51 protein-coding genes and 3 pseudogenes (1 of these 54 only partly in view) are annotated in these 57,671 nt (G+C 53.4%); 17 read left to right on the plus strand and 37 right to left on the minus strand.

Going from position 1 to position 57,671, the window contains the following annotated elements; genetic code table 11:
- Positions 1 to 152 precede the first annotated feature (152 nt).
- The 4 genes from ACWHYZ_RS00880 (at position 153) to ACWHYZ_RS00895 (ending at position 4,708) form a co-directional block, all read left to right on the plus strand.
- Positions 153 to 572, plus strand: a complete 420-nt coding sequence (locus tag ACWHYZ_RS00880; protein WP_447985421.1) for a response regulator — start codon at positions 153 to 155, stop codon at positions 570 to 572.
- A gap of 73 nt (positions 573 to 645) precedes the next feature.
- Positions 646 to 1,689: an ATP-binding protein gene (locus tag ACWHYZ_RS00885; protein ID WP_447985422.1), complete on the plus strand. Its 1,044-nt coding sequence runs from the start codon at positions 646 to 648 to the stop codon at positions 1,687 to 1,689.
- Between the two features lie 20 nt (positions 1,690 to 1,709).
- Entirely contained in the window at positions 1,710 to 4,127 is a 2,418-nt protein-coding gene (locus tag ACWHYZ_RS00890; protein WP_447985423.1) for an ATP-binding protein, read from the plus strand.
- A gap of 8 nt (positions 4,128 to 4,135) precedes the next feature.
- Positions 4,136 to 4,708, plus strand: a complete 573-nt coding sequence (locus ACWHYZ_RS00895) for a Tll0287-like domain-containing protein (RefSeq protein ID WP_447985424.1) — start codon at positions 4,136 to 4,138, stop codon at positions 4,706 to 4,708.
- 82 nt (positions 4,709 to 4,790) lie between these two features.
- On the opposite strand, the gene ACWHYZ_RS00900 is transcribed toward ACWHYZ_RS00895, so the two are convergent.
- From ACWHYZ_RS00900 to ACWHYZ_RS00960, 13 genes are all read right to left on the minus strand, one after another.
- Entirely contained in the window at positions 4,791 to 5,204 is a 414-nt protein-coding gene (locus ACWHYZ_RS00900) for a F0F1 ATP synthase subunit epsilon (protein WP_447985425.1), read from the minus strand.
- A 71-nt stretch (positions 5,205 to 5,275) separates the two neighbouring features.
- Positions 5,276 to 6,718, minus strand: coding sequence for a F0F1 ATP synthase subunit beta (gene atpD, locus ACWHYZ_RS00905; RefSeq protein ID WP_447985426.1), 1,443 nt, complete (start codon positions 6,716 to 6,718; stop codon positions 5,276 to 5,278).
- Between the two features lie 78 nt (positions 6,719 to 6,796).
- Complete coding sequence (atpG, locus tag ACWHYZ_RS00910; RefSeq protein ID WP_447985427.1) at positions 6,797 to 7,669, minus strand: ATP synthase F1 subunit gamma; 873 nt, start codon at positions 7,667 to 7,669, stop codon at positions 6,797 to 6,799.
- 30 nt (positions 7,670 to 7,699) lie between these two features.
- Positions 7,700 to 9,220: a F0F1 ATP synthase subunit alpha gene (atpA, locus tag ACWHYZ_RS00915; RefSeq protein ID WP_447985428.1), complete on the minus strand. Its 1,521-nt coding sequence runs from the start codon at positions 9,218 to 9,220 to the stop codon at positions 7,700 to 7,702.
- A gap of 3 nt (positions 9,221 to 9,223) precedes the next feature.
- Entirely contained in the window at positions 9,224 to 9,763 is a 540-nt protein-coding gene (atpH, locus tag ACWHYZ_RS00920) for an ATP synthase F1 subunit delta (RefSeq protein ID WP_447985429.1), read from the minus strand.
- Between the two features lie 156 nt (positions 9,764 to 9,919).
- Positions 9,920 to 11,005: a tRNA 2-thiouridine(34) synthase MnmA gene (mnmA, locus tag ACWHYZ_RS00925; protein ID WP_447985430.1), complete on the minus strand. Its 1,086-nt coding sequence runs from the start codon at positions 11,003 to 11,005 to the stop codon at positions 9,920 to 9,922.
- 8 nt (positions 11,006 to 11,013) lie between these two features.
- A complete protein-coding gene (locus tag ACWHYZ_RS00930; RefSeq protein WP_447985431.1) occupies positions 11,014 to 11,475 on the minus strand; it encodes a bactofilin family protein in 462 nt (153 codons plus the stop codon).
- Between the two features lie 186 nt (positions 11,476 to 11,661).
- Positions 11,662 to 12,516 carry a ParB/RepB/Spo0J family partition protein gene (locus tag ACWHYZ_RS00935; RefSeq protein WP_447985432.1) on the minus strand — a complete coding sequence of 285 codons (855 nt, stop codon included), beginning with the start codon at positions 12,514 to 12,516 and terminating at the stop codon, positions 11,662 to 11,664.
- Positions 12,494 to 13,270, minus strand: a complete 777-nt coding sequence (locus ACWHYZ_RS00940) for a ParA family protein (protein WP_447985433.1) — start codon at positions 13,268 to 13,270, stop codon at positions 12,494 to 12,496. Before ACWHYZ_RS00940 ends, ACWHYZ_RS00935 begins: the two co-directional genes overlap by 23 nt.
- A 50-nt stretch (positions 13,271 to 13,320) precedes the next feature.
- A complete protein-coding gene (gene rsmG / locus ACWHYZ_RS00945) occupies positions 13,321 to 13,959 on the minus strand; it encodes a 16S rRNA (guanine(527)-N(7))-methyltransferase RsmG (protein ID WP_447985434.1) in 639 nt (212 codons plus the stop codon).
- Between the two features lie 206 nt (positions 13,960 to 14,165).
- The gene (locus ACWHYZ_RS00950; protein ID WP_447985435.1) at positions 14,166 to 14,891 is read right to left on the minus strand and encodes an ImmA/IrrE family metallo-endopeptidase; all 726 of its coding nucleotides are present in this window, start codon (positions 14,889 to 14,891) and stop codon (positions 14,166 to 14,168) included.
- A 45-nt stretch (positions 14,892 to 14,936) separates the two neighbouring features.
- A complete protein-coding gene (locus ACWHYZ_RS00955; RefSeq protein ID WP_447985436.1) occupies positions 14,937 to 15,341 on the minus strand; it encodes a hypothetical protein in 405 nt (134 codons plus the stop codon).
- Positions 15,342 to 15,989: a hypothetical protein gene (locus ACWHYZ_RS00960; RefSeq protein WP_447985437.1), complete on the minus strand. Its 648-nt coding sequence runs from the start codon at positions 15,987 to 15,989 to the stop codon at positions 15,342 to 15,344. It lies immediately after the preceding gene.
- A 693-nt stretch (positions 15,990 to 16,682) separates the two neighbouring features.
- On the opposite strand from ACWHYZ_RS00960, the gene ACWHYZ_RS00965 reads away from it, so the two are divergent.
- From ACWHYZ_RS00965 to ACWHYZ_RS00975, 3 genes are read left to right on the plus strand one after another with little or no spacing between them, the layout of a single operon-like run.
- Positions 16,683 to 19,355, plus strand: a complete 2,673-nt coding sequence (locus ACWHYZ_RS00965; RefSeq protein WP_447985438.1) for a DDE-type integrase/transposase/recombinase — start codon at positions 16,683 to 16,685, stop codon at positions 19,353 to 19,355.
- A 1-nt stretch (position 19,356) separates the two neighbouring features.
- Positions 19,357 to 20,532: an ATP-binding protein gene (locus tag ACWHYZ_RS00970; RefSeq protein WP_447985439.1), complete on the plus strand. Its 1,176-nt coding sequence runs from the start codon at positions 19,357 to 19,359 to the stop codon at positions 20,530 to 20,532.
- 33 nt (positions 20,533 to 20,565) lie between these two features.
- Positions 20,566 to 22,062 carry a TniQ family protein gene (locus ACWHYZ_RS00975; RefSeq protein WP_447985440.1) on the plus strand — a complete coding sequence of 499 codons (1,497 nt, stop codon included), beginning with the start codon at positions 20,566 to 20,568 and terminating at the stop codon, positions 22,060 to 22,062.
- Positions 22,063 to 23,153: 1,091 nt separating this feature from the next.
- Here ACWHYZ_RS00975 and ACWHYZ_RS00980 read toward each other — a convergent pair.
- Positions 23,154 to 24,029 (minus strand): ImmA/IrrE family metallo-endopeptidase, encoded by an 876-nt coding sequence (locus tag ACWHYZ_RS00980; protein WP_447985441.1) that lies wholly within the window; start codon positions 24,027 to 24,029, stop codon positions 23,154 to 23,156.
- Positions 24,030 to 24,371 carry a helix-turn-helix domain-containing protein gene (locus ACWHYZ_RS00985; RefSeq protein WP_447985442.1) on the minus strand — a complete coding sequence of 114 codons (342 nt, stop codon included), beginning with the start codon at positions 24,369 to 24,371 and terminating at the stop codon, positions 24,030 to 24,032.
- A 126-nt stretch (positions 24,372 to 24,497) separates the two neighbouring features.
- On the opposite strand from ACWHYZ_RS00985, the gene ACWHYZ_RS00990 reads away from it, so the two are divergent.
- Genes ACWHYZ_RS00990 through ACWHYZ_RS01005 form a run of 4 tightly spaced genes read left to right on the plus strand, consistent with a single transcriptional unit; the run spans position 24,498 to position 26,558 of the window.
- The gene (locus tag ACWHYZ_RS00990) at positions 24,498 to 24,752 is read left to right on the plus strand and encodes a multiubiquitin domain-containing protein (RefSeq protein ID WP_447985443.1); all 255 of its coding nucleotides are present in this window, start codon (positions 24,498 to 24,500) and stop codon (positions 24,750 to 24,752) included.
- Complete coding sequence (locus ACWHYZ_RS00995; RefSeq protein WP_447985444.1) at positions 24,727 to 25,905, plus strand: ThiF family adenylyltransferase; 1,179 nt, start codon at positions 24,727 to 24,729, stop codon at positions 25,903 to 25,905. The genes ACWHYZ_RS00990 and ACWHYZ_RS00995 overlap by 26 nt, the downstream gene beginning before the upstream one ends.
- Positions 25,902 to 26,312: a DUF6527 family protein gene (locus ACWHYZ_RS01000; RefSeq protein ID WP_447985445.1), complete on the plus strand. Its 411-nt coding sequence runs from the start codon at positions 25,902 to 25,904 to the stop codon at positions 26,310 to 26,312. The genes ACWHYZ_RS00995 and ACWHYZ_RS01000 overlap by 4 nt, the downstream gene beginning before the upstream one ends.
- 9 nt (positions 26,313 to 26,321) lie before the next feature.
- Positions 26,322 to 26,558, plus strand: a complete 237-nt coding sequence (locus ACWHYZ_RS01005) for a DUF2188 domain-containing protein (RefSeq protein WP_447985446.1) — start codon at positions 26,322 to 26,324, stop codon at positions 26,556 to 26,558.
- 27 nt (positions 26,559 to 26,585) lie between these two features.
- Here ACWHYZ_RS01005 and ACWHYZ_RS01010 read toward each other — a convergent pair.
- Together ACWHYZ_RS01010 and ACWHYZ_RS01015 are read right to left on the minus strand one after the other, a co-directional pair.
- Positions 26,586 to 29,422 (minus strand): annotated as a pseudogene (locus tag ACWHYZ_RS01010) (BPTD_3080 family restriction endonuclease).
- Positions 29,422 to 31,932, minus strand: coding sequence for a site-specific DNA-methyltransferase (locus ACWHYZ_RS01015; protein ID WP_447985447.1), 2,511 nt, complete (start codon positions 31,930 to 31,932; stop codon positions 29,422 to 29,424). The pseudogene ACWHYZ_RS01010 and the gene ACWHYZ_RS01015 overlap by 1 nt, the downstream one beginning before the upstream one ends.
- Positions 31,933 to 32,105: 173 nt before the next feature.
- Here ACWHYZ_RS01015 and ACWHYZ_RS01020 point away from each other — a divergent pair, with 173 nt between their 5' ends.
- Complete coding sequence (locus ACWHYZ_RS01020) at positions 32,106 to 32,288, plus strand: hypothetical protein (RefSeq protein ID WP_447985448.1); 183 nt, start codon at positions 32,106 to 32,108, stop codon at positions 32,286 to 32,288.
- 395 nt (positions 32,289 to 32,683) lie between these two features.
- Here ACWHYZ_RS01020 and ACWHYZ_RS01025 read toward each other — a convergent pair whose 3' ends face one another.
- The gene (locus ACWHYZ_RS01025) at positions 32,684 to 32,935 is read right to left on the minus strand and encodes a type II toxin-antitoxin system Phd/YefM family antitoxin (RefSeq protein ID WP_447985449.1); all 252 of its coding nucleotides are present in this window, start codon (positions 32,933 to 32,935) and stop codon (positions 32,684 to 32,686) included.
- Positions 32,936 to 33,738: 803 nt separating this feature from the next.
- Between ACWHYZ_RS01025 and ACWHYZ_RS01030 the strand changes: the two genes are divergently transcribed.
- Both ACWHYZ_RS01030 and ACWHYZ_RS01035 read left to right on the plus strand, forming a co-directional pair.
- Entirely contained in the window at positions 33,739 to 33,981 is a 243-nt protein-coding gene (locus ACWHYZ_RS01030) for an AbrB/MazE/SpoVT family DNA-binding domain-containing protein (RefSeq protein WP_447985450.1), read from the plus strand.
- A 141-nt stretch (positions 33,982 to 34,122) separates the two neighbouring features.
- The gene (locus ACWHYZ_RS01035; protein WP_447985451.1) at positions 34,123 to 34,344 is read left to right on the plus strand and encodes a type II toxin-antitoxin system HigB family toxin; all 222 of its coding nucleotides are present in this window, start codon (positions 34,123 to 34,125) and stop codon (positions 34,342 to 34,344) included.
- Between the two features lie 1,124 nt (positions 34,345 to 35,468).
- On the opposite strand, the gene ACWHYZ_RS01040 is transcribed toward ACWHYZ_RS01035, so the two are convergent.
- The 10 genes and pseudogenes from ACWHYZ_RS01040 to ACWHYZ_RS01085 form a co-directional block, all read right to left on the minus strand.
- Positions 35,469 to 35,894: a hypothetical protein gene (locus ACWHYZ_RS01040; RefSeq protein WP_447985452.1), complete on the minus strand. Its 426-nt coding sequence runs from the start codon at positions 35,892 to 35,894 to the stop codon at positions 35,469 to 35,471.
- Between the two features lie 655 nt (positions 35,895 to 36,549).
- Positions 36,550 to 36,795, minus strand: a complete 246-nt coding sequence (locus tag ACWHYZ_RS01045; protein ID WP_447985453.1) for a hypothetical protein — start codon at positions 36,793 to 36,795, stop codon at positions 36,550 to 36,552.
- Between the two features lie 233 nt (positions 36,796 to 37,028).
- Positions 37,029 to 37,442: a hypothetical protein gene (locus ACWHYZ_RS01050; RefSeq protein WP_447985454.1), complete on the minus strand. Its 414-nt coding sequence runs from the start codon at positions 37,440 to 37,442 to the stop codon at positions 37,029 to 37,031.
- 10 nt (positions 37,443 to 37,452) lie between these two features.
- Positions 37,453 to 38,219, minus strand: a pseudogene (locus ACWHYZ_RS01055) (IS3 family transposase).
- A 71-nt stretch (positions 38,220 to 38,290) separates the two neighbouring features.
- Positions 38,291 to 39,082, minus strand: a complete 792-nt coding sequence (gene istB, locus ACWHYZ_RS01060; RefSeq protein WP_447985455.1) for an IS21-like element helper ATPase IstB — start codon at positions 39,080 to 39,082, stop codon at positions 38,291 to 38,293.
- A complete protein-coding gene (gene istA / locus ACWHYZ_RS01065; protein WP_447985456.1) occupies positions 39,079 to 40,389 on the minus strand; it encodes an IS21 family transposase in 1,311 nt (436 codons plus the stop codon). The genes istB and istA overlap by 4 nt, the downstream gene beginning before the upstream one ends.
- Before the next feature lie 181 nt (positions 40,390 to 40,570).
- The gene (locus ACWHYZ_RS01070; protein WP_447985457.1) at positions 40,571 to 40,867 is read right to left on the minus strand and encodes a transposase; all 297 of its coding nucleotides are present in this window, start codon (positions 40,865 to 40,867) and stop codon (positions 40,571 to 40,573) included.
- A gap of 227 nt (positions 40,868 to 41,094) precedes the next feature.
- Positions 41,095 to 41,793, minus strand: a complete 699-nt coding sequence (locus tag ACWHYZ_RS01075) for a hypothetical protein (RefSeq protein WP_447985458.1) — start codon at positions 41,791 to 41,793, stop codon at positions 41,095 to 41,097.
- A gap of 119 nt (positions 41,794 to 41,912) precedes the next feature.
- Positions 41,913 to 43,069, minus strand: a protein-coding gene (locus ACWHYZ_RS01080) for an IS3 family transposase (protein WP_447985459.1) whose coding sequence is annotated in 2 segments (ribosomal slippage) — positions 41,913 to 42,796 and positions 42,796 to 43,069 — 1,158 coding nt in all. Because the reading frame shifts where the segments join, the coding sequence is not laid out codon by codon here.
- 726 nt (positions 43,070 to 43,795) lie between these two features.
- On the minus strand, positions 43,796 to 45,463 hold the full coding sequence (locus ACWHYZ_RS01085; RefSeq protein ID WP_447985460.1) for an ATP-dependent nuclease: 1,668 nt from the start codon (positions 45,461 to 45,463) through the stop codon (positions 43,796 to 43,798).
- Between the two features lie 497 nt (positions 45,464 to 45,960).
- Here ACWHYZ_RS01085 and ACWHYZ_RS01090 point away from each other — a divergent pair, with 497 nt between their 5' ends.
- Positions 45,961 to 46,854, plus strand: coding sequence for a hypothetical protein (locus tag ACWHYZ_RS01090; RefSeq protein ID WP_447985461.1), 894 nt, complete (start codon positions 45,961 to 45,963; stop codon positions 46,852 to 46,854).
- Here the strand turns inward: ACWHYZ_RS01090 and ACWHYZ_RS01095 are convergent.
- From ACWHYZ_RS01095 to ACWHYZ_RS01105, 3 genes and pseudogenes are all read right to left on the minus strand, one after another.
- On the minus strand, positions 46,851 to 47,198 hold the full coding sequence (locus tag ACWHYZ_RS01095; RefSeq protein WP_447985462.1) for a hypothetical protein: 348 nt from the start codon (positions 47,196 to 47,198) through the stop codon (positions 46,851 to 46,853). The genes ACWHYZ_RS01090 and ACWHYZ_RS01095 overlap by 4 nt on opposite strands.
- An 876-nt stretch (positions 47,199 to 48,074) precedes the next feature.
- Positions 48,075 to 48,230, minus strand: coding sequence for a hypothetical protein (locus ACWHYZ_RS01100; RefSeq protein WP_447985463.1), 156 nt, complete (start codon positions 48,228 to 48,230; stop codon positions 48,075 to 48,077).
- 245 nt (positions 48,231 to 48,475) lie between these two features.
- Positions 48,476 to 48,848: pseudogene (locus tag ACWHYZ_RS01105) on the minus strand (IS3 family transposase); the annotation flags it as partial.
- A 230-nt stretch (positions 48,849 to 49,078) separates the two neighbouring features.
- On the opposite strand from ACWHYZ_RS01105, the gene ACWHYZ_RS01110 reads away from it, so the two are divergent.
- On the plus strand, positions 49,079 to 49,606 hold the full coding sequence (locus tag ACWHYZ_RS01110) for a dihydrofolate reductase family protein (protein ID WP_447985464.1): 528 nt from the start codon (positions 49,079 to 49,081) through the stop codon (positions 49,604 to 49,606).
- 586 nt (positions 49,607 to 50,192) lie between these two features.
- The gene (locus ACWHYZ_RS01115) at positions 50,193 to 51,590 is read left to right on the plus strand and encodes an ankyrin repeat domain-containing protein (RefSeq protein WP_447985465.1); all 1,398 of its coding nucleotides are present in this window, start codon (positions 50,193 to 50,195) and stop codon (positions 51,588 to 51,590) included.
- Between the two features lie 432 nt (positions 51,591 to 52,022).
- On the opposite strand, the gene ACWHYZ_RS01120 is transcribed toward ACWHYZ_RS01115, so the two are convergent.
- The 6 genes from ACWHYZ_RS01120 to ACWHYZ_RS01145 form a co-directional block, all read right to left on the minus strand.
- Positions 52,023 to 52,196 carry a hypothetical protein gene (locus ACWHYZ_RS01120; protein WP_447985466.1) on the minus strand — a complete coding sequence of 58 codons (174 nt, stop codon included), beginning with the start codon at positions 52,194 to 52,196 and terminating at the stop codon, positions 52,023 to 52,025.
- Between the two features lie 55 nt (positions 52,197 to 52,251).
- The gene (locus tag ACWHYZ_RS01125; RefSeq protein ID WP_447985467.1) at positions 52,252 to 53,532 is read right to left on the minus strand and encodes a PEP-CTERM sorting domain-containing protein; all 1,281 of its coding nucleotides are present in this window, start codon (positions 53,530 to 53,532) and stop codon (positions 52,252 to 52,254) included.
- The gene (locus ACWHYZ_RS01130) at positions 53,532 to 54,182 is read right to left on the minus strand and encodes a PEP-CTERM sorting domain-containing protein (RefSeq protein ID WP_447985468.1); all 651 of its coding nucleotides are present in this window, start codon (positions 54,180 to 54,182) and stop codon (positions 53,532 to 53,534) included. The genes ACWHYZ_RS01125 and ACWHYZ_RS01130 overlap by 1 nt, the downstream gene beginning before the upstream one ends.
- A 26-nt stretch (positions 54,183 to 54,208) precedes the next feature.
- Positions 54,209 to 55,099 (minus strand): hypothetical protein, encoded by an 891-nt coding sequence (locus ACWHYZ_RS01135; protein WP_447985469.1) that lies wholly within the window; start codon positions 55,097 to 55,099, stop codon positions 54,209 to 54,211.
- An 863-nt stretch (positions 55,100 to 55,962) separates the two neighbouring features.
- A complete protein-coding gene (locus tag ACWHYZ_RS01140) occupies positions 55,963 to 57,261 on the minus strand; it encodes a DUF4041 domain-containing protein (RefSeq protein WP_447985470.1) in 1,299 nt (432 codons plus the stop codon).
- Between the two features lie 8 nt (positions 57,262 to 57,269).
- Positions 57,270 to 57,671: the final stretch of a hypothetical protein gene (locus tag ACWHYZ_RS01145; RefSeq protein WP_447985471.1), read on the minus strand. Its footprint extends 432 nt past the window's final position; 402 of the gene's 834 nt are visible here — the last part of the coding sequence; its start codon lies beyond the right edge, outside the window; it ends in the stop codon at positions 57,270 to 57,272.

Here is a 57,671-nt window from a genome sequence, read left to right on the forward strand (position 1 = left end):
GCACCACCTCTTCTGACGCTGTTTGCCGGCGATGAGGCACGCTACCTCATAAGTAAGCGCCCTTTCAATCGATTTTCATTGCCTTCGACTGGCCCCTGCCTTGCACAACGAGATAGCGATGGGATGACTGACCACCTACAAGGAGGGGTGCTATGGCGTGGCTGGTAAGCGAGCGATCAGTTGAGGGTCGAGTTCTCGTGATTGATGACGAGGAGCAGATCCGGAAAGTTGTCGGCACGGTGCTGCGGAAAGGCGGGTTTGATGTCGTAGAAGCCGAGGACGGCGCCAAAGCTATTGAAGCGCTCAATAGCGGCGAGAATCCGATGATGATCGATGTCATTATTTGTGACGTCCGTATGCCGCAGCTGAATGGAACGGAAGCGATTAAGTATTTTCGCGCTCAATACCCTTCTGTTCCGATTATTGTTTTGACGGCTTACCCCGATTTCCAGCTGGCCACCTCTATGTTAAAGGACGGAGTGGCTGATTACTTGGTGAAGCCGGTCGACCGCGACAAGCTGTTGGCGGCAGTCAAACAGGCCATGGAAAGGCGAGCCCTGTTCGCGACGTAAGGGCTCACCGACTCTGAGTATGCTGCATGGCGGCGTGCCACCCTCTACGGGGCACGTGTGAAGGGTAACGAAGATGGAATCACGGGAGCCGTTGAAGGTCTTGATCTTGGGTGCCGGTAAAGGCGGAACCGCATTGCTCGATCTCTTGGCGCGCGAGTCAGGCGTTGAAGTGTGTGGTGTGGCCGACAAGGATCCTCGCGCGCCAGGCTTGCGGCTGGCGCGACGGCTGAATATTCCCACGACGACCAGTATCGGGGAGCTCCTGGCCATGGATGGAGCGCATCTTATTCTCGATGTGACGGGAGATACCTCGATGCCGTCGCAGATAGCCGCGGCACACGCTCCCGATGTCGAGACGATGAGCGGCAAGGCCGCGCGCCTGTTATGGACTTTGGTACAACAGGAGCAAGAGCTTCGCGCGCAACTGATGCAGGCCGACAAGCTTGCCACCCTGGGGACCTTCGCGGCACAGATTGCGCATGATTTGAAAAACCCTCTGTATTGCATTCGTGAATTCGCGCAATTTATCGAAGAAGAACTCGTCATCGAAGAAGAACTGGACCCCTCCCGTATCAAGGAGTACTCCCAGGAGATTCTAAAGGCGGACAGGTACCTGACCTCCATTGTGGAAGGGCTCACGGCCTATACGAGGTCTTCCTGTTCGGAGCCGGAATCCGTGCGGCTTTCCGACCTTGTCGATCAGGCTGTCAAGATGGCTCGTTTCGCTACTGTTAGTAATGCGGTCGAAATCGTGCGCGAATATCATACGGTTCCCTCACTCCATGCCGATGCCGCCGAGCTTCTCCAAGTCTTCGTGAATCTCATTACCAACGCGGTGCAGGCCATGAACGGACAAGGCCGTATCACCCTCAGGATACAGAGTGAGGCGGCCAAGATACTCGTGTCCATTCAAGACACGGGGCCAGGAATTCCTCTCGCATCCATGCCAAAGATCTTCACGCCTTTTTTTACCACTAAGGATCGGGGAGTGGGGACCGGGCTGGGGTTGTCAATCGTCAAAACTCTGGTCAGCAAGTACGGCGGTGACATCGCGGTGGAGAGTGAAGAGGGCAAGGGCGCCACCTTTACGATCCGATTCCCGTCCTCTCCCCTGTGAATTAAACATCGAAAGGACGAATGCGATCTCGTCTTGGCCTGAGAGGTAAGTTGATCAGTGCGATGCTGCTCGTGGGTGCGGTCCCGCTGGTGGTGGGCATGGGGATGGCTCTCGTGCAGGGTACCGAAGAGCTGCACCAGATGGCAGGTGTGAACTTCGAGGGCCTGGCGGCTGAAGCGGCCAGAACCATGGACCTTGTCTTCAGCGATGAGCTGACCCGGACCACGCGCATTGCTCGTGCTCCCCTCGTAGTCAACGCGATGGAAGTCCAGTATGGTCGCATCCAAAAACAAGAGGAAGCTGCACTGTTGGCAGCTGAGGAAGACGCCAAGAGCCGGTGGGAGGCCGGCGATCCGGCGTTACTCGACTCGCTGACGGAGAGCCGCTTCGCCGGGTTTCTCAAACAGCAAGTTGCGCGCCCGGAGGGGGAAACAGGCCAGATCATTCCGGCCTCCGCCCGGGCGGCTACGCGAGCGCTGTTCGTAACCGATGTGCGCGGCAATGTCGTCGCCAGCACCACGGCACAGGTCCCCTATACGGTTCGTGACCTGGAATGGTGGCGGACGGCGTACGACAATGGCGTTGGCCAAACACATATCGGGAACGTCTATTTCGATTCACAATTAGGCCTTTATGCCTTTCATATGTCGCTGCCGATCATGGATCGAATTCGGTACCGGGCGATCGGCGTATTGCATCGAGTCTTTGATGCCCGGGATTTTCTGGCGCCGTCGCTGTTTCCGATTCGCTTTGGCAAAACGGGTCACGTCATGCTTCTTGATAGCCAGGGCACGGTTATGGCGTGCCCCATCTTGCCGACCGGGTCTCGCTTGGCCGATTCGAATCTCATTGGGCTCGTCACGAACCCGCAGGCCGGCTGGGTCAAGGCGGACAGTGACGGCCACGGCGGGCAAGGGATCTCGGTCATCGGCTTTTCTACACTGCCCGGCACGTCCCATCTCACGCAGGCTTCGACCGGGTCCACCTGGCATACCTTTGTCTGGCAGGCGTCCGAGGAGTTGTCGGCGCCCACGCATCATTTTCTCGCCTGGCTTGGCGGCTTCAGTTTGGTGGCCATGGGATTGTTGGGCATATTGGGATACGTGGCGTCCGGTCGGATCGTCACCCCGATCCGCTACTTACAACGGGCGGCATCGCTCATCGGGAAAGGCGAACTGAAGGGGCCGATTACCGTGCATACCGGAGATGAGCTCGAGCAATTAGGCGATGAGATGAACCGCATGAATACCCAATTGGAATATGCTTTTTCCGGATTGACGGATACGGTGGAGCAAAAGACGCAAGAGGTGCGTACGTTACAGGTGGTCAATCAACAGATCCTTCAAAGCGTGCCGAACCCGATCATTCTCCTCGACGGGGATGGACAGGTGGAATATCTGAATCGCGCTGCGCAGGAGGCATTCGTCGGCACTCGCGGGACGGAAGGGATTCGATTGCTGAAAGATCTGCTGCGCATAGATGGGCACGAGGCGGAGCAGTTACAAGGCCAGCTTGACCGGCAGCGTTGTGAGGACCAAGGGAGTGAACCTATCGGGGAGGAGTTTGGAGATCCCTTAGCTCCCACGTTGCCACATGATGCGCAGCGACCGTTGGAATTGCGTGTCGATCATCGGTTGTATGAGTATCAATGGTTCCGTATCGGACCCGTGTCAGGCGAGCCGTCGCGTCTCGGCCTCGTATTTCGCGACATCACCGATGAGCGGCGGCTGCAGGAGAAAGTCATTCAAGCCGAGAAGTTTTCAGGCCTCTCTCTCTTGGCGTCCGGTCTGAAACATGAGCTGAACAATCCGTTATTCGGCGTGATGGGCCTCGGAGAAGTCATTGCGGAAGAGTCAAACCCTCAACTCATTAAGGAGCTCGCGAAGGATGTGGTGGCGCAGGCGAAACGTATGGCGGATGTGATACAGGAACTGACGGGACAGGCGCTCCGCGAATCGGACGATCAACAAGCCATGATCGATTGCAATGAATTGATAGAAGAGGTCTTAGGCCGCCTGCGAACTACCGATGCCGGCGCGGGCATCAGGATTCACACAGAATTCGGACGGTTGCCGAGGATCCAGATCAGGCCCAACGAACTGCGCCAGGTGTTGGTGAATGTACTTACCAACGCCGTGCAGGCCATGAAGGGGCAGGGGGTGCTGGAGGTGCGCACCGACATGACTCATAGTCAGATCTCGGTGAAGATTTCCGATTCGGGGTGCGGTATCCCGAGTGTGTATTTGGCGAAAGTGTTCGATGCATTTTTTACGACGAAGGCGCAGGGGGAAGGTCGCGGCCTTGGCCTTACGATAGCGCGGCGAATAGTCGAGAGCCTTGGGGGGCAGATCGAGATCGAATCACAAGAAGGGCAGGGTTCAATGGTTTCCATTGTCGTGCCTGTCATGCAACCCAGCGAATGCCGCCGCGTCTCATGAGCGCCGGTATGGCAAGGTTCTTCATGATCGTTGGACTCGTTGTGTCGCTCGCGAGTACGTTTATCGCCGCGAAACGTGAGACACCAACACCCGGAATTCCTCCTGCCATTGTTGCAGATTATATCCATGCTGTGATCGAGGCCGATCGCGCGATTTACACCAAACACGTCGTCGATCGTATGCAGGAAAAGGGCGTGGTGGCCGCGTCGGAGAACTGGGAGTCCCAAAATACTCTGCCGCTCCCAGCGCAGTTTTTGATCGACTCCGCGCGCATGGTCGCCAAGAAGGATCGGGGCATTCGCTATCGATTGGTGAGTCTCTGGCCCATCTATGAACGCAATGGACCGGCGACGGATTTCGAGCGTGGCGGGCTAGAAATAATTTTGAAGCAGCCTGAGAAAACGTACACCGGGTATGTTGAGAGCGCTGGACGGCGCTATTTTCAGGCCATCTATGCCGATCTTGCCGTGGCTCAAGCCTGCATCGGATGCCATAATGCCCATCCCAATAGCCCACGACGCGACTTCAAATTGAACGACGTGATGGGCGGTATCGTGATTACATTGCCGGTGGGGCCCTAAGGATCGCGGGGAGCTGAGGGGAATGACCCGAGAACAGAGGCGATGCACGGGCCGAGAAAGATGAGGGCGATGGTGATTGCGCTTAACGTCGATGCGTGCGTTCGGCGATTCGCTTGCGAAGCCGAGCTTTTTCGAGACTGACTCGGGCAGCTTCGACTTCTGACGGAAGCCCGCCGGTGTCGAGGCGACGTTGGGCTGCTTCGACCGCTGCTTGGGCACGATCGACATCGATATCTTCCGCCTTTTCGGCGATCTCGGCCAGGATGATCACTTTGTCGGGTGTCACTTCCGCATAACCCCAGAGGACGGACATGTAGTGCATCTGTTCGCCGATTCGGTACCGCAGTTCACCGATTTTTAGCGTCGTGAGGAAATGCGTATGGCCGGGAAGCACCCCGAATTCACCTTCAACGCCGGGCGCAATAACTTCCTCGACCTGCTGGCTGAGGAGCAAGTGTTCCGGAGTGACGACCTCTAATAGGATTGTACGTGCCATGCTTGTAGCCACCAGCGCACTGTGATCAGCCTTCGGCTCTTTGACACCGCCCGACGACTGACGGTCTTTCGTTATACTTTATAGCCCAGCTTCTCTGCTTTTGCGATGACCTCTTCAATGGGGCCGACCATGTAAAAGGCTTGCTCGGGGAGCGCATCATATTTTCCGTCAAGAATTTCCTTAAAGCTTCTGACCGTATCTTTCAGCTTCACGTATTTGCCGGGTGATCCGGTGAAGGCTTCCGCAACGTGGAACGGCTGCGAGAGGAAGCGCTGAATCTTTCGTGCGCGAGCCACGAGGGTCTTATCATCTTCCGACAACTCGTCCATGCCCAGGATGGCGATGATATCCTGTAACTCTTTATAGCGCTGCAAGACCGACTGCACTCCGCGTGCCACCGTGTAATGTTCCTCGCCGACAATTTGTGGATCCAGAATGCGGGACGTGGAATCCAAGGGATCGACTGCCGGATAAATGCCAAGCTCGGCCAGACCGCGTGATAAGACGGTCGTGGCGTCGAGGTGTGCGAAGGCGGTCGCCGGCGCAGGATCCGTCAAGTCGTCGGCGGGCACGTATATGGCCTGGACGGAAGTGATGGAACCTTTCTTTGTTGATGTAATGCGCTCCTGCATCGCGCCCATTTCGGTCCCGAGCGTCGGCTGATAGCCGACGGCTGAAGGCATGCGACCGAGGAGCGCGGACACTTCTGATCCCGCCTGTGTGAAACGGAAGATATTGTCAACAAAGAGCAGCACGTCCTGGTTCTCTTCGTCCCGGAAGTATTCGGCGACGGTCAAGCCGGTGAGGCCGATGCGCAAGCGAGCGCCCGGCGGCTCGTTCATCTGCCCGTACACGAGCGCGGCTTTCGACTTGGTATAGTCATCCGGATCGATGACCTTCGACTCCTGCATTTCGTGCCAGAGGTCGTTCCCTTCGCGGGTTCGCTCCCCGACACCGGCAAAGACGGAGAAACCACCATGGTGAAGTGCGATGTTGTTGATGAGTTCCATGATGATGACGGTCTTCCCGACACCGGCTCCGCCGAAGAGCCCGACCTTGCCACCCTTCGAATACGGTTCCAGAAGGTCGACCACCTTGATACCGGTCTCCAGCACCTCGGTCTTCGTCTCTTGGTCTTCCAAGGATGGGGCGGGACGATGGATGGAATAGGTCTTCTTTGTCTTGATGGGGCCCTTTTCATCGACGGGTTCACCGAGGACATTGATGAGTCGGCCAAGCGTTTCACGTCCCACTGGAACGGAAATCGGCGCGCCCGTATCGACGACCGGCATGTCCCGAACCAAGCCGTCGGTGGACGACATCGCAATGCCGCGCACACGGTTCTCACCGAGATGCTGCGCGACTTCGAGCGTGAGGTGAATCTCCGGTGTCCCGGCCTTAGCGTCCTCTGCCTGATCGACACGTATCGCGTTATAGATCTTGGGGAGCTGGCCTGGCGGGAACTCCACGTCCACGACCGGACCGATGACTTGGATGACTTTCCCTGTGCTCATAGGCTCCTTCTCCGCGAGTTATCCGTTCTCAGTTCGTTGTCCATGGTGCTTGAATGGCGCCATGGAGAGCGCGAGTCTTTATTTCAGCGCTTCTGCCCCGCCCACGATATCCATCAATTCCTTGGTAATGGCTGCCTGACGGGTTTTGTTGTAGTACAGTGTAATCTTCTTGATGATCTCCCCGGCGTTCCGGCTTGCGCCGTCCATAGCGGCCATCCTCGCCCCCTGTTCCGCGGCGGATGATTCCAGAAGAACCCGGTACGCTTGAGTTTGGAAATGCTTGGGCAGCAGGGCCGCCAACAGTTCATCTTCATCCGGTTCGTAGAGATAACCACCACCGAGGTGCATCGTGCCACCGGCGGGCGGTTCGAGCGATTCAATAGGGAAAAACTTCTCCGCAATCACGCGCTGTTGAATCGCGGATTTGAATTCGTTGTAGATAACATACAGCTCGTCGAACGTACCTTTTGTGTAAGACTCGATAAGATCGTGTCCGATCTCGATGCCGTGTTCATAGCTCAATCGATCGAACACACCAAGCCACTGTTGGCGAATGGGCCAGGGGCTCCGCCGAAAAAATTCTCGTCCTTTTCGGCCGACGACACTCAACGTCACCTTCGCGCCGCGCGCTTCGGACTCTCGGATAAATTCCGAGGCCTTGCGGATGATGTTGGTGTTAAATGCGCCGCAAAGACCCCGATCGCTGGTGACGATAAGAACCTCTATGGTCTGCCCTGTCCGCTTTTGGAGAAGGGGATGCGCTGAGCGGTTCACACGCCGACTGAGGTTGGCAATGACGTCTCGCATCTTATGACCGTATGGCCGGGCAGACAGGATGCGATCCTGCGCGCGCTTGAGCTTCGCCGCAGCCACCATTTTCATGGCCTTGGTGATCTTCTGCGTATTTTTAATCGCGCCGATTTTCCGGCGAAGACTCTGGAGGCTTGGCATGGTCTGTTCGTGACTGCTGACGGTCGATGGTTATGGTTTCGGGCCGTATCCCATGGTTTGCTTGAACGTGGTGATGATCTGTTTCAATTCTTTCCCAAAAGCTTCATCGATTTTGCCTTTGGCGACAAGGTCCTTCTTTAGTTGTGGATGATGCTGCGAAACATAATTCAGGAGATCTTCCTCAAACTGTCGGACCTTGTTGACCGGGATGTCATCGAGAAACCCATTCGTGCCCGCGTAAATAGACAACACCTGATCGGCGACCGGCATGGGCTTGTACTGTCCCTGTTTGAGCAACTCCACAAGGCGGGCACCACGAGCGAGCTGGGCCTGTGTTGTCTTGTCCAATTCACTCCCGAACTGAGCAAAGGCCGCCATCTCGCGATACTGCGCGAGATCCAAGCGCAGCGTCCCTGCGACCTGCTTCATGGTCTTGATCTGAGCCGAGCCGCCGACGCGTGATACCGACAGGCCGACGTTGATGGCGGGTCGGATACCGGCATAAAAGAGATCTCCGGCCAGATAAATTTGACCGTCTGTAATGGAGATGACATTGGTCGGAATGTAGGCCGAGACGTCGCCGGCCTGCGTTTCGATGATGGGAAGCGCCGTCAGACTGCCTCCTCCAAGCTTTTCACTCATTTTTGCCGCACGCTCGAGGAGTCGGGAGTGTAGATAGAAAACGTCGCCGGGATAGGCTTCTCGGCCAGGAGGCCGCCGGAGGAGGAGGGACAACTGCCGGTATGCCGTGGCGTGCTTGGACAGATCGTCGTAGATGATCAAAGCATGCTTGCCGTTGTCTCGAAAGTATTCACCCATCGCGACACCGGCGTATGGCGCGAGATATTGCAGCGAGGCCGAGTCGCTGGCTGTGGCGGACACGACCATGCTGTATTCCATGGCATGGTGCTCTTCGAGCGTCTTGACGACGCGCGCGACGGTGGAGCGCTTTTGTCCGATCGCGACATATATACAGAACACGTTTTGGCCGCGTTGATTGATAATGGTGTCCACGGCAATCGCGGTTTTTCCGGTCTGCCGGTCGCCGATAATTAACTCGCGCTGGCCTCGGCCGATCGGAATCATGGCGTCGATGGCTTTGATACCGGTCTGCAAGGGTTCACGGACGGACTGTCGATCGATCACCCCGGGCGCGCGGACTTCCAATCGTTGAGTTGTGGAAGCCTTGATTGGTCCCTTGCCGTCTAAGGGCTGTCCGATCGCATTGACCACGCGACCGACCAGGGCCTCACCGACCGGGACCTCCGCAATGCGGCCGGTGCGTTTGACCGGATCCCCTTCCTTGATGCTGGTCTCGTCGCCCATGAGGACTGCCCCGACGCTGTCCTCTTCAAGGTTGAGCGCGATTCCGTACAGGCCACCGGGGAACTCGAGCATTTCGCCGGCCATCGCCCCCTCAAGGCCATAAATCTTGGCGATGCCGTCACCGACCTGGATGACAGATCCGGTTTCGTTGACGTCGACGCGCTGGTCGAAACCTTTGATCTTTTCCTTGATGATCGAGCTAATTTCTTCAGACTTAATCTGCATCAGCTACTCCTTCGTCACGAGGGTTCGCATGGTTTCCAGGCGCGTGCGAACCGTGCTGTCGAATAGGGTGCTTCCAATTCGAATTTGAAGTCCAGCAAGCAGGGTGGGCTTCGTCTGAAAGGTCAGATCGACATCGCGCCGGAGGAGAGCTCGAAGACGGCTCCGAAGCTGTTCCTGATTTTCTGCTGTTAATGGCGTTGCCGATGAAACCATCACGGGCTGCGTCCCTTTTGCTTGGTCAGCCAGGACGGCAAACTCTTCCGCAATTTCGGGGAGGAAGCCGACCCGATTCTTTTTGATCAATTGAGCTAAAAACTGGCCCATGATGGAAGGACACCCTATGCGTTGGCTGAGGGATTCGAGGACCGCTTGCTTATCATGGATACTAAAGGCCGGCGAGGCGAGCACGTGTTTCAGCGGGGCCGAGGTCCTGACAGCATCGGCGAGGGCGACAAGGCCATTCCGGGTGGCCTCCACCTGTCCCAATTCTATGAGCCCAAACAAAGCTTTCGCGTAACGTCGCGCGACAGCAGTTTTAATCACAATCGTTTCCGATGACCGGGAGTGAATATCCGTGCGGGTGGGCACGAAAAACACGGCAAATTAGCATCAGCGAATGGGCAGTGTCAAGCAGGAAGGAGACGGGAGGCCGCTGTCCGGAGACTTGTTACGAGATAGCAGATGGTCCGGATCAAGCCGTCAGTGGGGCTCGGATTGGATAATGCCGCCGCCAAGGACGCGGTCGCCATGATAAAACACAGTGGACTGCCCCGGCGATAACGTTCGTTGAGGCGTCTGAAAGATAATTCGCAGTGTACCATCAGACGTCGGGTGAAGCTGTGCGGGTGCAGCCGGAGTGGCATAGCGAATTTTCACGTCGGCCGATGCGACTTGAGTGCGAAGGGTCTCATCAAAGAGATTGAGATCGGACACGGTGCATTCTGCCGTGAATAGTCCATCTTCAGGGCCAAGCACCACGGTATTGGTTTCTGGAGCCACATGGTGGACGTAAAGCCGCTCGCCTGTCGCAATCCCCAGCCCACGCCGTTGCCCCGGGGTATAATAGGCGATGCCCTCATGTCGACCTAAAATCTGTCCGGTTGTATCGGTGAAGTTGCCTGGTCTTTTGGACGATGGGGATTCGATCTCGATGAAGGCCCGATAATCACCTTGTGTTACAAAGCAAATCTCCTGGCTCTCCTTTAATTCATCAGCCGGCAGCCCCAGCGATTCCGCTCGTTCCCAGACTTCTGGTTTGTGCATGGCGCCCACGGGAAACAAGAGCTTTGGAAGCCAGGTCGGCTGAACGCGATACAGGAAGTAGCTCTGATCTTTACGCGGGTCTACCGCGCGCTGCAAATGCCATTGACCAGCCTCACTAACGACACGTGCATAGTGACCCGTGGCCACAAAGTCGATCGAACGTGCCTGGGCAATGGAATAGAGCGAGCGCAATTTGACGCGCTCATTGCAGCGCACGCAAGGGTTGGGGGTGGTGCCGGCAAGGTAACCAGCGAGAAAATCGTCGATGACCCCGGCTCTAAAGCCGGCTCTGGTGTCGATAACTTCGTGTGTGATGCCGAGTCGCTTTGCTGCAAACTTCGCGATCCCAACTTTGCAGCAGCTGCGCTCTTGCCACCGCTTCGACACCGCTGATTCATCTTCGTGTTCCCATACCTGAAGAGTGACGCCGTGCACGTCATAGCCCTGTTCCACGAGAAGAGCGGCGGCCACACAGCTGTCGACCCCTCCACTCATACCAAGAATGACCGTTGGTCGCGACATTGGGTCGTTTACGATAAAGACGACTCTTGGGCCCGCATCTTACCTCGATGCAGGGCCAGGTTATGGACATTGTCCGGGCTCTGAATTTCGGTCTCTGTTCGCTCGGCTATCTTATTGGCGCCCATTTCACACATGCCATGATGGTGGGCTCCTTCTTCCATGCCGAGCAAGGGGGTGCGCACGTCTCCAATGAGAACAGCCGTTTTCAGAAGTTGGACCTTCTCAGTTGCGGTAACAGTGGCATTGACTTTGCCACCGCAGATGACGATTCCGGCGACGATCAATCCTTTGATCGCCGCATGCTCGCCGATAATCAACGTACCTTTGGCGTGGATTTCTCCTTCCAGCTGACCATCAATCCGTACGGTGCCATCAAATCTGATCACGCCCTTGAAGTCAACCCCGCGGCCAAGAAACGTGAAGTTTTCTTCGCGCTCCTGCAGATGCTTTTTCCCGTTGAGTTCCCACATGGTTTCCTCCTGTGTATCAGCCAAGGAACCGGTGCGCAGACCTTGGCTCTGGTTGACTAAGGGACATGGTCACCGCGAGGGCAAAGCGAAAAATCTTTGAATTCGTAATGGCGATTATTGAGAGCCAAAATAGAAAAGGACGTGGGGGTGCTGGTGTGTATCGTAGGAATGTGTTCGTCAAGGAATCTAACTTTTCGGTACTCCCAGGAGCATCTCGATCAAACGATCGAGTTCTTCAGGACCGAAATAGTGTAGCAGAATCTTTCCACCTCTCCGGCCCTTCTGAATGGCGATGCGTGTCCCGAAATGTTTTTGAAGCCGCTCTTCAATGTCCGAATGAGGCGTTGCACGCTTCACGGCGCGTTTCGGCTTCGTCTCCTGGGCTGCCAGTTTTTCAGCTTGTCGAACGGACAGTTGACCATCAATAATATGGCGAGCCAGTGATTGTTGCGCCGCGACCGTCGGTACCCCAAGAATCACTTTTGCATGGCCGGTTGTCAGTTGGCCTAATTCAAGCAACGCTTGAATATCATTAGGCAAATTCGTCAGTCTCGATATATTGGCGATGGAAGAGCGGTCTTTTCCTATCCGCTGCGCGACTTGCTCCTGTGTAAGCCCGAATTCTGTTGTCAGACGATGATAGGCTCGCGCGGCTTCCATGGGATTCAGATCTTGTCGCTGAAGATTCTCGACAAGGGCTAATTCCATGGCCTGCTCGTCACTCGAATTTCTGATCACCGCTTTGATGGTTGATAGCCCAGCCATCTTTGCTGCGCGAAAGCGACGTTCGCCGGCGATGAGTTCATAAAGACCGTCACCCTTTCGCCTCACCATGATCGGTTGGATGAGCCCATTTTTCTTAATCGATTCAGATAACTCAGATATTTCCAGTTCAGAAAATGTAGTACGAGGCTGATATCTGTTTGGAATGATTTGACTTAAGGCCACTTCTTGCACATCGGCGGGTTGCGGGATAGGTTCCTTAAAGTGAACAGTCGGCAGCAGCGCTTCGAGGCCTTTACCGAGAGCTTTCTTCTCCATGAGCAAGAACCTCCTTTGCTAATTCAAGATAGGCCTGCGCACCAGCAGACGCTGCGTTATAAAAAGCAGCAGGCTGTCCATAACTCGGAGCTTCTGCCAGCGTCACATTTCGCGGAATCATGGTCTTATAGACTTTTTCTTTAAAATGGCTGCGTATTTCTTCCGAAACCTGGCGCGCGAGGCTATTACGCGAGTCAAACATGGTGAGTAAGATTCCTTCGAGCTCCAAAGATGGATTAATTCCATCCTGAATCCGCTGTACGTTAGCCATGAGACGGCCCAGTCCTTCCATTGCGTAGTATTCACATTGCACGGGTACCAACACGGAATGCGCTGCGGCCAGCGCGTTGATGGTCAGAAAGCCCAATGCTGGGGGGCAATCAATAATGATGTAGTCATAGTTATCAGTAAGCCCCTGCATAGACTTCTTTAGAACGCGTTCACGGTCTTCAACATTCACGAGTTCAACTTCGGCCCCAACCAAATCTGCAGTGGCTGGAACGACCGAAAGCCTGGCAACACTCGTCTGTGATATTGCCTCGATTAGAGGTTCGCCTCGCATGAGGCAGTCATACAGCGAACGGGATAAGCTTTTCTGATCTATGCCAACCCCGCTTGTCGCATTCGATTGAGGGTCCATGTCGATCATAAGGACTGCTTGATCGTTGATCGCCAACGATGATGACAGATTGATCGAGGTGGTCGTCTTTCCGACGCCGCCTTTTTGATTGGCTATTGCGATAATTCTCGCCATGGTTGTTTTCCTGGACGGTGACTAAAGCCAGTGTTCCACGTGGAACATCATCATGGTCGCTTTAAAATGCTCAAAACTCTATGGCCGTACCCGCACGGAAGGTCATAGGACAGTTCCCGTTCAACTTCAAACATGCCTGGTGTTTCTGTTTCTGAAAGCGGCTTTGATCTGCATAGAATGAGTCTTCCCTCGGCGCTAAGTAACCCCAAGCAGCGTTCGATGATTAGGCTCATATTTAAGGCTCTACTGATAACGTAAGAGAATTTTTTGTGGTTTGTATGGTCAAGGGCAAAGGCTTCAAGGGTTTTGGGTATGGCCTTGACGCTCTTTAACTGGAGTGTGCCAACGATATGCCGCAAGAATGCAATCTTTTTAGACGCAGGTTCAAGGAGAGTGACGCTAAGTTCCGGCATTGCGATCTTTAGTGGGAGTCCAGGAAATCCGGCACCTGACCCAATGTCTAAAAGTTCTAAGTTAGTAGAAAAATCAACCAGACCCTTACTGCAAGCGAGAGAATCTAGAAAGTGCTTTACAATGATTTCCTGTGGATCAGTAATCGCGGTCAGATTCGTTTTGCGGTTCCAAGCGCGTAACTCGCGAAGGTAGGTCTGAAAAAGGCCTAGCTGTTCTTGAGAAAGTTTAACGCCGAATTCTCCCGACCAATGTGCCAACTCCAGGGCCTGTTCCACGTGGAACAAGTACGCTATGCCGCGTGTCTGCGTCAAGCGGTTTTGTTACTGGCCTGATAAAATGGCCGCTTTGGCCACTTTATGCTTACATCGACTCATGGCCATTTTATGCTTACCGTATCGGACAAAAATGGTCCTCTTCCGGTACCTGAATAGCGAGCGATGTTATTGAATTATAATGTATTTGATGCGGCGTAGCGTCTGAATTACTTCCAGATGAGCGTGAGGACCTTCTCATATCGACCAAGTCGAATAGATTGCTCATGGAAGAGCGAGCATGTGGAACTATCCCAATTGCTGTACCCTGCTATGATGCCCGCTACTGCTCTCTTGCTATACGCGATGCGTGATGTTGATGACTCAGGAATCCTCGTACCTTTTCTGAGAAACTTCTCGTAAAAACTATCGGATTTTTTATACGAGACGATATGGTTTGCATCAGATATCACAACCGCAGAAGGTCTTTCTGAAAGTTCGACGTACCGAAAAGCAGTAGAGGTCAGCGAGGTCTCAAACTCCCTTGCAACCGTTTTGATGGCATCCAGTCCCCATGATAGGTCCTGTACCCTTGATAGAAAAAGTTTTTCTGGAAGCAGCAACTTCACCGCGAATATATCGGCTTGCCGTTCGAACGAATGATTGTCGTCTAAGATATCATTGTCAGGCGTTTTACATGGTGTGAGGCTTAGAGGTTTGTGTAAAAGGAAATGTCCTAATTCATGCGCAATAGTGAACCGATGCCTTGGACGTGAAAGGCTGTGATCGACAACTACTATCCCATGGTCACCCTTCCTTACCAGGCAGCCATGTGCACCGGACAGAGGAGCTTGATAGAGCCAAAGACCATATCGATATGCTATGGCTTCAATATGGATGTCGGCGGGAGATTGGATGCCGAATTCGTCTAAGATTGGGGTGATGTGAATGCTCATACCAAGTAGAACCAAGGAACCGGGACCAGTAGCGAGTATACAGGATCATCCTAGATAAAGGGCAGCAAGGATTTGGTCAAGATCTTTGTCTGTGAGTCGTGCGATTTCCAATCGGCGAAAACGAACAGATTCTTGTGATCGCTCCTTTTTGCAATCTTGATACAGTCGTCGCCGTAGTCGTTTACGAGCCTCGGCTGCGCGCTCAGGCGCCAAGGGAAGTGCAGGAAGCGTATGGCCACGTTGTTTTTGGGCGAATCCATACGCTTTGATCCAGGCTTTTCGATAGTCACCACCCGGCTTTGTCATCATCGCGATAATCCGGAGATCCAGTGCCTTCGCACCGATCTTGTCCGCGGCAACCGCGACGTACGGATCGTCAATATCAGCACCAACAATGGCGCTCCATACCTTCTGAGCCACTTCTTCCGATTGTCCCCTTTGGTCTTTCATCTATTCCTCCAACGCAATTATTTGTCTTCCTAAGATCTTCAGCCGCTTACATAGCTGTATGACACGGGACAACGGGAGACCAGATTCCCGCGCCGTATCCGATGGCTTTGTATGGCCCTCCTTCATGACCTTCAAAATGATCATTGCATCCGTTTGGTCCTGCTGAACCCTGAACGACATCACGATACGGGCTTCCAATACGCGTAACCTTCTTACATAGGCGTCTTGGAAATCCTCTCGCATACGGATCAATTCCTCCGGAGTCTCTATATCGCTGTTCAGTGACCATTTGAGCACTTGTTTTTCCCAGTCTTCTTCTGTCCTTGGTAACAACTCCTCATGCACCTTTTGCATGGCGCTTCCAATGTGACCCTTAATCGATGACTTCAAAAAGATTTTGAAATTATCTTTCTTTTTGTTATCCCAAATCCGGTCGCCATTTAGAAGTTTTTCCAACACTTCGGCGACATAATCATCGGCGGCAGGGCCGGCGGCTCCGACTCCATCGAGCTGGTAGAACGCCACTTTTGAGTACGCATATTTTCGTATATCACTCCACAGCTTTTCACGCTCTAGAGGAGAAAGCGCGTTGATCGCCGCTTTGACGGCAGCAATACTTTCCTCTTGTTCCTTGGTGAGCTTCTGCATCTCTCCGAGACACCCAAACAGGAAGGAGACGAGCGGGTAGTCCTCGTCAGGTCTGTCTTCATACGACCATCTCGACGGGTCCTGACCCTAGCAGATATACACTATATAAATCAAGGACTTCTGCTAAAGCGCACTACATCCATTGACTCAGCCTGCCAATCGGGCCGTCCGAATCGTCATCCGTTCTTCTCAAGCGAAGTGCAGGCTTAACACTCTCTGCCGGTACTTTTACGTGCTCAAAATAAAAGTTGTCGATTTTCGGCCTGCCCCAAGAAGCACTAGCGAGAAGTGGGCACTACGCCCTCTGTGACATGACGTGAAACAAAAGCTGCCGATATGCACTTCCCGTCAAGAAATGCTCATAGAGAGATACCGTCCGTCTTCGTGGGAGGCCGTAATGACTCGCAGCCAGGGATACAAAAAAGTTGGCGATTCGCAATGGCGCACAAGAAATAGGGCAGGAAAGCTATGAAGCGTCGTGTCAATGCACTAGTCACGGAGGAGGAACACATTTTATGGAACCCGCTTTGCTGATGTCTGGTGCGTGTAAGGCACGTGAGTCAGGAATGTTCACTTCCTTTCCGCTGATCACAGCTCATAAAGGAGGATCCAATCATGATTGATTAACCATCACACACTGACCATTTCACCAGGCCAATTCGGCCAACCGCATATGAACAATTGAGGAAAACAATGGACCCAGAGAAACAGCTAGAAGACTATTTTCAGTGCGTCAGTCTTTCCGACGAAGCCAAGGCTTTGATTCGCACGGTGTGGTGCTCTCCTCCCGCGCGTCGCGTCGCAAGTGGACGAGGCAACGTCTGTGGCCGATATCCCAGCCGGAAAAACGGCGTTTCGATTCAGTTTGAGAGCCACAAGGTCGAAAAACGATTCCTTATTTTGATGGAGTATGACACCCGTGTTCGGGGATATCGAGATCAAGTTCTGATCAAACTCATGCGGACTGATGCCCAAGGTCGGCCGCGCGCCTGGATGACCGCCGTCGATTATGTCAGCCTCCGGGACGATGGCGCGGTGTTCGTAGAGTGCAAAAAAGAGGAAGAGCTCCAACGCCTGTCCCAAGACAAACCGGATCTGTATCTGAAGGACGCAGACGGGAAATGGCGTTGCCCTCCAGGGGAGGCCTACGCCGCGCAGTTTGGGATGCGATTCGAAGTGGTATCCAGTGCCGATCTCAACCCCGTTCTGGATCGGAACATCACATTTCTCGAAGACTACCTCAGCGAGGAGGGATGGCTCTCAGAGGGAGCACAGAAGAAAATTCAAGACCTCGTCAGGGCCAAGGTTGGAATCACGTTGCGCGACATGCTCCCTCGCCTCGACCGGAAGGAAATCGACACACTGTATGGCTTGATCGCGTGTGGCCAGGTGTGGGCGGATCTTCATCGCATCCCCTTGGCTGAATTTGATCGTGTCCAGCTCTATGAAAGCCACGTGACAGGTGAGGCTCACAACATTGTCCTGCAAACGGTAACTGTCCCTCAGGAGTTGTCAGCGTTTATTGAAGCCGACGTGCAGGAGAACATGCTGCGCTGGGAAGGCAAGAGTTGGTCCGTCGTTGCGACTCACTCAGACCACATCACGCTTCTGGGTGATGGACGGAGTCTTCAGTTACGTACGGATGAATATGAGCGTCTGCTCAAGAATGGGAACATTCAGCTTCCTGCCCCGGCGCAAAACTTCGGTACGGCCTTTGATCATCGTCTCGCGAAGGCGAGACCGGAAGACCTTACGGTAGCGAATCGGCGGTATGCAGCTGTCTTTCAGCTCAGAGGAATGGCAGCCGTAACAGGCCATGTCCCATCACGGACGTATCGCCGATGGAAAGCTAAATATCGGCACGCCGAGCAGGTATCGGGATGTGGGTTTCAGGCGCTCATTCCCCGAACCAGCGAGCGCGGCAATCGGCGGCGCAAACTCTCCGAGGCAGTTATTGAGCTGATGCATGAAGTCGCGAGCACCTACCATGTGACCCCCGAGGGAGACAACAAGACATTAGCGTATGGGCATTTGAAGAACGCCTGTGACGAGCGGAAGATCCCCGTCCCGAGTTCTCGTACTTTCAGCCGGGAAATTGCGCGTCTGCCTCGGGTTGACGTTGTTCGTAAGCAGAAGGGAGACAAGGCCGCGTACCAATTCGAGCTGCCCCTTCATCTGTTTTACGACACGCCCATCCACGGCGATCGCCCTTTCGAAATCGTCCACATTGACCATACCTTGGTGGACGTGATGTTGGTCTGCTCAGTAACCGGCGAATTTTTGGGCCGGCCTTGGTTGACACTCGCTATGTGTGCGTTCTCGCGGCGGATCCTCGCGATCTACCTCTCTTTCGATCCCCCCAGTTGTGCATCGGTGATGATGGTCTTGCGCATCATGGTGCGTCGCTTTGGCCGTCGCCCGCACACGATCATCACTGACGGTGGAAAGGAATTCCATAGCATCTACTACGAAACGTTTCTGAATATATTCAAAATCACCCAAAAAACACGCCCGCCTGCGAAGCCTCGTTTTGGGTCCGTCATCGAACGCATTTTCGGGACGGCGAACTCTCAACTTTTTCACCGCCTCATCGGCAACACAAAGTTGACTAAAATTCCCCGACAACTGACCAAGAAGCTGAATCCGTGCAATTTGGCCGTTTGGCATTTGGTTGGACTCTATGACGAATTACAGCACTGGGCGTATGACACCTATGACACGATGCCCCACAGCACGTTAGGAACCGCGCCTCGTGACCTCTTCGAGCGCACGCTTGAATTGACCGGCTTTCGCACACATCGACGATGCGCATATGACGAAACGTTTCGCATCCTCACACTTCCCCCGTGTGCGGTCCGTAAAGTTGTGCCTGGACAAGGTATTAAAGTGAATCAGATCTGGTATTCCGCTCCTGCGCTGTCCGATCCCCAGGTCGAGGGCGCCACCACCGTCCGACGAGACCCGTTTGACATCGGCCATATCTACGCGTTCGTCAACAAGCGATGGGTTGAATGCCTCTCTTCTCACTATCTTATGCTGCGGGGCCATACGGAACGAGAACGCGAACTCGTTTCGGCCGAACTCAGACAGCTTCGGCGACTCGGCCATAACATATCTGAGATCAATAGCGCCATTCTCGCTAGGGAATTCCAAAAGACGACGAAAAGTCAGGCCCACGCACTTCAAGTCAAGAAAGATCGTGAACAGGCAAACGCTCTGAACCGCTTAGAGGGGACGTCCACACCCCTCTTGATCGATGGCCCCGCCGCGCAGGGGCCGCGTGCCGAAGAAGTTCAGTCGCTTATCGTTTCGCGTGTGCCACTTCTCCCGGATCCTTCAACCCTCACCACATATGGAGACTTCTAACATGTCGACATCTACCCCTCCCTTTCCCCCGAAACTGCTGACCGCCTCAAGGCTAGAACGTGTCCGCTACGCCGATCGCATTGTAGTAGGACATCCAAAACTGACCGCCGCATATGAGCAAATTTGGCGATACCTGACATATGGGAAACCGGGACAGATCATTACCGTCTACGGGCCCACAGGCGCCGGCAAGTCAACCCTATCCGCCAGGATTACGAGGGAGCTTCTCAAGGCAGCGTTCAAGGCCATGGTGAAGGACCTGACTTACATCCCTGTCATTTCCGTTGAAGCAGCAAAGAACGGACGGCCTTTCGATTGGAAGGACTTTTATAGCCGATTCTTGGAAGCGGCCTGGGAACCCCAGGTTGATGAAAAGATGGATGTGAAGGCCAAGATCCATAGAAAACCTATTGGCGCAGGACCGCCTCCAGGTGGAAGCTGCGCATATTTACGCAGGGTATTGGAGCGATGTCTGAAAGAACGTCGGGTGCGCGTAGCACTGATCGACGAAGCGGGCCACCTCGCCAGGCACGCGATTGGACCGCGCGCGCAAATGGATTGTGTCAAATCCTTTGCCTCTTTGTCTGAAACGATCACGCTGCTGGTCGGCACGTATGATGTTCTGCATCTCTCGAAAAAAAGTGCTCAGCTAAGCCGGCGCACGCAACGCATTCATCTCGGTCGCTATCATGCGGATCGATCCGAGGACCTTCAGGCGTTTCACAATACGGTGTTCACGCTTTTGCAAAGGCTGCCTCTTCACGAACCTCCGCAGCTGCTGCAGATGTCGGATTTCCTGTACGAGCGTTCAGCCGGTTGTATCGGGATCTTAAAAGAATGGGTGGTGCGGGCCATGGCCCTTGCGGTGCATGAGAACCGCCCGACGATCCTACCCAAGGATCTTCATGAGACGGCGAAGCCGGCCGACGAAATGCAGAACATTATCGATGAGATCCTTCAGGGTGAACAAATCCTGCGTGAAGAGGAGGCAGTGAGCGGTGACACCCTTCGCCAAATGCTTTCCTTCCCCGGGTATTCGACGCCAACTTCAGCCACCCCGGCCCAATCCGAAGCAGTCCTGCCAAAGAAGCCTCGGCAGCGACGGCTGCCCGGTCAACGTAAGCCCAGTCGAGATCCGGTCGGTATGCCTACTACGGCTTCAGTATCGGTTACCTAACTTCAATATCAGTTACCTAAAAGGAAATCGAACATGGATACCTTTCCACAACCAAATCATCTGTACGATGACTATCCCGTTTGGGACGTCGAGCCCTTCGCGATGCCACCACGAAGTCGCCTGTATGGCTTCGCCCCTCTTGGCGTCGGCACACCGGAGGTTGAAAGTCTCGCTAGTTATGTGACCCGTCTCGCCGATGCGCATGCCCTTTCAGTAAGACGGCTCGTCATGAGGCAAATCGTCCCAGGGTTTCCGACTGACTCCCAGTTGATGCAACCGCTCGCCCGGCGCATCGGTGCACGCATCAATGGGTTCAGCCCAGAAGCCGAGCGGTGGTGTCGAGCGCTCGAACAATTGACCGGCCGAACGGACTTGCGCTTCTGCACGCTGCTCCCGTGGCAAGACCTATTCGATTCCCGGCATCTCATGCGCGATGATCGTGCCTGGTGCCCGGCATGTTTGGAGCAATGGAACCAATCAAAGCAGACTTTCTATGAGCCCTTGCTATGGTCGTGCGAGGCTGTGACGGTCTGCATGGTTCATCGCATCCCACTGCAAAGTCAGTGTCCGAGTTGCAACAAAAAACTTCCAATCATTAGTTCGAATGCCCAAATCGGATTTTGCAACTCATGTGGAGCGTGGCTCGGACAGGATATCGAACAAAACGAAGAGAAGGTCTTAGAGCGAGACGTATTGTTCGCCCGTGCGATGGGAAATTTCCTTCAGGCCGCCCCTTCCATAATGCAGCCCCTGACGACGAAATGTCTCAAATCCGCCATCGACAAATGTCAAGATCACTCGGACATCCCGAATTTTCAACACTTCTCCAGCGAACTGGGCATGACCCTCAACGAATTAAGGAGTTGGATGCTGGGATGTAAGAAGCCTCGTTGCGCGTCGCTACTGCGTCTTAGCGTGAATTTACAGACCTCACCTCTGACCCTCTTACAAGATCCGGCTGCAGTAGGTGCCGCACTCCGAAGCCGAATACTCACTGGTGGACCACCGATTGTTGAGCCATCTCCTTTCCGGCGGCTGATGATCAACAAGGATAAGCTCACCGCGCAATTGGATACCATTCTCAAAGAGTGGGATTTATGCCCTCTGTCTCTTTCGCAGGTAGCCGGACGCCTGCGCAAATCGACTACGACGTTGCGTGCAAACTGTCCGGTGCATTGTGCTGAAATTGTAAAGCGATATGACGATTGGAAACGGCGACAAGGAGCCAATCGCCGAGCCTTGCAAAGACAAGAAATCGAGCGGGCCATTCCGAGGCTTCTCAGTGAAGGATTGAGTCCCACGTGGAACAGGATTCGTCAATGCGCGCCTTCCATAAGCCACCCAAGGAACGGTGGCGCAATTGAGATTTATAAAGATGTGATCCGCAAACACATGTTTGAACTGAGGAATAGCCCCCAAAGTTCGCATCCTGGCCGGCCGTCATCCCAGATTGCCTCGGCGATTAAGACCTATATGCGCCGTGCATCAATGGAAAATTTAAGAAAGAGACTCAATGATGGGAAGCCATGACAAAGCTTGGTAATGCTATCTCTTGAACAGGATGGTGGGTATGCGATCGATAGGGTAGTCTCTCCTTGCCTATGATGAAGCATGGGATATTGCGTGATCTATGGACAAGGTTTCTTTTAACTATCAGCAATCACAACGCCATGGGATAGCTAAAAGACTAGTGGAACAAATTGACAGGATCGCCCAACACTGCTGGCGTCAATCCTTAGGTAAGACGGCGAGCTAAAAAACCGGACGCAAGTTCAGACATACTGGGGCCGGGTTGTCTGCCAAGTGTACCGGTCTGTCCGTCTCGTAGCGAGGGATCTTCGGGATCCCACTCGGCTTGTAGCTCTGATTCGTCCAGCGACTCTTCGTCACCTAGTCCGTCCTCCTCAGATGGAGGAGGATGCTCAGACATGTAGATTGAGTTTCCAGGGAGGTAGGTACAAGAAAGGAGGCTATCATTTATTAACAGATTGTTGCTTACTGAGAACCGCGTTTTTCTTCATCACGAGGTTTTATTGCTCGAACGACAACGCCATTTATCGTGCTTTACATCCCATTCCTGCCTGCGCGATAAGCGCCTGACCTGGATATTTTAACCAGCCAGATGTTCTACTCCAAAGCTCCCCTGACTCACTTCTCGAAGGCAACATGTTGCCTGGTGGCCTAGCGTTCCCTTCGATGTCATCATTCAATCCTGGTGGGATTGTTGAGGAGAACGGCGAGAGAGGTGCCTCCGACCAATCAAAGTCACGAATACAATGGCGACCATTCAGGCACGACAGCAAGCGACATCATCGTTTAGAGAGCGCCTATGTTTCGGCAAAGGGTGCTTCCGTCCACGGTGTGCGAATTACCTCGCGGTCTGTTGATCGAGACTGGACGTTTTCCGGTATGGCTTATGGATTCGTGGTCATGTTCATTCTTGGCACGGACGTCCACTCGAATGTTTTGATCGTCACTACCGATGACGCAGGTTCGGCACGCTACCCATGTCTTGCTCGCCACCTACCTGAGAAACCGACAGACATCTCGATGAGATGCAACTTTGATTAACCATTGATGGACGACTGACAATCAGCAGCACATTTTTAGGACCGGATGGCTTAATGGCGGAAACGAGGTGTCCAGGATTCGATGAGCGAGTCCTCTTCGTCTTCCTCTTCTTCGTCAAGCAAATCGATGTCGTAGAGGACAGTGAGCGTTTTGCCATAGGTGCCAAGGCCGATCACGTCTTCGGTTATTGCAATGCTGCGGTCGCTGCTGCACCATTCCTGAAGATTGGATATGCCTTGGGTGCGTGCACCGCGTTGAACCTTTGTGGGCTCCAGGTTGAATTGGAATGTCGGTGTGGTGCGCGGTACGGGCTGGTTTTTTCTAAGCCATGTGATGCCGTCGATATCTTTAAAGGTCTCCGACATACAGCAATAATCGATCTTGTTAGCCGTGCTGACGACAATAGCCATCGGGCCAGTCGTGCATTCAATAACGCGAATGGCCGTCGCGAGCAGGGATGTGGTGCAGGAACCCGCCAGACATTCGATGGCGGCCAAGCCTGTGCCGGCGCGGCAAAGCGCCGGGAGAAAAAGTTGGTTGGGCATGAGTAGGCCGGCAGCGAAGTGATCTGCTTCTATTTCGTACCGGTTTGATGATGTAAATCCGGCGTGTGATTCATGTACGTCGCTGTCGCCCAGTACGGCGTCAGTATGTCCTGGAAGGAAGTAGTGACCGAGTTCGTGGCTGACACTGAATCTCTGAAATGGAATGTTATCGATATGGGTGGCATAGCCGATGGCAAAGGAGTTTCCAACGCGGATGAGCATTCCAGAAACGCCCGCACTGGATGATGGTTTGGGGCAGACTTCGATTTTACGGTTCCGCGCTATGGCGAATGGATCGATGGGCAGGGTTGTGATGCCTAAATCGCGAATAAGCTGCTCGGCAGCCCCTGTCGCGAAGCGGAATTCACCATTCTTTGCCATCTATTCCCCGCGTGCTTTCTTTGCGAGCAACTCGATCAGCTCATCGGCAAATTTTCGATCATCGGAGTGGAGTGCATTGTAATGCCGGTGGAGTTTGTCAGCTTGCGCTAGTGCCGTGAAGCCTTCCACCCGGCCGAGAAGGTAGTCGGTCGTCACATCAAGTGTGTCCGCGAGAAGCCTCAAATTGTCGAACGACGGCTTACGAGCACCAGTCTCAAAGTGGGAGATGGCGGAAGGTTGAAGTTTGGCTTGTTTCGCAAGCTCGCCTTGACTAAGACCACGGTATTCTCTTGCTGTACGCAGCCGGTCGGGGAACATATCGGATGGACTTGACTGTTTCATGACGATTCCGTATAGTAATAAGTGACGATTTCGGCAAAGACCCGCGAAGGGTCTTTTATTTGGGCCACGAGTTGACGGATTCGTCACATTGTAGATGACTATTTCACTATAAGCAAGGAGGATCGTATGAAAGCAGATCATGAGAAGGAGTTCAACATCATCGTGAATGGTCGCCCCAAGGTCATGACGGGGAAGGAACTGTCCTACGCTCAGATCGTGGGATTGGCCTTCGACAACCCGCCGACGGGTGAGAACGTCGCGTTCACAATTACCTATCGAAAGGGCGAAGGGAACAAGCCCGAAGGAACCCTGGTGGAAGGGGAGACAGTCAAGATCAAGGAGGGGATGATCTTCAATGTCACAACAACGAATAAATCGTAGCCCCGATCTGAAACGGCTGCGGGACGAGGGATATGACGTTCAACTGAAGGCCGGCTTTCTCCTGCTGGGGAACGTCCCCTATGTGACCGCTGCGAGACAAATCAAGCGTGGCATTCTCGTTTCAGAACTGACTCTTGCAGGGGACGTGACCACGACGCCCGGCACGCATGTGGCCTATTTCGCCGGCGAGTATCCATGTAACAAGGACGGATCGGAACTCGGGAAAATGCGGCACAACAGTGGCCCGCAGCAGCTAGCGGAAGGCCTTGTGGTTCAGCATTCTTTCTCGGCCAAGCCATTGAGCGGCGGCTACACCGACTATTACGACAAGATGACGACGTATGCCGCGATTCTTTCTGGTCCTGCGGAGGCGATCGATCCGGACGTGAAAGCCCAAACGTTTCCTGTTATTCGGTCAGAGGAAGGCGAGTCGGTGTTCAACTACATCGATACGGCCTCAAGTCGAGCCGGGATCAACATGGTGACGATGAAGCTTGAGCTGCGGAAAATCGCAATCGTGGGCTTGGGGGGGACAGGGTCGTATGTTTTGGACTTTGTCGCGAAAACCCCAGTCGGAGAAATTCATCTCTTTGATGGAGACACCTTCTTGCAGCATAACGCCTTCAGGTCGCCGGGAGCTCCATCGATCGAGGAACTGCAACAAGCACAGAAGAAGGTGATGTACTTCAGGGATCGCTACGCGACAATGCGGCGCGGAATAATGGCGCACGAATACCATATCGACGCTTCGACCGCTGAGGAGCTGCGGGATATGGATTTTGTGTTCCTGTGTATCGATGGGGGAGGTGTGAAGCGGCTCATCATCGAGAAACTCGAAGAATTCGGGATTGGCTTTGTAGATGTTGGCATGGGAGTTGAACTCGTAGATGGTAGCCTGGGCGGAATCCTGCGCGTCACGACGAGTACAGCCAAGCAACGCGGGCATGTTCAGAAACGGGTGTCTTCTACGGAAGGTGATATCAATGATAACTATTCTCGGAATATCCAGATTGCGGACCTCAATGCGCTGAACGCCGCCTTAGCCGTCATCAAATGGAAAAAGCTGTCAGGCTTCTACCTCGATCTTGAAAACGAGCACAACAGTACCTATACGATTGACGGCAACATCATCACGAATGACGATCGGCCATGAAGCGAAGGAGCGTCCTGAAGCATGAATTCGTCGAATACATTCCCAGCGAGCTGAAGGAGGGGACGCTCTATGTGTGCACGGCCTTCGGGACGGCCGCTCATAAATGTTGCTGCGGATGCGGAAAGGAAGTCATCACGCCGATCGGGCCTACAGATTGGCAGTTGGCGTTCGATGGGGAGGCGGTTTCGCTTTATCCATCGATAGGAAATTGGAGTTTCGAGTGCGAGTCGCACTACTGGATTAAACGAAACAGGGTCGTATGGGCTGCTCGGTGGTCAAGGAAGGAGATCGATGCGGGAAGGGCTTACGAGAGAGCGGTGAAGGATCAATATTTCAGCGGCGGGGAGAGCCCGGTTCCGTCTGAAAGTTTTTGGGAGAGAGTAAGGAAGTGGTGGTTTAAGCAATAAGGAGGTCGTATGTCGGAAAAGCGAGATATCCATGTCGTGCCACACGAGGACGGCTGGGCAACGAGAAAAGAGGGCGCCGACCGGGTCAGCTCGACGCATAGGACGCAGAACGCGGCCGTCAATAGGGCAGTAGGAGTGGCCAAGAAAGATGGTCTGGAGGTCGTCATTCATCGAAAGGACGGGACCATCAGAGACAGTGAAACCTATGGGAATGATCCCAATCCGCCGAAGGATAGGAAGCACTAGAATTTCAGTGCGTTCAACCTCAAGGATTTAAGACGCAATCGCCCGCTTATAGCGGCCAAGGAGGTCCGGCAAGTCCGAGGGGTTTTTAGAGAGAGCCCAGGACCAGTGGCCGAAGGCGCCATGTGCATTCACGGCTCTTGCCCATTCGTCGAGGAAGCGTCTTTTGACCTGATCCTGTTCTGTATCCTGTCCCTTTGTTTCGAGGACCAGATACTTCCCTGATGCGAGCCGGATAAGAAAGTCCGGTCGATATTTCCTGACGACGCCGCGATACACATAGAGAATCTCAAATCCGAGGTGATCGTTTTTCACCCAGGCGGCAACGGCGGGATTCTTGTCGAGCTCGTAAGATTCCGTGGATTCCCATGTGCTGTCATAGACGCAGAAGTTGATGTGGCTGCGTTTGGCGCGTTCACAGGGCTTGCCTGTGTACCATGTGCCCACATCCGCCGTCGATCGGATAGGCCGGTCACGGTCAAAGAGCGGTTCGAGATGCTCAGTGTTCTCGAAGCGGATGGCGTCCCAAATGTGCTGAACGACCTTGGTCATGTTGAGAGTGATGATGAGCCGCCGTTTGAGCAAGTCCTGATTGAAAAGGGCGGGCGCGATCGTGATCTTACCCGCTTTGATGAATTGTTCGACAAGTTTGACGAGTTGGGCTAAGAGCGCTTCCTTGCTGCCTTTCCAGTCCTTTTGCATTTGATCGAAGACATCACGCGCGGCCGTGAAGGCGATGCGCTGGAATCGGAATTCCTGCGCGAGACGTTCGAGGTCGATATGCGCGATCTTTGATACGTTCGGCTTTCCTTCGACAATCGGGGCGAGCTCTGCGATCTTCGGCGTAAGGGAGGCATTGAGTACAAGCGGCTTCACCTGCGACCAATTCAGGGAAAGGGTTGGATGGTAAACGTGTTCTATCCGAATGACATTTGGCCAATTGATCTCGAAGGTTGCTTTTGTCGGGTCTGGCTCGATGGCAGTTTTTGGTTTCGGCGGTTTCGCGATCGCTCCTTCGGTGGATTCGTGCGGGAGGAAAGTGAATGGGACGCCGAAAATATTGACGTATTCCGGTTCAAAGAGGCCGGTCTTGGGATCAAGCTCGTATGATGTACGGCGCAGGCCGCGGCCCACGACCTGTTCGCACAGGAGCTGGCTGGTGAAGGCACGAAGGCCCATAATGTGGGTGACGGTTTTTGCATCCCAACCTTCTGACAGCATACCGACGGAAATTACATTCTGAATCTGCTCGCCAGGCTGGTTCAGTTTCCCAACCGTATCGACTTTAAGGCGTAGAAGCTCTGCCTGTTGTTTTTTTGTGAGCTTTGGCTTCGTTCCCTCGTCGGGATCAGAGTCACCATTGCCATTCCCGTTGCCGTTGTCTTCTTCTGTTGCGGCTGTGGTGATTGGTTCGTCAGCGGATTCCGCCTCATCGAGCACTTTGGAATCGATATGGAGCGTGCGATCGGGATCGCACAGCACCTCGATGTGAATTTTGCTTCGATCAAAGGCGTGCTTGATCCGTGCCGCGGTTTCGGTACGATTTGCTACGGAAATCATAACCGGTGGCGTTTTGAACCCTGCCTTTTTCCAGACCTTGGCTGTTTCCTGCCAGTCAAAACCGAGAAGATGATAGGCGTTCAGCACGAGGTCTGGCAGCGGATCTTGAGGATCGGCCTTTCGTGTTAAGTCGTACTTTACCTCATCATCATTGTAGATGTGATAGAGGCGCGTTTATATGTGCGGGCGTCCGGGATAGCATCGTCACGGATAACAACACGGGGAGTTTTGACCAGGCCTGCCTCGATAGCATCGTTCAGCCCAAAGTCACTTATGATCCACGAGAAGAGAGCTTCTTCAGAGCTTTTCTTGCCGGAAGGGGCAAAGGGTGTTGCAGAAAAATCATAACAAGTCAGGACGCCGCGAGCCTTGTTGATCCGATCGAGCCCGCCAATCCATTTGGTCGCCTCTTCGATATCCTCCTTGGCAACGCCCTTAATTTTGGATTCTGCCGGAACGCGCCAGGCATGGTGCGCTTCATCGTTAATGATAAGAACGTTACGGGAGGAAGCCATGTCGCCCAGGACCTCGCGGACATAAGCTTCATCGCTTTTTGGACCACGTTTATCAACGCTGCGTCTCTTTTTGATTTTTTCTTCTGTCACCCAGTTGAGAGCATGCCAGTTCCTAATGAGGACTTTGCCCTGCCGTAGCTTGTCGAGTAGAGTGGACGGGACAATGTTGAAGGCCGAATAGTAATTAGCAGGGTGAGACGGTTCTAAGACTGCTAGGCGGCTTCTGACGGTGAGGCCGGGAGCGATAACCAAAACGTTCTTTGAAAAGCGCGTGTCTTGAGGATACGTGACCTTATTAAGGAGGTGCCAAGCGATCACCATAGCCATGACAATGGTCTTGCCGGACCCGGTCGCCATTTTGGCGCAGAGGCGTTTGAACTCCCCGCCATCAGATGGGACTTCGATGCCGACTTTGTCATGCTCTGGCCCTTCGGCAAGCCAGATAAGAGTTTCAACGGCTTCAAGTTGGCAAAAGAAAAAACGTCTGGTCTCAAACTCTTCAGGATTGCGCCAATGTTCTAGGAGGCGCTTGGTAATGCTTGTGACGCCGGGATAGCCATCCTTGCGCCATGATTTCACACGTGGGCGGATCTTGTTGACGAGCGGGATTTCAACGAAGATTCCGGGATCATCAAAGGATTTCGAGCCTTCGGAAGCGACCACGTAGCCGGCAGGTCGACGGTCTTCTTCAACTAAGGTGAATGTACGATTCTCACGGTTGTAGCGCCAATAGCGTTGAGGCTCCTCATAGGGCGAGTTGATGATGAGACGGTCAATGGTTTTCTGTTCCATCAGTCGAGGGCCTCGATGCGGAGGCTTTCAATGCCGCGGTCATCGATGACCTTCACGGCAACGCGGCCGTGCTTGCCTTTGTCGAAGGGTAGCGACACGGTCCCGCGATAGGATGCGATGAGGCCTTCATCAATCTCGCATTTGAGATTCCTGGCAAGTTTTGACCAGCCTTCCTTCTCGGCAGCCAGTGGGAAAAAGACTTGGGTGGGAAACAGGCTACGGCCGTCGTAGTCTGTATCAAGTAGCCACATGGCGATTTTCTCTTTGCCGCCAGATTCAATTTTTCCGGATCGAGTATCGTAGTAGTCGAACCCAAGGACGCTGACGCGGTACTTTCCTTTGTCGTCGCCTTTTTTGATGTTCTCAACTTCGATGTCAGGGCGGCCGATATACCAAAAGCTTTCGTTGCTAGAACGCTGTTTCTTGAGGTCCTCCGTGAGAAGGTCGGCATTCATTTGGACTTTGAGGAGAGTGACTCCAGGCCAGTTGAGCTCGTCGATGTCCTTGGCGGCTTCCGGATCAAACTGGAACGCTGCAAAAACAACTTTCTTGGGCTTGGGAACAAGGGCTTGAGCCTCTTCAATGGCGAGCGCGACGTGGCGTTGTTCAAGAGGAGCATGCTGGGGACCAAAAACTATGGCGACGCGCTCCGGTTTTGTATCTTTGGTTTCGGCATCGGCATGAATCCATCGTGTACCAGGAAGAGGCTCGGCGCGCGAGAATTGTATGCGCTGCCCGCCTTTGAGACGAATACCAGTCTTTAACAATTCCTGTCTCCATTCGTCCTGGCGGATGGTCTCGCCGGAACGGGTCACGGATACATCTGGTTCCGAAAGAACAGTGTTATCGATGTCGTCAATGGGTTTGACGTAAGGAGCTGGCACCGCTTCGACCGTAAAAGGTCCAGTGACGCGGATTTTGGTCCGCTCAGTGAGAGGCTGATCGTACAAGGTTTCTTGATCCGGCGGTTCGTCGTTAGCAATATTTTTGAGGGTTACATGAGGTAGCGATTTATAAAGGAACCCGCTTCCTATGCCTTCTGCTGGCCGAGCGAGCCGATAATAGTCGAATGCAGAAGTCATCATTCGCTGTTTCGCTATTGTCAAGGCTACACGGGACGTGTCGCACGTGATCCAACGCCTTCCCCATTGCTCTGCGACTGCGGCAGTCGTGCCGCTACCGCATGTAATGTCGAGCACCAAATCTCCCGGATCGGTGGTCATTAAAATGCACCTTTGAACTACCTTCGTCGCAGTCTGCACGACGTAGACTTTTCCCATGCCGCTCCCTGTGGCGGTATCGGTCCAGACGTTAGAAATCTCTTCGGCGGCGAAATCGTCGAAATAGCGGATACCTGCAAGGCTGTTTCCTTGGCGGGAGACTCTTCCTTTATGTATGAGCTTCTCTAGGCTTTCTTTGGGGAAACCCCACCAACGATTTCCAGCGTTAAATACCCGGCCTTCAAGCTCAACGTCGTAGCGTGCGCCTGGTCCTGGCTTTGTAAGAATCACATAGCGAAACGGACGAGCTCCCTTCGGCATGTCGGCAGGATCGAACTGGGATAGCTGCCTGATTGATCCGTCGGGCATTTCAACGAGGGTGTAGCTCCCTGGATCATCAGAAAAGTGCTTTTCTTTAAAGAGCTGCCTGAACTTCATGTTCTTAGCGTCTTTTGCATAGAAGAGAAGATTGTCAGTTCTTCGAGGCAAAAGGTTGGCTCCTAGAGCGCCTGCCTTTACAAAGAAAATGTGGGAAATGAAATTCTCGACCCCAAACACTTCATCCATAATTGCGCGGACTAGATGTGAGTTCTCGTCTCCTATCTGAACGAAACAACTGCCTGTTTCGTTGAGGAGGTTGCGTGCCACGAGAAGACGATCGCGAAGATAAGTTAGATAGGAGTGAACACCGAGCTCCCATGTATCGCGGAATGCCTTGATTGTTTCGGGCTCAGCAGTGAGGTCCTCGTCCTTCCCGTCCTTGACAGTCCGGTTGTTCACAAAGGGCTGGAAATTCGATCCGTACGTTATGCCGTAAGGTGGATCGATATAGACCATTTGCACTTTGCCAGCCATGCCTTCCTTTTCGAGCAGTGAATTCATGACAAGGAGGCTGTCGCCTGCGATCAGACGGTTCGACCAATTGTGGGCATGTTTGTAAAACTCTATTGCTTCCCGAAGGGGTGGGTTTTCTTCAAGACTGGCAAAAAGCGATCCTTGGACGAAGTTGAGTCCGTTCTTCTTTCTGACTGCTTCAATGATGGACCGGGGATCGATGCGTTCGTGAACGTGCAGAGATACGGTGGGGATGTCAAATGAAGTGTGTGCACATTTTCCTGCCCACTGCAAGGATGGATCAAGGTGAGGATCATGTGCATATGTTTTCTTGATGCCGTCCTTGTCCGTGTCCGGCGTGACGAGACCTACGGGAGGATTGTTCGCTCGTTTTTTCCCACTATGTGTATAAGTTTCGATCTTCCGTTTGGTGTCCGTGGTTCCTCGACGGCCCATATTGCCGTTCTCTCCGGTGATGTACGAATACTGCGGTAAAACTATATAGTGATTTTTTGGAAGATAACGTAAAACCGCACCGTTTTGCTAGATATTTGTGTGAGCGGCTGAATCTTGGCACAGGAAACGGCCCAACTAAGCCGCTCCCGCATAGCCTCTTGATCGAGAAAACCATGCTCCTTGTTGGGGAACCACATGCGAGCGAAGCGAAGGACTTGAGTTCCTATTGCACGCGGGCGTTGACGTGGGTTTTCTTGTCGTCCGTCATCGTAGCGATAAACCTCTTGCAAAAGGCCGATGTAGTCATTGCGGAAGGAAATCGGCTCGGCGCGGCCCACGGGAAAACGACACATTAACTAATATGGACACACGGCGACGCCTTCGCCTACCGCTCCCTTGCCTGTGATGTTTGCCTCGGATGAAGTTTATCGGGGAAGGGGTGGTTGTCGATCTTGGCGTTTCGAGTTGTGCTGTCGAAAGCCGAATCACGCGGTCGCCCGGTGATTACGTGCGATTACACATCTTTATGCCTGACGGCACTGAAGCAGTGAAGGTCGGCTTGGCAAATGTGCAATGGGGAGACACCAACCCTTCAGGGTCGAGTTTATGACAATCCCCCATCCCCACCAGCTCCGGTTAGGGTGTTGGCTCAAGACGCGCGTTGAGCCCATTCGCTATAAGCCGCACGCTGCGCCGGCGTGTTGCTAAACGATAGTATGGGTCTATCTGCCTGTCGAACCCGTTTCCCGTCTTATGTCTTTCCGTCAAATTCTCGCTGAATATCTCGGGGAAGGGGTGCGTGAAAATTGGCCGCTATAGTCAGTTGGCCTTTCAAGAGCCCGGGCTTCCGGCGTCGTTTTTCAGCTTTAATGGGGATCAGCCTGGCCATTGGCTTACCGGCCTTGGCAATGATCACCACTTTTCCCGCAATGACCTCGTTCAGCAGACGACAGAGGTGCGTTTTTGCTTCGTGAATATTGACGGTGCGAGTATGGGGTGACATCGCCAGCTCCTGAGGGATGGGTAGAAGAGCTCTCCCGGACTTCCTTGGGCTGAGGTATGGTTCACAATTCCGGAATAACGATCTTTAATCGTCTGATGCGATTCCCTTGTCGCTCGGTACGCCGAAGGGAGATGATACCATGACCGGTTAGGTTATCCGCTCAAGACCTGTGTTAAGACCCTTTAGTTCATCCGCCAAGGCTTGCACGGTCAAGGGCCCACTGCCTTCTGAGCGATTGTTCACCAGGACATACGCCTAGCGTCGTTTTGCGACCACCTGCTTGACGAGCCAAATCGTGCCAGCTCGCATCTCCGGTAGTTGTTCAATGATGCGATTGTAGCGCTAAGCCGCTTCACCGCTGCCTCATAGGCCATGCCCAATTGCGTGAGCAGCCGCACAACCACAAACGGCGCGTGTCGGGTCTTTTGGCACTATACACTCTAGTGATTTGAATGGCTTACAGAAACTCATCCACATTATTTGGCCCTAGATTCGGAGAATCTTTGACACTGAGATTTTCCCGCAAAACTGGGCACTGGCTGCCCGTTTGGGTCGGCCTTAGGTAGGCCCACAATTTGGCTGACCTTGACAGCGTTAATGGGCCACGTCACGCTAACATGAAGGGGACTGAGGTTCGATGCCGATGGTGACGTATGGCGCGTCGCTTTTGCTTTCGACCTAAACAATAAGCCATACTTCTTTGCGGGCTCGCGCAAGGCCGCCTAAAAACTTTCGAGATGGTGACCGCACTTCATCAAAGATGCTTCGATCGGAGCAATACTCAACCTTTGCAAGGAGACATAATGGAGTCTCGACTAAAGAAATGGGGGAACAGCATAGCTGTGCGACTGCCGATGTCCATGGTCAAGAAGTGCCAGCTAAGCGAAAACCAGCGAATCGATATTTCCTGCCACGGCGGTCGCATCGTCATTGAGCCAGTTAGTTTCAGTCGCTACCACTTCGACGTACTGGTACGGCAAATAACTGCTGAGAACCGACATGACCCTGTTGATTTCGGTTGTCCGCTGGGCAGAGAACTTCTTTGACGCCGGGAGGCTACCGTCTACTATGAGAATTCTTATCTAGCCGCGGGGCCTCCAGCGGTTTGCGCTCGCAAAAGGCTCCTGAACATACCACATGGACGCTAACGGTGTGCTCAGCCCTCCTTGCATTCTATCGACGATATAATGAATCGCTCCCACTTCCCTGAACCCAGTTCTGAATTAAAGCAGTGGTATGGAATTATTAAGCAGGCTTGTTGGAAGTCTTTGCGAGATGTAACGCATATTTATTCAAATGCGAATCATGTTGGATGGCGAACAGTATTCAACATCCCGGGAATCGCATCCGTTTTACTGTCGGTATCGATTATCGCATTCAGCCTTGTCTATCTCCTGCATATCTTATAGGAGTACGACGAAGAGGACTGGAAACGATGAATACCTTACGATCAATTGATAAGGAGGCATACGGAAGCTGTTAGCTGAAGCTCTCCCGACAGTGGTTGCCAGCGAATCTGACTACCAGCGTACAGTCGCAAAGGCGGAGAACTTGATGGACCGTGACGAAGATAACCTAATGCCGGAAGAAGGTGAAGCTGCTTAATTTACTCGTCACGCTCATTGATCGGTACGAGAGTGAACACTATCCGATAGGCCGCAGCTTACCTCATGAAATTCTCATTCACTTGATGGAATCGTGAGGGTTGACGCATAAAAATGTATGGGAATTATTTGGTTCTAGAAGCATGGCGTCTGAGGTGCCAACAAAAGGCGCTCGCTCAGCAAGAGTCAGGCGCGCGCGTTGGCCGACTTCTTCCACGCTCAGCAGACCTATTTACTGGGAAAAAACCTAGCGTCCGCAAAGCCGGCTGATCTCAGCATCCCAAACCACTATCGGAGGATGATAGCTCAGTCATGAAGTGCGATGAAACCCATAGGCCACAGGTTTACAGATCCTTGTACGTTAATCGACTTGATTACGTCAGGATGATCGCCAACCTTGCCAGGTGCCCCTGCTCAAGTGGCTAATTATTTAAGTTTTGACAAGTTGCAACGAGTCACGTGCAGATCTTAAGTATCAGCGTTGTACTACTTATCAGAACCCACATCGCAAGCACAAAGATCAACCCATCAACCGAAACAGTGTTGTGGCCATGTGTCACCTCATAGAAGCCATGAACGATGAGGTTTGCCATCCCCTCACTCAGTACCACCAGCAATACCGAGTCAATCCGTGCCACGAATGCTCCACAAAAGGGGCGCGACGTCGAGAGCCCAGTAACGGAATGCCGCCAGCATTTCTTGCATCCAACTTTTCGAGCTGCAATACCAACAATCCAACGTGACCGTTTAATCGCTGCATGGGGCTGTCATAACACACGCTTAATCCTCTTACATAATAGCAGCGGCTGACCACCTGGAATGCTCTACTTTCTCCTGTCAGTCTGCTCAGGCATATGACCCCACCGCGCATCGCGTCCCATAACGGTCTCATTCTCGTCACACGAACCAGGGCGAAATCGCTTCTCCGATTAGTTGTCTGCGAGTTTCTTGAATGTCTGCTTATACTGTCGGTTGACCTTCGAAAGTGCCTTTCGAAACTGCGCTTGACGCGCGTCTTTTGTTAATGGCTCAGAGATGCGACGTTTCTGAGTCGGCGGAATCCTCAACGACTTATTTGCTACGTTCGTGAACATGGGCCGTTGCCGTAGCCAGGCCAACGCCTTGTCTATCCTTTTTTCGACTCTCTTCTGCTGAGCCAGCATGGCGTTGAGGTTTTTCGGGGCCTTCTGCATGAAGAGCTTGAGGAAGGCGGCTTCTATCTGCCGGGGACCAGCAAGGTATTGATTGATCGCCTTCCGAATCTCGCTCGGCAAGGATCCTCTTCCGGCTCGCCGGATTTTCCGGTCCAGTGACCGTTTTTGTTTCGGTGTAATGGAGATGGTGACTAGAGGCATAGAGCGCTCCTGCCATTGTGATGAAGAGACATCATTGTCATACAGTGTCTAAAAGGGCCTCGTTCGAAAGTTCAAAACAATCATCCAGTGCCGCGGGAACGAGGACCTGCTGATGCAGTCCGTGTGGGAGAATTATAAAGTTTACCGTTGAATAGAATTCGACCGTCTTTGAGGACGCGGGTATGAATGTCTTGTCCCTTATATCTTCCCTTCAGCATCATGGCTTGTGAAACATATTCGGTCAGTATGGGTTGCCAAGGGACCTTGTTCCCACTCCATTACACACAGTCCTGAGCGTTTATTCCGTGAGGGCCAATAAGGTCGTTTAGTACCATTCGGTGCATGTACCCATATCGTCTCTGAACCGGTGACCTCGGCACTGGCGAAGTGGCTAATGTGCTTATTGTCTGATGGCCCCAGTATGCGCAGCACAAGAGACTTGAGTTCCCTTATATGCATCTCACTGCTCGTTATATATATATTAGTGTACTTAAGTATGCATTCCTCTCCCGAGCTTCCACTTGACATTTCGCTGCGCCAACTTTTCATACAACTTTAATTTGCATTGAAGATGATGGTACTGCCCCATAGAATCTTGCTCTTCAGATCGGAAATGGGCTTGATCGGCATTATTGCTGACCCCTTCGTGGCATATCTAACCGAGCCCATTTGCCAGGTGCGTGTTCGAATCTCCAATACCTCCGTACGTTACATGGACGGCCCAAAACGTATTGCCGAGTTTGCTATGCTGATGCGCAAGCGGCGGCATCGCCGTGCAATGACGCTTTGCGAACCGTGGGATAGTGATCTCCTCCCAGACCTTCGAGCACATCTCAAAGCCGTCCGGCAATTGCTTGGCATAGTGGCTCAGGAGTTCAACCGCATTGAAAACGATGAACAACTTGCTGCTCTTTTTTTAGCGCCTGACTTTTTCCTCGATTCCGGGAACGGACAGAACAATGCTGGAGTAGTTCCAGAACCCTCTACGTTGCTTTTGTACCTGACAGCCCTAGCTGGGTTATGTCTTGCTCGTATACGACTCAGATACTCTCAGTTAAGGAAGACCTAAGTTAAGAAGGTTAGAATTGGTTGCTTCAGCCGTCGGAGGACGGAACGCCGCCGAGAACCCGAAACTCAGTGGATTTCGTGTGACTTAATGTCGAATCCCTCCAGGGGATAATGCCAGGCGGTAGTAATTTCGAAAATAAAATCGTTGTGCTGATTTGTAAGGAGGTCTCTGCGATACTTTGCTTTAACAGCCTCAGGCATGCAGCCGATTAAGGAGAAAATGATGAACGCATCGCCTGCAAGTTTCTGGGTTGGTTCGGGCCATATTGCGGGTGTACGCACCCCGGTAGTTATGGTGTGATCATACTCATACAGACGTAATGTAAATAGCCATGGATGAATCTGTCGCATCCACACTTCAAAGCCTCGACCATGATGAGTGAGATCCCTATCCAGATCAGATTGAGCTTTGGTAAGCGCCTCATGACCGAAGAAGCTCTTGAGGTCGTTGATGTACCTGTGATCTTCCCCCGAATTCATGGACACCGAGTTAAGACCATCTCGCCATCGCTTCGAACTCGGCGGGGGATCGATAACCGAGGGTCGAATGACGGCGGGCCCGGTTGTAGAAAACTTCCAGCCACTCAAAGATGTCCTGCTTGGCCTCGCCCGTGTCCGATACCGTCGATGGTGCACGAGCTCCGTTTTCAATGTATGAAAGAAGCTTTCAACGACGGCATTGTCCCAGCAGTTGGCGCGTCGGCTCATACTGACTGTGATGCCCTGGGTCGTGAGCCGCGCGCGGTAGGCGGTGGCGGCGTACTGCGACCCGCGGTCGGTATGATGCAGGAGTCCTTCCGCGGGCTGTCGGTGCCCCAACGCCATCGTCAGCGCTTCATGGGCCAACGCCTCCGTGAGCCGACTGCCCATCGCCCAGGCAATGGCCCGGCGCGAGTACAGATCCAGCACAACGGCCAAATACAGCCAGCCCTCCTCGGTCCAGACATAGGTGATGTCCCCCGCCCAGACCCGATCAGGCGCGGCCACGGCAAACTGACGATTGAGCGTGTTCGGGGCCACGGGATGCGCATGAGCAGAATCCGTCGTGGCCCGCCACTTCTTCACCATCTTGGCGCGGATGGCGTGCGCCCGCATGAGCCGCGCGACCCGGTGTTCACCGACCCGGTGTCCGTGCGCTCGGAGCGTCGCATGGACCCGGGGGCTCCCGTACGTCTGCCGCGACTCGGCATGAATCACTCGGATCGCGGTCACCAGCTGCCGATTCTCCGCTCCGCGATGACTCTCCCTGTCAATCATCAGCCGGAGTTGACCCTTTTGTTCTGATGTGAAATTGACCCCTTCCGGGTGGCCTGGGCATTTGAGTTGCTCTAGACATCTGAATGGGCCGCGGTGCCGACGGGAGACTTGAAGAGGCCCGCCTTCCGTTTCTCCCGCAATCGATAGCTTTCGCCTTTAATATTGACCGTGATGGAATGGTGGAGGAGTCGATCCAGAATCGCCGTGGCGATGACGGGATCTCCGAAGACCTCCCCCCAGGCGCCGAGGCTTTGATTACTGGTGAGCAGAATCGAGCCTTTCTCATAGCGCCGGGAGATGAGCTGAAAAAATAGGTTGGCGCCCTGCCGATCAATCGGGATATAGCCGATCTCATCAATGATCAAGAGCTGGGGCTGCGCCAGCACCTTGAGCCGTTCCTCCAGCCGGTTTTCGGTGAGCGCCTTGCCGAGCGTCGCTAGCAATCCCATCGCCGTCGTAAACAGGACGCGGTGTCCCTGCTCACAGGCGGCGATGCCGAGGGCGACGGCGAGATGCGTTTTGCCGACGCCGGGCGGTCCGAGGAACAACGCATTCTCGCCCTGCTCCAGATAGCGCCCGGTGCCAAGTTCACGGATGAGTTTCACATCAATGGAGGGCTGCACTTTAAAGTCGAAGCTCTCCAGCGTCTTCTGAAACGGGAACCGGGCCATTGCCAACCGCATGGCCAGATGTTTATCCGTCTTGGCCTGCACCTCACGCCGCAAGACCTCCTCTAAAAAGTCCGTATACGACCGCTCGGCCTTGGCCGCCTGCTCCAATAAGCTCGGCAGTTCGGCGGCGACTTGATACAGACGCAGGCGCTGACAGTGTGCCTGGAGCCGCTCGAGCTGGGGCGTGCTCATGAGGCACCGCCCGGCTCGCCCACGGCGGCGTAGAGCGCCAGATCTCGCACCATCACCTCGCCGAGGCGGCCATACGTGGGATCCCATTGGGGGGGCCGGGGCGTGGCGGTGGGTCCCATGGGACGCAGCAGCCCGCGATAGTGCGCCGGGTCCATCACCACCGCATGGCGGGTCGTCTTCGCATGCCGTGCGATGCAGGTCTCGCCATGGAAGATCTCATAGTGGTGACTGCTCTCCTGTACATGGACGGTCGTGCCGACATACTGCACCGGGACGGAATAGCGCGCGGCCGCGATGGCGACGAGCGCATCAGCCGGCACGCGCCGCAGGCGCACTCGTTCGTAGTGATAGGGCGGACGCCGGCCCAAGGGCGTGAGCGTCTCCCGTGCGAACCGCTCGGTCGGCCGCTCATGGGTCGTCCCATGGACGCGCTGATCGGCGACCGTCATCGTCCACTCCTGCAGCCAGGCGTTTAAGTCCTCCCACGACCCGAAGCGGCGACCAGCCAGCGCATTGCGCTTCACATATTTCACGCCGCTTTCGACTTTGCCCTTCGTTTGCGCCCGATACGGCTGACAGGCCCGCGGCGTGAACCCATAATGACGCGCAAAATCCTCCCACACGGGATGCCAGAGCACACGGCCCTCGCGTCGGCCCATGATCAGCGTCCGCGGGTTATCATACAGACACTCCAACGGCACGCCGCCAAAATGCTGGAAGGCCCGTTCATGGCCCTCAAGCAACGCACTGAGCCGTTCATGCGGATAGGCCGACGCCCACAGGCGCCGCGAGTATCCGAGGGTACACACAAAGATATGGACCACTTCTGGTCGGTCGCCGATCCAGAGGCGGGTTTGGCCAAAATCGACTTGGGCTTGCTGGCCGGGGGTCGTCTCAAACCGCACCGTCGCCACGGTCGCCCACGCCCGGTCCGCACAGAGCGGCTGAATCGCCCGCTGCACTTGCTGATAGGGGCCGGCGAACCCTAACGCTTGCAGTTCTCGATGCAGTACACGGCCGTTCCAATTCACTTCCGGCCCCCGATGCTCCATGAATCCTCGATAGGGATCGATCTGACAGGGACGGTCCACTTTCAGGCGAGGCCGCCAGGCCCCGAGCCGCTGCCACCGCTTCACGGTGTTGCGCGCCACGCCGAGGTCTCGGGCAATCGTTTTGATACGCTCGCCGCGCTGCAGTCGCGCCAGTACTTCTCGCACGCCGTCTTCTCGCAACATCCCATCCTCCTCCGTTGGAATCGTCTCCCGCGAAGAAGGTACTGGGATCATCACCGCCTCTGCTAGTTCCATGTGTCTCCTCTCCTGGTTATGGAGAGGGGGCAATTTCACATGATGATAGGGTCAATTTCGCATGATTACTGACACTCCCGTCGAGACGCCCAGGCATAGTAGCCTGCAGACGAGATGGCCAGGGCCTGACACATCAACGTCACTGGAAAGCGGCCGGCATGCGCCCGAATGGCCCGGCATCTCATCGCGGGGCTTTCGCGAAGTACGCCGCCACACTTTTTAAAAAATCCCGCTCCTGCGTCACCCGGGTGAGCTCCCGCGTGAGCCGCGCCAACTCCTCCTCGTGGGGCTTCCGACGCCCCTTCCCCGGAAAGGAGTCGGCCGGATCGCTGGCCAGTTCCTGCTTCCAGCGGCGCAGCACATTGGGCCGGAGGCCGAGGTCTCGCGCCACCTGGGCCACTGAATTCCGGCTCTCCGTCACGAGTTTGACGGCCTCGACCTTGAACTCTCGCGTAAATGATCGTCTGACTTTGCTCATCGTGCACACCTCAAGGGTTAGCATGATCCACCCTTTTCGAGGTGTCCACTAAATTGGGGGAAGATCACTGTGAACCTCGGTACTCTTAACAGTATTGCTGCGCCGGTTCATTTGACGATCATTGTCGGACATAGTTTCAACTTATTTAGAGTGTAGTCGGCGAGTCTTCTAACAGAACGAGCTAATCTTTCGGCCTCATCTTCAAGTGATGTCAACGTGGTCTAAAGTCAATGATCAGTCGCTTCAGAAGTGTCATGCCTCCTGCTGTTCTTGCTCACGTGCTGAATCGCCACATCCTTAAGTTCTTCGGGCTTTATTGGGGCATCGGCTATTTTCAACCACTCAAAAAGAAGTGCGGCACAGGTTTGCTTGATGCGAACAAACACCTGCTGCATGTTTTCATATGGCAAAAGAATGGGCTGTTCCGGCACAAATAGATCTTGTATTTGTTTTAGCTTCTGATACTGGTCGATTGGGATGATGCTCTTGGTATGAAGGATAGCGTTTCTGACGATGCGAAGGTCTCCCATCACGTTAGAGCGGATACTAGTCCGTTGTACGTTTTTCAATGTGGCAAGTCTCGGTCTTATTTCATCTTCCCAGTAGGTATAGAGGAAAATGATAATCGCCTTAGCATGTTGCTGCTCATTTGAACCCCCAGTAGCATTCGCTGCCATATAATCCTCCGCGCGAATGATGCGGTTATGAATCACGTCCGGCTTTGATGGATCTTCATAGCTGGCCCATATGACCACCGGAAGCCCTTGTTTATCAATCGACGAACGTACCGGTTTATTTGCTCGATGCACTTGCCGTTCAACGCGCGTCCGATGGCCTGCAAACCCAGCCAGTGCGTCCATATAAACCCCCACTTGCTGGTTCACGAAGTCAATATATTCTCGAATGACGCTATCGAAGGAATCCATGTGAACTAAACCCCCAATACGGCTAATCGACTATCATGTTCTAGCCAAGGTCATAATGCAGTTCTACCAAATCCTCGCAGGGCCCAGACTGATCTTCCCCCGAATTCATGGACACCGAGTTAAGACCGTCTCGCCATCGCTTCGAACTCGGCGGGGGATCGATAACCGAGGGTCGAATGACGGCGAGCCCGATTGTAGAAAACTTCCAGCCACTCAAAGATGTCCTGCTTGGCCTCCGCCCGTGTCCGATACCGTCGATGGTGCACGAGCTCCGTTTTCAATGTATGAAAGAAGCTTTCAACGACGGCATTGTCCCAGCAGTTGGCGCGTCGGCTCATACTGACGGTGATGCCCTGGGTCGTGAGCCGCGCGCGGTAGGCGGTGGCGGCGTACTGCGCCCCGCGGTCGGTATGATGCAGGAGTCCTTCCGCGGGCTGTCGGTGCCCCAACGCCATCGTCAGCGCTTCATGGGCCAACGCCTCCGTGAGCCGGCTGCCCATCGCCCAGGCAATGGCCCGGCGCGAGTAGAGATCCAGCACAATGGCCAAATACAGCCAGCCCTCCTCGGTCCAGACATAGGTGATGTCCCCCGCCCAGACCCGATTAGGCGCGGCCACGGCAAACTGACGATTGAGCGTGTTCGGGGCCACGGGATGCGCATGAGCAGAATCCGTCGTGGCCCGCCACTTCTTCACCATCTTGGCGCGGATGGCGTGCGCCCGCATGAGCCGCGCGACCCGGTGTTCACCAACCCGGTGTCCGTGCGCTCGGAGCGTCGCATGGACCCGGGGGCTCCCGTACGTCTGCCGCGACTCGGCATGAATCACTCGGATCGCGGTTACCAGCTGCCGATTCTCCGCTCCGCGATGACTCTCCCGTCGAGACGCCCAGGCATAGTAGCCCGCAGACGAGATGGCCAGGGCCTGACACATCAACGTCACTGGAAAGCGGCCGGCATGCGCCCGAATGGCCCGGCATCTCATCGCGGGGCTTTCGCGAAGTATGCCGCCACACTTTTTAAAAAATCCCGCTCCTGCGTCACACGGGTGAGCTCCCGCGTGAGCCGCGCCAACTCCTCCTCGTGGGGCTTCCGACGCCCCTTCCCCGGAAAGGAGTCGGCCGGATCGCTGGCCAGTTCCTGCTTCCAGCGGCGCAGCACATTGGGCCGGAGGCCGAGGTCTCGCGCCACCTGGGCCACTGGATTCCGGCTCTCCGTCACGAGTTTGACGGCCTCGACCTTGAACTCTCGCGTAAATGATCGTCTGACTTTGCTCATCGTGCACACCTCAAAGGTTAGCATGATCCACCCTTTTCGAGGTGTCCACTAAATTGGGGGAAGATCGGACAACACGTGCCGCAGCCTCAGTAATGGCAGCTTTGCGCTCTCTAGAGTTGGACATTATGGTTAGGCGTGACCTAAATTCTGGCTCCGCACGCAAGATTGCACAGCTCTCTGGGATTACTAAAAATGATCTCCTTAAAACTATTGTTTATGGCGCACCTTCTGAATTAGCGAAACTTGCTGGGACTAATGCCCTCCTTGATATGCCACTCCTCCTCTACACCAGTCACGTTAAGATCCACTTCGAGCAGCAGGCGAGGAGATATAACCGCCATGAGTGTATATGGGCCAATCAAAACTGGTGAGTCGCATAGCGGAAATCTGTCCACACTTGTACGATATAGTGTCCAACGACTACGTCCGAGTGGCAGTGTGGCCTGTGCCAAGGCGTGCGGCTTCTAGCAGACTTTCGTAGGCAGGCATCTGTTCCACTGCCTAAAGATTCTCTCTACCGAGAATAGAGGCAGTAAAAATTGGAGTGATAAATGTTCTCCCGAAAACACTCCTTTGAAGCATTGAATACATCTCTTATTTGAAGTAGCATTTTAATCAAACTGCTTTTTGTTTGCTAAACAATTCCCCTAGCTTCCTACTTGGTATAGCAAAAAGTGTTACAAATTCATTCGTCTTATGTCAGTCAGTCTTTTGTGCCTTTGGGTATCACTTCATTCCTACTGAGCATTTAAGCACCTCCTCTAAGAAGTCTTTCGCATGCTCAAAATCTTCGAGTCTAAGGCCCTCTTTTACGATCTCAAACAGTACCTCTTTGGCTTTCGAATATTCATCCTTTTCGATGACACATATGCCGTCCAGTTTCCGGGCTAAAGAAACACCTCTTCGTTCAGCTTCCTTGATCATACGGTTTGAGTAGTGGCGCTCTATCCCGCGAAAGGACTTTCCGAGAGAGGGGTTAAAGGCGCTCTCGGGCCAGACGAAGACCTCCATTGCATCATCAACTGCGAAAAGCCTACTGAAGGTTTCCTTCTTTCCTGCTGCATCCCAATCCAAAATTATAATTACAGGTGAGTCACGTTGACGAGACTTAATAGCCTGAACATTTTCTCTCGTATACCTTAGTAGATCGTCAATTCCACCAGTGCTCTTACCATTCCCAAGCTGCTCCAGATATCTAACCTGAATTCTTCTTTTAGGCCGCAGATGCTTAAAAGCTTCTTCAAAGAAGGCTTGATCATATTTCCCCTCAACCAAAATAAGTGGATCAAGAGGATAATGAAGGATGGGATGAGCCCATCTCGAGATACCGGATCTTGATAAAATCTCTAATGCAGTTCGGATATCATTTGTAGGTTCAAATAATGTTTGTCCATTTACCTGCATCACGACGACTGCTTTTTTTGCATATTGAAGCATAAGGTCAGAATGGGTGGTGCAGAGAACCTGAAGGCGACTTGAAGCATCCCCGGAAACAGAAGAAAGGTATGAAGCCACGCGCGCCTCTAATGTTGCATGCAACGATGACTCGGGCTCTTCCACAGCCCAGATAGCGCCTTGCCGCCATCCAAATTGCTGAAAGTAGTCACGATCAATTAGATACAGAGTTTCTAGCATTAACAAACTCTGTATTCCTGAGCCCTGTGCATCATCTTCTATTTCGACGCCATCATGACCTAACCGATACCCGAACGCGAAAACCATATCACTCCAGGATGTAGGTGTAGCGAGCCGTATTTCTCCAACATCCGGACAAGCATCTTGGAAACGGTTCGCCAATGCTTGAATCATCGTTTTTGAAGTCTGATGTAGTGCATCAAAGGCTTTGTCATGACCCTTTGCTTTCTTGCCAAGCCTCCTAATGAGAACATCGCGTAAAGACTGATGTTCATTAGAAATGACGTCAATGGGAAGAACGCGATTGGGGATATAACGAAAATTAATCAGTTGAAGGAATTGATCAATTTTTTGTCGTTCGTCAAGTTCAAGTTTAGGGCTTTCGTTCAAATGATATGCTGGTAAGGTTTCACTCCGTATCCATTCTTTTTTAATTCGAAATGATCTACTCCCAAGCAATGTCTCTACACCATCGAGCCCCTTACGGAACTTGAACTCCTCTGGTAGCGTGAATGTGACCGAGATACTAATTCGCTTTGTCTTTTTTTTGACAAGATCAGGTCGATAATAATCTTTGTCTACGCTAAGTATCTGCTGACCATCGGTGTGGTTATTGAAAAACGCATTTAGGGCACGCAGGACATTTGACTTGCCAGAATTGTTCAGGCCAGCAAAGGCAGTGAAATCCCCCAGGTTCTTTAAAGAACCATCACGAATGGACCTAAAGCCCTTAATCTCTATTTCAGAGATTAGTCTCATGACCGAGCCTCCCAATGCTTAGGCCGAGTATCTCTTGTTGTTAATGGCCGAATCATTGCATTCAGTAACAGACAGTAGTGATCCACCATTTTTTCTTATGCTAGTCCAAACGCTTCGGGGTCCTCTATTGTCTCCTGGCACTTCGGTCATTTCTCAATGCACGCCTGTCACCATTCTTCCATGCCGCGACGGCTCGGATGGAGATTGTGGTCCAGTCTAGCGAAAGATCTTTTTTAAAGCTATAAAGCTTAGGTAATAATGGTTGGAGCCGGTTATGGTTGTTTGTCGCTTACATATGGATGACATTGATGCTCATGCTTAGGCTTTAAATGCGCCGCCATGCCATCAGGAGCCATGGTTAAGCTCAGTTTGTACCAGCTAAGTGCGTCCAGAACATCATTCGGTTAACGGATAGTTCTTTAAAGCTATTAGAATGGAACGTCCCCGGGAGCAGCCGTACAGGCAATCGCACACTAAACGAAAAGTGAGAAGTAATCGTGGAGTATTCCATACGCATTACTCATCCGCAGAAAGGGCAGCGCACAGAAGGTCATCTGATTAAGATCGACGAGCTTAATGGTGAAGCAACCGGCAGTTTCGTCTGTCCTGACCCCAAGTGCTCAGTTCCGGTTTTTCCGATTTTTCCTGAGAAAACAAAAACGTCACAAAGCCCATACTTCAGAGCTAGTGCGAAGCGGGGTCATGTGGATAATTGCCTTAAGGATGGTGCGCTTCGATATAAAACTCAGGATGGTGGTTTGACTTGTGTCCCAGTACAGCGCCCTCGGAAATCCTGCAGAGAGTTCCCAGTTCGCTTTATACGAGCACGAGTTGATGCAACTGAAGGTGAAAAAGGTACGGTCGGAAACCAAGGAAACCATCTAGAATCAGAAGGAAGGCAACGACAGTATAGTAGAGCTGAAGACTATCAAAAGAGTAAGCGAGGAAGTGCTCTGATTCGAAACTTTGCCGAGTCGTTTGAAAATTCGCCGCTCCCTTTGAAGAATATGGGGATAGAAATTCCTGGGTGTCCAGCGAAGACCTATGCCGAGACATTCTTGGATCCATCATTCGGTGTTCAGTACCTAGGTCAGCGAATAATCCACATCTACCGTGGCTGTTATAGTCACCATGTTCTGTATGGCTCCGGGATATCGGTCTACTTTAATGGGCAAATCAACGATAAGCCACTGAGTGTTTGGATCGCTAGTGCCTTGGGGCCTCAGCAGGTTCGGGCAGAATTACTTAGACTATTAGATCGGGCGGCAGCAGGCTATTCGGCAATGGTCTATGTGCTTGGGAATTTCATCGTCACCCATGGCAAGTATGCCATTGAAATTCTTTCCATCAATGACGTATGGGTTACACTATGGGAGAAGGACTTTAGTTAGGTTCCATACGATATTGTGAGACTCTTAACCTTGAGTCTCTGGCCCAGCAGACAAACGATTCTCCACGCCTCATCGAAATTAATAGCTGTCAAGTTGGTGAGTAAAGGATTCTGACGCTGCCGTTGCCAGGTCTCTGAGTCAAATTCCCTCCGTACTTGGTAACCCTCTGGATCTTTCTCACCAAATACAATCCCCATCGCTACTTCAGGCAAGTCATCAGTATAAAGGCTTATATCGAGAAATCCCTCTGGGTAGCTGCCAGCCTGGTACGGAGGCGTATAACCTCCGACGTTCATGGTGCACCCTTCATAATCCTTGAGCACTTCAAGGAGGAGTTTGACCATGTGGTCAGCAAAATTATGGCTCGACTTTAGACAGTAGGTTGTACCATGCCGGGCAGCGGAATAACGAACAAGTCGGTTTGGCTGCATCTTCAATTCCGAGACAACATAGCCGGTGCTTCCTATTCGAAGGAAACTGACCTTAGGAATCCCCACCCTCGAAGAGTATATCTACTCCAATATTAGTTTGGACCGGGGGGAGGAACAACGTGGTAATTCGACTTCGTCGATAGTAAGTCAATGCGTCAATTCGTATGGCCAATTCATAAACCGTTTTTTTAGCCCATAAAAGTGCATGCGAAACCGTTCGACGGTTGACGCCGAGAGACGTAGAAATAGCCCTAACGCTCATCTTAAGGCATGGAAATTCGGAGAATTTTTCTGCAATAGTATGGTCTGTGGCCGCGAAAAGGATTGCTTTAAATGGTATCTGCGCTATGGTTCGGATACTTTCCGTTTGGGCCAACGCTTGAACGGGTTGGGTTATGGAAAAGCCAATCCTTTTGGATTCGTTTGTAAGGTGCGTTGAAGTCCTTACCCTTTTGCCGGTGACTGAAAAAGAGCCCTTCTTTGTTATTCTCGCATAGAAAGCGGGCTGCCATTGTTCCTTGAACGCTTACGATCACGCTCACATTCGTGAATAGATCCGGGACGTGCTGAGCAATCCAGTATCGTTTTTCCATGGTATTCACCCTAAACACTCAATCCATCCCACAACCATTGGAAGGGAAGACGAATTCTTTTTAACGAGGTCCGAAGACGGTCCGCCTTGCCAGAAGAAAGTCGACACTCAGTTGAGAGTGTTCTTTCGGCAATCCTACCTTTTACGATGCCGCTACGACTTGGCGGATATAAAACTCTGGTATTGCCTCTATACGTCTAGCCGTCATTGCCGTGGATGTTTTTCACTTCCTTTCCAAGACAGTCATTGCCGATAGCAAGTTGCTCTACTTTGGATTTGAGGTACGTCGACAAATCCTTTGGATTGGCTGTAAAAGCATGGCTATGGTCGAGAATCTGCACTTTCTGGGACATTCGACTTCAGCTCAACTGGATGTCGTCAAGTGCCGAAAAGCTACAGCAGCCAGGGATTAGGGGGAGCAGGGCCTCCACTACTAAATGTTGCGATGTGAGTGGATGCGGTGAAGTTCGAGAAGTTTGTGTCACCGGCTGTGAATCTGCGTTGATCGACCCGATCCTGAAGGCTCAAGGCGTGAGCTTGCACCGGTACGAAAACTACCATACTTGTTGGGCTTATCGATGGGCGGTTTGGTCGGGTTCTACCCCGTTTCCACGGACGGTTGAATTAAGAGTTTGTGCTCCTGTTGCTGGAACACCAGGCGCCACCGCTGCCGGGGATTGTGCCAGCGCTCGATGTAGTCAAAGATATCCGCTCTTGCCTCGGCTCTCGTCCGGTACTGACGCCGGTTCACGCGTTCTCGTTTGAGCAGCCCAAAGAAACTTTCGGCGGCCGCATTTGTCGGCACAGCTGCCCACCGCACTCATGCTACAAATAATGTGGTGCGCCGCCAGGAACCGTTGATATTCTTCGGAAGTAAACTGACAGCCGCGATGTGAGTGCAGAATGACGGGCGTGCGGCCCGGCCGCTGCCACACCGCCATCAACACCGCCTGGTAGAAGTCCTGTAAGTGACCAGCAACTCGCGGAAGTGACGGCGGTTGCCGAACATCAGGTCGCGGACGATCAGCCTCCAGGGATCCCCCAGCGCCTCGAGAGTCAGATTGACGGGCAGCCCGAGCGTGGGGCGTTCATGCGCACTCCAAAAACCAATTGCGATATGAAATGAGTCGAGCTAGCTTACAACCGATTGCATAACGCAATCAGAATCGCGCGGATGTGCCGCGTGAGGAAAGGAAGTGGTATGGCTAGGCTCGTGTTCGGAATGAACCAGTCCCTGGACGGCTACGTCGACCATATGGCGTTTGCGCCAAGCCCCTCGCTTTTCCGCCAGTTCATCGAGGAGGCTCAGGGGCAGGCGGGCAGTGTCTACGGTCGCCAAATGTATGAGGTCATGCGTTACTGGGACGACGATCATCCTGGATGGGATGCAGAGCAACACGCCTTCGCGGCGGCGTGGCGGAACCAGCCGAAATGGGTCGTCTCGCGCTCGTTGAAGTCGGTCGGCCCCAACGCCAGGCTTGTTCATGATCTTGAGGGCGCGATCCGCGAGCTGAAGGCTGAGCGCGACGGGGAGATCGAAGTTGCTGGCCCGGACTTGGCGCAAAGCCTGACCGAACTTGGCCTGATCGATGAGTATCGAATCTACCTGCACCCCGTCGTGCTTGGTCACGGCAAGCCATATTTCGCCGGGCCACGGCCGCCGCTCCGCCTTATGGCTAATGATCGGATTGGCGAGGATGTGATCAGGTTGGCCTACGTTCCTGCTTAATGTCGCGATTCGCCGGATGGAAATCGCCGCTGAGTCTGGTCTTGGGACGACGTTGTTAGGCAACCTGATGGTCGCTAACCGTCGAATACATTCCCAGGGAGCTGAAGGAGGGGACGCTCTATGTGTGCACGGGCTTCGGGACGGCCGCTCATAAATGTTGCTGCGGATGCGGAAAGTAAGTCATTACGCCGATCGGGCCTACAGATTGGCAGTTGACGTTCGATGGGCTCGATGCGTTCGTGGGGATGTCAAATGAAGTGTGTGCACATTTCCATGCCCACTGCAAGGACGGATCAAGGTGAGGATCATGTGCATATGTTTTCTTGGTGCCGTCCTTGTCCGTGTCCGGCGTGACGAGACCTACAGGAGGATTGTTTGCTCATTTTTTTCCACTATGTGTATAAGCTTCGATCTTCCGTTTGGTGTCCGTGGTTCCTCGACGGCCCATATTTGCCGTTCTCTCCGGTGATGTATGAATACTGCGGTAAAACTATATAGTGATTTTTGGGAATAAAACGTAAAACCGCACCGTTTTGCTAGATATTTATGGTGAGCGGCTGAATCTTGGCACAGAGTGGACGCCCTCATGGATGATCAACATACCACCGACGAAGCCCCCAAACCATCTTTCATCTCTCCGCCCCTACGTCAGCTCGCCGCATCACCGGAAGCCTTGAAGGAACTCCATAGACTGTGCCGTGAAGGACGACTGTATGAGGTTGAGCGTTGGATCACCGAGGGCAAACCGCTTCAGCTTGCGGTCGGCCCTCTACAGAAATCGGCACGGGGTAAGACCACGCTAGAAATCGCCATAGAAACGGGTCAACATTCGCTGACGCATCTCCTTTTAAAATATGGCTATGAACTCGCTCGTGAATTTCGCTCGCCGCTGGATGCGGCCCTTCAGGCCAGACGTTGGGACTTGGTTGATCTGCTCCTCGACAATGGTGCTGATCTACACAGCGCCGACGTGTACCACGTGGAACTGTACGAACGATGCTGGTTGTCGGGATATGACCTGACTAATCGCCATGAGATGGCGGCCATTCTCGGTCATAGCAGCAGCAACCGGCCGCTACTGGGATTCGTGAAGCGACATCGTGCCGAAGATCCCAAGATTCAGTACGAAATCAATCTCGCGCTGGGGTACCAAGTCAAGGAAGGAAACGAGAGAGGAGTGAATCTATGTCTGTGGGCCGGGGCAGATCCTCATGCCCCTGCCACAAGTGAACCAGCGGCTTCTGATGAGGACGGCGAGGAAGACCGTTTTCGCGGTTGGTCAGCGATCGAGGTTGCTGCACGGGAAGGACATCTCAGCATTTTGAAACGCCTCGGCCCCGATCCGGCACGTGATGACTTCGATAACTTGTACCAGTGGGCAAAGGACGGTCACATCATCACATATCTTGCAACGATTTGCCCGCCAAAGGATCTCACATCAATCCTGTCATGGCATGTCCGCTGGTTGGATGACTGCTTCCCATGGTCGAGCCGGACAGGAATCGGCACGATAGACGCTCTTCTGAGTTGCAAAGTGAGATGGCAAGAAACAAGACCAGAGCAATTAGCCGATATTCGGCGCTCGCTGTTAAAGGCCACTGACTATGATTTCAGTACCGTGATCCGTCGCCTGAAGCGCGAGGACGTCTGTGAATCACAGACATTCAATGAACTGATCCGCACACCGAGGATACAGGCTCGAGTGCTGGCGCTTGGACTCATCAAAAAACCCGTAAAAGAGCGCGAAAAGCAACGAGAGCAGCGTGCGCGGTTGATGCGGCGATACGATCGACACGTGCTCTACGAGCGGGTCTGGTCTGAGCCGGTTCAGAAGGTCACCGAGCTTTACGGCATATCGGATGTGATGCTCGGTAAAGTCTGCCGCGCCTTACACATTCCCGTGCCGCCAAGAGGTTATTGGGCTCGTATTCGAAGTGGCAGTCGGGTTCGTAAGCCATCCTTGCCAGCGTTGGGAAGCGATTAACCTCAGCCCGATTACCACAGTATCATGTCTCCCTTCATGCAGCCTCTTCAGTTCCAGCTCCGATGGAACGATGTTGTGGTGCCACGCCGAATCAGAAGACAGGCGAGGCCCACACTCATCTCGCACCCTTCGCGGTGTTCAACTGATGGGTGCGATCGCTGAGCCTATCAGCCTCACTGATGCACAAATGGTCTACGAGCCGAAGTACGACGGCGTTCTTGTGAAAACGATGATCGTGCCGGGAAAAGAGGCTGCCGGCGTCGCGATGCGGTCACGCCGGGAATCTCATAGCGCCTCAGTTTCCCGATGTCGTCCACGCACTCGCATGAGTTTCGGCACACGTTTGAGGGTGGCTCATCGCTATGGATGCAGCCGGAAATCTTGTCCAGGCATGTCGCTTCGGTGTTAGAACTGAACGCGGATGCCCAGGGATTAGCGGAGCAGGGCGCCGCTCGTAAATGTTGCGATGTGAGTGGATGCGGTGAAGTTCGAGAAGTTTGTGTCACCGGCCGTGAATCTGCGTTGATCGACCCGATCCTGAAGTCTCAAGGCGCGTGCTTGCACCGGAACGAAACCTACCATGATAATAAACAAAGACCACCACATATGAGTCCTCCTTTATGTTAGAGATTGTTCCACGCTAACAGCGGACACCTTACTGCTAGTTCCTTTGTTTCCTGCCAAGGTATCTGAGCATGGCGAGCCCTGGCACGCCGGCCACCATCAAAGCTGCTGGCGTCGGCTCCGGCACAACCGTTGACTCAGGGGCGACCGTACCGATAAAAGCGGAGCCCTCAGACCAGCCCACGACGCATGGCCACGTCGTGATGTCCGGGGGGTGATGTTGGCACCTTCCAAAGGGGCGCACATTGATGCCCACACTCGACTGATACTGCGATTCGCTGATGAACGTCGAACGAGCCAGTACATCAATCGATCCTCCGGAGACGTCCTTCTCACCAGCCACGACGGGCCGATTCGACTCGAACCCCAACCAGAGCGTGAAGTCGTACGGTAGGCCCGCGAATCCATGCAGGCTTTGTCCAAATCCAAAGAGGTTACTAACCTCGAACCCTTCCACCTTCGCCTCCACTTGGATGTCGTCCAGCGTCGCGACACTCACACCAGGGAGTAGTGGAGTCGGCGAGCCGTCATTGCTATAGGAAGTGACCAGAATGGAGGCTGCGAAGTTCGAGAAGGTGGCAGCACCGGCCGAGAAACCGCTGCCGTCGTCGACCAGATCCTGGAGGCTCAGCCCGTGCGCGTGCGCTGGCACGAACCCCACCATCACGAGACACACAGCGCCCCACAGGCGGTTCCTGTATCGCCGGCCCACGTAGCGGAACATCGCGAGCCCTGACAGGCCAGCCACCATCAAGGCGGCTGTCGTGGGCTCAGGCACAGGCACCACGGTGCCGATGAAGGCCCTACCGCCCTGGAAGTGAAAGGCGCAGGGATTCATCAAGGGATGTTGGCAGCTTCCAGGGATCTGCGCATTCATGTGGGCACCAGACCTGTAATGAGACTCGCTGATGAAGATCGACCCCGCCACGGCCCCCATACTTTGTGCACTACTCACGGACCAATCAGAAATAAACATGGGATGGGTAGAATCGAAGTTAAAATGAAGCGTGAAATCGCTCGGCATACCATGCAGTCCCTCATTGGAATATCCTGTTCCGTAAATGTTACTGACCTGAAATCCATCGGGTCTCAGGTCAACATGGATGTCATCCAATGTCGAGAAGGTACAGCAGCCGGGGATGAGTGGAGCCGGGCCGCCACCAAGGCTATAGGTGCCGATGTCAATGGAGGCCGTGAAGTTCCAGAAGGTCGTGGGACCAGCTCTGAAGCTGTCTTGCTCGATCAGATCCTGCAGGCTCAGGGCGTGTACGTGCACCGGCACGAGGCCGACCAGAAGCATCACCAATGACCACCACATTATGAGTCCTCCCTAGAGCGCCCTGTGTGTTTACGACCCAAGTTGCGCAGCATGGCGAGGCCGGGCACGCCAGCGATCATCAAGGCTGCGGTCGACGGCTCAGGCACGTTCGTGGTGACGGTGACGGACCCCTCGTGAAAAGAGAAGTCGCAGGGAAATAACGGGGAGTGCGTGTGACTGCAGTGCGGGGAAATCTGAATGCCGAGGGAGGCCGTGTAATGATAGGTGACCGGATGACTCAACGTCTCATCGAGAGAGGCGGTCGTGAATGGAGACCACGCTCCCCCCAGCGTGACATCGGTCAGACGAACGGGACGAGGAAACGAATCGAACGCGAGGGCAAGATGGAAATCGCTCGGCATACCATGCAGTCCGTTATCGCTTTGCCCTGATCCGTAGATGTTGCTGATCAGGAACCCATCGGGCATTAAGTCAACCTGGATCTCATCCAGCGTCGAGAAGGTACAGCAGTCAGGGATGAGCGGAGCAGGGCCGCCACCAATGCTATAGGTTGCGATGTGAGTAGATGCCGCGAAATTCGAGAAGGTTGAGCCACCAGCTGAAAAGCTGCCTTGATCGACCAGATCCTGCAGGGTCAGCCCCTGCACCGGCAGGGGAAGCAGAAGGAAGAAGAATAGCATTAAACCCATAAGAAGGCCGCCCTTTGATAAGGTATTTAAGTAATCTTAACCACAGAGGGCGCGGTGTGTACTGTCGCGACCAGAACGACCACTGCCAGGAATAGGCCCGTACGGCCTGCCACATCACGGGCTACTTTACCTGTTACATGCCGCACAGCAAGTAGGAATCCTTCTCGCCATGCCCACACGAGCACAGCGGTCGTGACAAGAACAGCCGTGGAGGGTTCTGGGATGGGAGTCCGTGAAGCCTGAAAGGACGCGAAGCTCCCGGCGAAGGGAATCCCTTCACCGGACTCAATATGAAACGTGCAATTCATAAAGCCTGGTTGACATTCCTGAAAAGGATTTATCTTCAGGAAATCCCTCACCGTTGCCTCAGTCGTGCCAACCGGGAGGAAGTCAACGCGGCGATGACATGAGAGTGCGATACAGAATTCAGCATACGCTTGCTCGCCCGTTGGTGTCGTGACGTCTAGCGAGTGAAACGCATCAGCACCAATTGAGACTGCGTGGCCTGGGACCATTCGAGGGCCAGTGTCCAGCCTAACGTCCCCAAGACCCATCACTGTATAGTTAAGCGTGAGACTCATTTCGAGTGGTGGAGTCTGCGGCGAGCCAGACAATGAAGAACGTTCTGCGGTTCCTTCCCAAGCAAAGCCACTGACTTCAAAGCCGTCTTGATTGGATGGACTAGAGAACGGGGTCAGTTGTAGATCGGCAAGGGTCGCCTGTCGCGTGGTGATAAGTCCCTGAACCGCTCCAGGGAAGAATTCCCTGTAGGTGAGAGTGGCGTGAAAGTTTGTGAAGGTAAGGCCGTTGCTCGTCATGACCCTCCCCCCGTTTACCAGATCGGACAGCGGTACGGCGTATGCGGTCCGTGCCGTTGCGAACAGCAGGAATAGCAGCAGGAATAGCCGGACAGTCATGAGTGTCTCCATGTAACAATTTCGTCTACATGTCAGATGGCGCACAGCAAGTAGGGTGCCCTATTGTAAGCAGGTAGAATTATTGGCACTCCAAGTCTTCATGAATTTTTCATGAAGGGAAGGTGTCAAAGAAACCGGCGATATATGTTACGATCGAGGGGTTTGTCAGTAGTCGCAGGTAGAAGAAAGCATTGCAGCAAGGAGGCTGCAAATGATGCGATCCGCCCAAGCCGCTCCGCATGTAATTAGATACATACTCCTACGCACTTCGGCTCGCACAAACTCTTGACTGCTTCTAACTTTTTCCTTATAGCACAAAGTGCCGACAGTCCCGAATTAGCAAGCAGTACTTGTCACTCATTAGTCCGAACGCCTGCTGAATTATGCATCACTGACGTCTAGTTGCTGTCCAATTAAGCTATAAACCGTTCGCTTTATCCGCAAAACTGACGAGAATGTGAAGCAGGGACTCGTCAATGCGGACATGGCTGCGTCACTCCATCCATGTTCTCCTAAGGCCAAAAACCAGTGGCTCCCATAACGCTATGCGTGAAGGCAGTCTAGCGCAGTGACGATTCTATATTAATCTTGGAATAGACTTGAGGGACTGCCGGATACTCAGCCTAACAACACTGTTTAATTTACGTATCGGTAATAATCGATGGGAGTCCTGAAATCTAACTCAAAAGGATCACCCAGGGGGGCGAGTGCTTGATTCGACTTGGCTAGTCTGTCTTCTACTTGCGACTTCTCCCTTCCAAATACGGAACGGCGGCTGTGACAAGTTCTTCTACTACAGCCAAAGTCAAATTAGCCGTTTGCATCAATTCAACTATGGTGCGGATCGTCCTGACGTATGTTCGTTACACCCGCTGCAGGGCAGAGGAAGCGCCATTGTTCTCCGCTAGTCGCTGGCGTTGGGATTCACGATATTCACGAGCCTCAGCGAGCTGGGTCAGGGTAACCGTGTGACCCAGCTTTTGGCACGCCGCAGCAATGTCATTCAGTGCAACATGAAAGAACTCCTTGCGAAGGTTAACTTTATTGATCCGGCCTTTTTCGAACTGGCTATGCAAGGACGCCTCGAGCGCCGGGGCATCATCCGTCATAATTAACGCGTGAATGTCGAACTCAAAAGGTACTGAGGCGTCTCCGAGTTCCTTAATACGCTCCTTAGGGTCGTTTCGGCGAGTCATCCCAATTTTAAAGACGTTCTCTCCAAAAGACCCAATGTTCGAGATAATGTAGACGTGTCCCTTACGAGTGATTTGAGCCATGGCGGTGGCGCGCTGCCGTTCTGCGGTAGCCTCTTCGAACTTCCGCTGTAACTCCATAATCTTGGCTTCATACTGCGCACGTTCTTCCGCGGTCTTCCCTGCCTGTTCTTGTCTCGCCTGTTCAAGCGCCGCCTGATAACGCTCTTGCTCCCGTATCGCTTTTTCGCGCGCGCTTTCCGCTTCAGCCCGCTCCTTTTCTTCTTCGCGCATTGCGGCTTTGAGCTCAGCCTGTTCTTCTTTAGCCCGTTGCTCCAGTTCTTTGTAATCATAGACGAGTGCTAACTCTTTGAGCTTGAGCTGAAGATAGCCCTCGGCAATTCGGTAACCGGTCCCTGCGATTAACGAATCGATCTTCTCCACCGATGTATTGATCTGCTGTCTGCATCTTTCAAAGTTGTCATACCGCACCGTTTCTATAATCGCTGATACTTCCCCGTTGAAGGCGCTCACCGCCAATTTGGCCACATCTCTGGGGGATAAGGGAGTAGCTTGCGTCACTGGGCTCTTAATTAACACCTTCTTTTGCTTGATCAGTTCCTTTTGTGCCTCGCGGGTGAGATCTAATGCTTCTACGTAATGCAGGATATCGTTGAAGGTGAATTTGGGCTGGTAAAAACCTAGTTCATGAAGGTCGAGATCAAGCTCGTACTTGCTTAGACGTGCCTGGAGTTGAGTCGCTATCTGTTCTGTGGCCGAGACGTCGCCTTTCAATCGCGCCAATTCGGATTGAATATCTTGTATGGGTTTGAACTTGGCCAGCTCTCGAGTCAGACGCTCATTGTCATCCACGAGCAAAGCATTTTTCTGGAGGAGCTTAAAGTACATGGCTCCTATCGCCCCCAATGCAAGGGACAGGACGGCAAATACAAGGATGAGGTTGTCCATAGGCGCTCCTAACGTCGCACCACACCGATTCGTTGCTTATTGATAAAAGCCACGAGATCTTCTCTCACTACTTTGGCGACCGCTCGCAGATAGGTATGGAGATGGATCAGGTCCTCGCCCGTCGCTAGCTCTTCATCCTTGATGAATAGGGTGATGTGCCCATGCAATTGTGCGGGAAGTAGAGCCAACGCTTGCTGTCCGATCTTGGCCACAATACGGTCTGCTGTCTCTTCAATGCTTCTCGCCGGCCGCACTCCTGCTTCTTCAGAGATACGCTGTAACTCTTTCATGCTGAGCTGGAGCAACATTCCCTTGGCATCTACCACCTCACGAAACAATTGGGTGCGCGCCATTTCGCGTAACGCCTCTGGATCATCGTTGCTAACATAGAAAGAGTGCCCGTCTGTGTC

It is taken from the genome of Nitrospira sp. Nam74, assembly GCF_965152615.1.

Coding starts and splice junctions, on each gene's coding strand:
- ACWHYZ_RS01115 (WP_447985465.1), top strand. CDS start 50,193: ATGGATGATCAACATACCACCGACGAAGCCCCCAAACCATCTTTCATC.
- ACWHYZ_RS00940 (WP_447985433.1), bottom strand. CDS start 13,270: ATGGCGAGAATTATCGCAATAGCCAATCAAAAAGGCGGCGTCGGAAAG.
- ACWHYZ_RS01125 (WP_447985467.1), bottom strand. CDS start 53,532: ATGTGGTGGTCATTGGTGATGCTTCTGGTCGGCCTCGTGCCGGTGCAC.
- ACWHYZ_RS01110 (WP_447985464.1), top strand. CDS start 49,079: ATGGCTAGGCTCGTGTTCGGAATGAACCAGTCCCTGGACGGCTACGTC.
- ACWHYZ_RS01030 (WP_447985450.1), top strand. CDS start 33,739: ATGGAGTCTCGACTAAAGAAATGGGGGAACAGCATAGCTGTGCGACTG.
- ACWHYZ_RS00895 (WP_447985424.1), top strand. CDS start 4,136: ATGGCAAGGTTCTTCATGATCGTTGGACTCGTTGTGTCGCTCGCGAGT.
- atpD (WP_447985426.1), bottom strand. CDS start 6,718: ATGAGCACAGGGAAAGTCATCCAAGTCATCGGTCCGGTCGTGGACGTG.
- ACWHYZ_RS01095 (WP_447985462.1), bottom strand. CDS start 47,198: ATGGTCAAACTCCTCCTTGAAGTGCTCAAGGATTATGAAGGGTGCACC.
- ACWHYZ_RS01130 (WP_447985468.1), bottom strand. CDS start 54,182: ATGGGTTTAATGCTATTCTTCTTCCTTCTGCTTCCCCTGCCGGTGCAG.
- ACWHYZ_RS00990 (WP_447985443.1), top strand. CDS start 24,498: ATGAAAGCAGATCATGAGAAGGAGTTCAACATCATCGTGAATGGTCGC.
- ACWHYZ_RS01100 (WP_447985463.1), bottom strand. CDS start 48,230: ATGTCCCAGAAAGTGCAGATTCTCGACCATAGCCATGCTTTTACAGCC.
- ACWHYZ_RS00955 (WP_447985436.1), bottom strand. CDS start 15,341: ATGAAAGACCAAAGGGGACAATCGGAAGAAGTGGCTCAGAAGGTATGG.
- ACWHYZ_RS01140 (WP_447985470.1), bottom strand. CDS start 57,261: ATGGACAACCTCATCCTTGTATTTGCCGTCCTGTCCCTTGCATTGGGG.
- ACWHYZ_RS01050 (WP_447985454.1), bottom strand. CDS start 37,442: ATGAATTCGGGGGAAGATCACAGGTACATCAACGACCTCAAGAGCTTC.
- ACWHYZ_RS01015 (WP_447985447.1), bottom strand. CDS start 31,932: ATGGGCCGTCGAGGAACCACGGACACCAAACGGAAGATCGAAACTTAT.
- ACWHYZ_RS01085 (WP_447985460.1), bottom strand. CDS start 45,463: ATGAGACTAATCTCTGAAATAGAGATTAAGGGCTTTAGGTCCATTCGT.
- ACWHYZ_RS00890 (WP_447985423.1), top strand. CDS start 1,710: ATGCGATCTCGTCTTGGCCTGAGAGGTAAGTTGATCAGTGCGATGCTG.
- ACWHYZ_RS00930 (WP_447985431.1), bottom strand. CDS start 11,475: ATGTGGGAACTCAACGGGAAAAAGCATCTGCAGGAGCGCGAAGAAAAC.
- ACWHYZ_RS01005 (WP_447985446.1), top strand. CDS start 26,322: ATGTCGGAAAAGCGAGATATCCATGTCGTGCCACACGAGGACGGCTGG.
- atpA (WP_447985428.1), bottom strand. CDS start 9,220: ATGCAGATTAAGTCTGAAGAAATTAGCTCGATCATCAAGGAAAAGATC.
- ACWHYZ_RS00950 (WP_447985435.1), bottom strand. CDS start 14,891: ATGAGCATTCACATCACCCCAATCTTAGACGAATTCGGCATCCAATCT.
- ACWHYZ_RS01000 (WP_447985445.1), top strand. CDS start 25,902: ATGAAGCGAAGGAGCGTCCTGAAGCATGAATTCGTCGAATACATTCCC.
- ACWHYZ_RS00995 (WP_447985444.1), top strand. CDS start 24,727: ATGTCACAACAACGAATAAATCGTAGCCCCGATCTGAAACGGCTGCGG.
- ACWHYZ_RS01040 (WP_447985452.1), bottom strand. CDS start 35,894: ATGCCTCTAGTCACCATCTCCATTACACCGAAACAAAAACGGTCACTG.
- ACWHYZ_RS01120 (WP_447985466.1), bottom strand. CDS start 52,196: ATGTGGTGGTCTTTGTTTATTATCATGGTAGGTTTCGTTCCGGTGCAA.
- ACWHYZ_RS00970 (WP_447985439.1), top strand. CDS start 19,357: ATGTCGACATCTACCCCTCCCTTTCCCCCGAAACTGCTGACCGCCTCA.
- ACWHYZ_RS01020 (WP_447985448.1), top strand. CDS start 32,106: ATGCTCCTTGTTGGGGAACCACATGCGAGCGAAGCGAAGGACTTGAGT.
- ACWHYZ_RS00885 (WP_447985422.1), top strand. CDS start 646: ATGGAATCACGGGAGCCGTTGAAGGTCTTGATCTTGGGTGCCGGTAAA.
- ACWHYZ_RS00965 (WP_447985438.1), top strand. CDS start 16,683: ATGGACCCAGAGAAACAGCTAGAAGACTATTTTCAGTGCGTCAGTCTT.
- ACWHYZ_RS01025 (WP_447985449.1), bottom strand. CDS start 32,935: ATGTCACCCCATACTCGCACCGTCAATATTCACGAAGCAAAAACGCAC.
- mnmA (WP_447985430.1), bottom strand. CDS start 11,005: ATGTCGCGACCAACGGTCATTCTTGGTATGAGTGGAGGGGTCGACAGC.
- istB (WP_447985455.1), bottom strand. CDS start 39,082: ATGAGCACGCCCCAGCTCGAGCGGCTCCAGGCACACTGTCAGCGCCTG.
- ACWHYZ_RS00880 (WP_447985421.1), top strand. CDS start 153: ATGGCGTGGCTGGTAAGCGAGCGATCAGTTGAGGGTCGAGTTCTCGTG.
- ACWHYZ_RS00935 (WP_447985432.1), bottom strand. CDS start 12,516: ATGGAGAAGAAAGCTCTCGGTAAAGGCCTCGAAGCGCTGCTGCCGACT.
- ACWHYZ_RS00980 (WP_447985441.1), bottom strand. CDS start 24,029: ATGGCAAAGAATGGTGAATTCCGCTTCGCGACAGGGGCTGCCGAGCAG.
- ACWHYZ_RS01070 (WP_447985457.1), bottom strand. CDS start 40,867: ATGAGCAAAGTCAGACGATCATTTACGCGAGAGTTCAAGGTCGAGGCC.
- ACWHYZ_RS00975 (WP_447985440.1), top strand. CDS start 20,566: ATGGATACCTTTCCACAACCAAATCATCTGTACGATGACTATCCCGTT.
- ACWHYZ_RS00985 (WP_447985442.1), bottom strand. CDS start 24,371: ATGAAACAGTCAAGTCCATCCGATATGTTCCCCGACCGGCTGCGTACA.
- atpG (WP_447985427.1), bottom strand. CDS start 7,669: ATGCCAAGCCTCCAGAGTCTTCGCCGGAAAATCGGCGCGATTAAAAAT.
- ACWHYZ_RS01075 (WP_447985458.1), bottom strand. CDS start 41,793: ATGGATTCCTTCGATAGCGTCATTCGAGAATATATTGACTTCGTGAAC.
- ACWHYZ_RS00960 (WP_447985437.1), bottom strand. CDS start 15,989: ATGCAGAAGCTCACCAAGGAACAAGAGGAAAGTATTGCTGCCGTCAAA.
- ACWHYZ_RS01135 (WP_447985469.1), bottom strand. CDS start 55,099: ATGACTGTCCGGCTATTCCTGCTGCTATTCCTGCTGTTCGCAACGGCA.
- ACWHYZ_RS01035 (WP_447985451.1), top strand. CDS start 34,123: ATGAATCGCTCCCACTTCCCTGAACCCAGTTCTGAATTAAAGCAGTGG.
- istA (WP_447985456.1), bottom strand. CDS start 40,389: ATGGAACTAGCAGAGGCGGTGATGATCCCAGTACCTTCTTCGCGGGAG.
- ACWHYZ_RS00900 (WP_447985425.1), bottom strand. CDS start 5,204: ATGGCACGTACAATCCTATTAGAGGTCGTCACTCCGGAACACTTGCTC.